Source organism: Paraburkholderia caledonica NBRC 102488, from assembly GCF_000685095.1.
GTDB lineage: Bacteria > Pseudomonadota > Gammaproteobacteria > Burkholderiales > Burkholderiaceae > Paraburkholderia > Paraburkholderia caledonica.
Genome location: NZ_BAYE01000005.1, coordinates 230687 through 288357, shown reverse-complemented (window position 1 = coordinate 288357; position 57671 = coordinate 230687). Strand labels below are relative to the sequence as shown.

Genomic DNA, 57671 nt, shown 5'->3' with positions numbered 1-57671 from the left:
TGCTTGAGCTGCACTTCCTTGAAGTTGGCGTCGACCCAGACGGCGCCGAGCGGCACGATGGCCATGAGCGGCGTGCCCGGCGAGACGCGCTGTCCGACCTGCACCGAGCGTTTCGCGACATAGCCGGTGACCGGTGCCGGCAGCGTATTGCGCGCATTGTTCAGATACGCGTCGCGGACCTTCGCGGCGGAGGCCTGCACGTTCGGGTGATTCGCGATCGTGGTGTTGGCGGTCAGCGCGCGGTTCGATGCCAGTTGCTGCTGAGCGGCTTCGACGGCGGCTTGCGCGCTCTTGACGGCGTCACGTGCGTGCGAAATTTCTTCCTGCGACACGGCGCCGGTTTGCGCAACCGTCAGACGGCGCTTCAAGTCGTCCTGAGCGCGCGAGAGGTCGGACTGGCGCTGCGCAACTTGAGCCTGGTACTGGTTGTCGTCGGCGAAGAGACCGCGCACCTGGCGCACCGTCTGCGCAAGATTGGCTTCTGCCTGATCGAGCGCGACGCGGGCGTCGGCCGGATCCAGCACGACGACCGGGTCGCCGGCCTTCACGGTTTGCGTATCGTCGGCATTCACCGCGACCACGGTGCCCGTGACTTGCGGCGTGATCTGCACGACATTGCCGTTCACATATGCGTCGTCGGTGTCTTCGTGAAAGCGCGCCACGAGGAAATAGTACAGACCATAGGCGATCGCGGCGATCAGGATCACGATGACGAGCAGCGTCATCATGCGCTTGCGTTTGCCGCTGTTCGCCGGTTGTGCCGGTTTGTTCGGCTGTGCCGGTTGGTTGTTAGCCGCGGGCTGTTGGGGGGTGCTCATTGATGTGCTCCGGGTTCTCTCAAACGTCGTCGTTTATTCGGATGTTCGTGTGTGGTCTGTTGCGGTCGATACGGTTGCGTGACGGCGCGATCAGTTCGCGTCAATTCGCAGCGGCGGTGGCGGCCGGGGCGGATGACACGCTCGCCGCCGACGTAGAGACCGGTGCCGCTGAAGCCGATGCGGCGGCCGGTGCTGCTGCGGCTGATGCCGGCGCGTCAGTCGGCACAACCAGGCCAGTCTGCGTCGCGTCGAAACCGCCGCCCAGCGCCTTGACGAGCCCGATCTGCATGTCGCGGCGACGCATCTTGAGCGTGGTAACCGTCTGTTCGGCGGAAAGGCGGTTCTGGTCGGCGGTCAACACCTGCAGTTGTGGAGACAGGCCGGCCTTGTAGCGGATCACGGCCAGTTCGTATGCCTTCGTCGACGCGTCGAGTGCGCGTTGAGCGTCGCCCGCTTGCTGGTCGATCGAGCGGATCGACGATACCTGCGTCGCGACATCCGACAGCGCATTGATCAGCGTCTGGTTGTAGTTCGCCACGTTCAGCTCGAAATCCGCATAACGGCCCTTCAATTGCGAGCGCAGCGCGCCTGCGTCGAAGATCGGCAGGTGAATCGCCGGACCGAACTGGATCTGGCGGCTGCCGGCTGTGAGGAATCGGCCCCAGCCGAACGCGTCGAAGCCGAATCCGGCTGCGAGGTTCACGTCCGGAAAGAATTCCGCCTTCGCTTCCTTGACGTCATGCATCGCGGCTTCGACTTGCCAGCGCGCGGCAACAATATCGGCGCGGCGCGCGACCAGATCGGCCGGCAGATTGTCCGGCAGCGCGACTGTATTGCCGACGCCGAGCGCAGGCTGCGCAATTTGCAGGCCACGATCCGGACCCTTGCCGAGCAGCGCGCCCAATTGATAACGCACCACGGTGATCTGGCCGTCCAGATCGCTCAGGCTCGCCTGGCTCGACGCGATATTGCCCGTCGCGGTCTGACGCTCGACGTTCGTATCGAGACCGGCCGCAACGCGACCGTTCGTAATGCGGCCAATATCCTGGCGGTTGGCGATCTCCCGTGCGGCGATGTCGCGCAGCGCGTAAAGCTGCGCAAGCTGGTTATAGGTGCTCGCCACGGACGCCGCGAGCGTCACGCGCGCCTGCTGCATGTCGGCTTCGGCCGCCTTTTCCTGCGACACAGCCTGGCCGAGGCGCTGACGGTTCTTGCCCCACAGGTCGAGATCCCACGAAGCGCTCGCGAGCACGTTGTTCTCGCTATACCAGGTGCCGCCGTACGGAGGCGGATAGAGCGCGTTGCTCGAGAACAGTTCGCGTGTCCACGAATAGCTGCCGTTGACTTTCGGGTAAAGCGCCGAGCGCGAGGTTTCGATGTACGACGACGCCTTTGCAAGACGCGCCTGCGCCTGCGCGATAGACGGGTTGCCTTCCAGCGCTTCGGAAATCAGCTTGGGCAACTGCGGGTCGCCGAACTGGTTGGCCCAGTCGAGCGACGGCCACTGGCCGCTCTGGCCCGCGAGACTCTGGGTGGACTCATACTGCGCCGGCGACGAAATCTGCTTATCGCTTTTGACACCGAAGTAGTTCGCGCACCCAGTGAGGGCGAGCGCTGCCACCGCGGCGGCGACAGCGGCCCGGCTCGAAAACGCGGGCGCGGACAGGGAAAGGGATTTCATCGCTCGACTCTTTGAGTGGAATGTAATGATGGACGCTGCAAGCAATTTCTTACGATTTGCTGTCGTAATTGCTTGCCGCATCACGGGTCAGTCCCGTTTGTTCGCCAGAATTGAGCAGCACGCGACGCAGCATGCTCTTCAGAAAGCCCACTTCTTCCGGGGTGAAGCCGGAGAGCAGGTCATCCAGTACACCGTTGAAGATCTTCGGCATTTTTGCCGCGATCGCATGCCCTTCCGGCGTGAGTGCAAGACGCACGACGCGCCGGTCTTCGTTGCTGCGCACCCGCGTGAGCAGGCCGCGCTTTTCGAGACGGTCGATCAGGCGCGTGACGGCGCTTGCGTCAATGCCGTATTCGCGCGCGAGTTCGGCCGCCAGCAGACATTTTCCGCTCGCCACCATGAACAGGATGCTGCCTTGCTGACTCGTGATACCAAGCTCCGCCATGCTGCGCTGGGTAACCAGGTTCGACATGGTCGATTTCACGCGCGACAGCAGATAGCCGACACTTTCGCCTAGCTGGTATTCGCTGATCTCAGGCGCTGGGGTTGAGGACGGCTCCGTCATGATTCTCGTGCGAATGCAATGGTTGACTAGGCACTATTATAAGAGTTGGATGATTGACGCGGCAAGCGTTATTACAGCTTAGGCAAGGAAATGTCCGCGCTCAAGCAAGAATCGGCGCGTCTTTACGTATGGGTAAGGACGATTGGACGTCAGATTTACTCATGGAGGAGACGCCGCCGCAGCGCTCCCTATCAGGGAATACCAGAAAGCGTCATTGGTGCGTGTTATAATGTTGGGTTCCCAAAAGTGCGCATTGGGCTTGTCGTGGTTTTTATCCTCACATTGCTCTTATACAAAGAGCGAAGCGGCATGAGCAAGCGGCGCACTCAACTGTCTCCAGGTTTCCTATGACCCGCGCCCTACGCAACATCGCCATCATTGCCCACGTCGACCACGGCAAGACTACGCTCGTCGACCAGCTCCTCCGCCAGACCGCCACGTTCCGTGACAACCAGCAGGTTGCCGAGCGTGTGATGGACTCGAACGACATCGAAAAAGAACGTGGCATCACGATTCTTTCGAAGAACTGCGCGGTCGAATATGAGGGCACGCACATCAACATCGTCGACACCCCGGGCCACGCGGACTTCGGCGGCGAAGTGGAGCGCGTGCTGTCCATGGTCGATTCGGTGCTGCTGCTGGTGGACGCCGTCGAAGGCCCGATGCCGCAAACGCGCTTCGTGACCAAGAAGGCACTGGCGCTCGGCCTGAAGCCGATCGTGGTGATCAACAAGGTGGACCGTCCGGGCGCGCGCATCGACTGGGTGATCAACCAGACGTTCGACCTGTTCGACAAGCTGGGCGCGACCGACGAACAGCTCGACTTCCCGATCGTCTATGCGTCGGGCCTGAACGGCTATGCAGGTCTGACGCCGGACGTGCGTGAAGGCGATATGCGCCCGCTGTTCGAGGCCGTGCTCGAGCACGTGCCGGTTCGCGCGGCCGACCCGGAAGGCCCGCTGCAACTGCAGATCACCTCGCTCGACTACTCGTCGTATGTCGGCCGCATCGGCGTGGGCCGTATCACGCGTGGTCGCATCAAGCCGGGCATGGCAGTCGCCGTGCGTTCGGGTCCTGATGGCGCGATTCTGAACCGCAAGATCAACCAGGTGCTGTCGTTCAAGGGTCTCGAGCGCGTGCAGGTCGAGTCGGCTGAAGCGGGCGACATCGTGCTGATCAACGGTATCGAGGAAATCGGCATTGGCGTGACCATCTGCTCGCCGGAACAGCCGGAAGCGCTGCCCATGATCACCGTCGACGAACCGACGCTGACCATGAACTTCCTCGTCAACTCGTCGCCGCTCGCGGGCCGCGAAGGCAAGTTCGTCACGAGCCGTCAGATCCGTGACCGCCTGATGAAGGAACTGAATCACAACGTCGCGCTGCGCGTCAAAGAAACAGGCGACGAAACCACGTTCGAAGTGGCGGGCCGCGGCGAACTGCACCTGACCATTCTCGTGGAAAACATGCGCCGTGAAGGTTACGAGCTGGCCGTGTCGCGTCCGCGCGTGGTGATGCAGGAAATCGACGGTGTGAAGCACGAGCCGTACGAGAACCTGACCGTCGACATGGAAGACGCGCATCAGGGCGGCGTAATGGAAGAACTGGGCCGCCGCAAGGGCGAAATGCTCGACATGGCGTCGGACGGCCGTGGTCGCACGCGTCTCGAGTATCGTATTTCGGCGCGCGGCCTGATCGGCTTCCAGTCGGAATTCCTCACGCTCACGCGCGGTACGGGCCTGATGAGCCACACGTTCGACTCGTATCAGCCGGTCAAGGAAGGCTCGGTCGGCGAGCGCCGCAACGGCGTGCTGATTTCGCAGGACGACGGCGCGGCAGTCGCTTACGCGCTGTGGAAGCTGCAGGACCGCGGCCGTATGTTCGTGTCGCCGGGCGAGCCGCTGTACGAAGGCATGATCATCGGCATTCATAGCCGTGACAACGACCTGGTCGTGAACCCGATCAAGGGCAAGCAACTCACCAACGTCCGTTCATCGGGTACCGACGAAGCAGTGCGCCTCGTGCCGCCGATCCAGATGTCGCTGGAATACGCGGTCGAATTCATCGACGACGACGAACTGGTTGAAGTCACGCCGCAATCCATCCGTCTGCGTAAGCGCTACCTGAAAGAGCACGAGCGTCGCAGCGCGAGCCGCAAGGGCGCGGTAGATTAAGCAGCGCGCAACGGCCTCTGGCCTTCGGCTGAGTCGTTAGTAAAAAGCCACCTTCGGGTGGCTTTTTACATTTCCGGAGCGCATTCGCGTTATTTGAAATTGCCGCTGAAGCCCGTCGCTGAAGGCCCGAGCGGCAATCCGTCTGCTATCTGCGATATCCGTTATGTGATATGCTCACCGGGTGCCAGTTTTAGGTCCTTCCAAGCAAGACTTGATTCGCGCAATCCGCTAAACGGTCAGGCCGTGTCGCGGAAGGTTCTGTAACCCGCTATTTCTCGAGAAACTCGAAGAAAGGTGAGCGTAAAAATGATGAAGCAATTCCAGTCGAACTCTTATCTGTTCGGCGGCAATGCTCCGTACGTAGAAGAAATGTACGAAGCATATCTCGACAACCCGGCGTCAGTGCCCGAGAACTGGCGCAGCTATTTCGACGCGTTGCAGAACGTTCCTGCATCGGATGGCACCAATGCCAACGACGTGGCCCATGGCCCGATCGTCGAATCGTTTGCGCAACGGGCCAAGGCCAACGCCTTCATCCCGCGCACGGCAACCGGCGGCGAAGACCTCGCTACCGCGCGAAAGCAAGTCTATGTGCAGTCCCTCATCGGCGCATATCGCTTCCTCGGCTCGCAATGGGCCAATCTCGATCCCCTGAAGCGCCGCGAACGTCCCGCAATCCCCGAACTCGAACCCGCGTTCTACGACTTCACCGAAGCCGACATGGACGAGGAATTCAGCGCCACGAATCTGTATTTCGGATTCGAGCGTGCTTCGCTGCGTGAGATCGTCAAGGCATTGCGCGACACATACTGCGGCACGATCGGCGCCGAGTACATGTACATCAGCGATCCGGAACAGAAGCGCTGGTGGAAGGAAAAGCTGGAGTCGATCCGCTCCACGCCGAATTTCTCGAACGAGAAGAAAAAGCACATCCTGAATCGCCTGACGGCTGCTGAAGGCCTCGAGCGCTTCCTGCATACCAAGTACGTCGGCCAGAAACGCTTCTCGCTGGAAGGCGGCGAAAGCTTCATCGCGTCGATGGACGAAGTCGTGCGTCACGGCGGCGCACGCGGCGTGCAGGAAATCGTCATCGGCATGGCTCACCGTGGCCGTCTGAACGTGCTGGTCAATACGCTCGGCAAGATGCCGGCTGACCTGTTCGCCGAATTCGAAGGCAAGCACGTCGACGACCTGCCGGCCGGCGACGTGAAGTACCACAAGGGTTTCTCGTCGGACGTCTCGACCGAAGGCGGCCCGGTTCACCTGTCGCTCGCGTTCAATCCGTCGCACCTCGAAATCGTCAACCCGGTGGTAGAAGGTTCGGCGAAGGCGCGTATGGACCGTCGCGGCGACGACAGCGGCCTGCAAGTGCTGCCGGTGCAGATCCACGGCGACGCGGCTTTTGCCGGTCAGGGCGTCGTGATGGAAACGCTGAACCTCGCGCAAACGCGCGGTTACGGCACGCACGGCACGTTGCACATCGTCATCAACAACCAGATCGGTTTCACGACGTCGGACCCGCGCGACTCGCGCTCCACGTTGTACTGCTCGGACGTCGTCAAGATGATCGAGGCGCCGGTGCTGCACGTGAACGGCGACGATCCTGAAGCAGTCGTTCTCGCCACGCAACTGGCTATCGACTTCCGGATGCAGTTCCACAAGGACGTCGTGGTCGACATCGTCTGCTTCCGTAAGCTGGGTCACAACGAGCAGGACACGCCGGCTGTCACGCAGCCGCTGATGTACAAGACCATCGCGAAGCATCCGGGCACGCGCGCGCTGTACGCGGAAAAGCTGGTGCAACAAGGCGTGATCACGGCCGAAGAAGGCGAGGAATTCGTCAAGGCCTACCGCAAGGCGATGGACGAAGGTCATCACACGGTCGACCCGGTGCTCTCGAACTACAAGAGCAAGTACGCGGTGGACTGGGTGCCGTTCCTGAACCGCAAATGGACCGACGCGGCCGACACGGCTGTGCCGCTCGCGGAACTGAAGCGCCTCGCTGAGCGCATCACCACCGTCCCGGAAAACTTCAAGGTTCACCCGCTCGTCGAGCGCGTTCTGAACGACCGTCGCGCAATGGGCCGTGGCGAAGCGAAGCTCGACTGGGGCATGGGCGAGCACCTCGCGTTCGCGTCGCTGGTCGCGTCCGGCTATGCCGTGCGCCTGACCGGCCAGGACTCGGGCCGCGGCACGTTCACGCACCGTCACGCGGTGCTGCACGATCAGAACCGCGAGCGCTGGAACGACGGCACTTACGTGCCGCTGCAGAACATCGCCGAAGGTCAGGCGAAGTTCACGGTGATCGACTCGGTACTGTCGGAAGAAGCGGTGCTCGGCTTCGAATACGGTTACTCCACGGCTGAGCCGAATACGTTCGTCGCATGGGAAGCGCAGTTCGGCGACTTCGTGAACGGCGCACAAGTCGTGATCGACCAGTTCATTTCGTCGGGCGAAGTAAAGTGGGGCCGCGTCTCGGGCCTGACCATGCTGCTGCCGCACGGCTATGAAGGACAGGGTCCGGAGCACTCGTCGGCGCGTATCGAACGTTTCCTGCAACTGTGCGCAGACCACAACATGCAAGTGGTCCAGCCGACCACGCCGGCGCAGATTTTCCACCTGTTGCGCCGTCAGATGATCCGGCTGTTCCGCAAGCCGCTGATCGTCGCTACGCCGAAGTCGCTGCTGCGTCATAAGGAGGCCGTCTCCGATCTGTCGGAACTGGCGAAGGGTTCGTTCCAGCCGGTGATCGGCGAAGTCGAGGAAACCATCGACGCGAAGAAGGTCAAGCGCGTGCTGGTGTGTTCGGGCCGCGTGTACTACGACCTCGTCGCGCATCGCCGTGAAGCAAAGGCGAACGACGTTGCAATCGTGCGTATCGAACAGCTCTATCCGTTCGCCCACAAGCAGTTCGAAGCAGAGATCAAGAAGTACGACAACGCGACGGAAGTGGTCTGGGTGCAGGACGAGCCGCAGAATCAGGGACCGTGGTTCTACATCGAGCACCATCTGAAGGAAGGCATGAAGGAAGGACAGAAGCTGGCATACAGCGGCCGTCCGGCTTCGGCTTCGCCGGCAGTCGGTTACTACGCGAAGCACTACGAGCAGCAGAAAGCGCTGGTCGAAGGCGCTTTCGGCCGCCTCAAGAGCGCGTCGATCGCTAAATAAAGAGAACAGACGAACCGGGAAAGCGCAGTGCGCTTTCCCGTGCCGCGTTCGGAGACCAACAAAGGTCCAGGCGCGGCAGACATGGTTCGCAGGCGGTCGTCGTTCACCGCGCCGTCACCCGATACGTATTCAGGATATTCATAATGGCTATTGTTGAAGTCAAGGTTCCCCAGCTGTCCGAGTCGGTCTCGGAAGCCACGATGCTGCAGTGGAAGAAGAAGCCCGGCGAGGCTGTTGCCCAGGACGAAATTCTCATCGAAATCGAGACCGACAAGGTCGTGCTCGAAGTGCCGGCACCGTCGGCCGGCGTGCTCGCGCAAGTCATCGCGAACGACGGCGACACCGTCACGGCCGATCAGGTCATCGCCAAGATCGACACGGAAGGCAAGGCAGGCGCCGCCGCTGTCGAAGCCGAAGTGAAACCGGCTCCGGCCGCCACGCCCGCCCCGGCCGCTGCACCGGCGCCGGCTGCTCAAGCCGCATCCGCAACGGGTGCGAACACCGCTGCTTCGCCGGCTGCCGGCAAGCTGATGGCGGAGAAGGGCTTGTCGTCGGGCGACGTCGCCGGCACGGGCCGCGACGGCCGCATCACCAAGGGCGACGTGCTGACGGCAGGCCAGGCCGCTCCGGCTGCGAAGCCCGCCGCGCCTGCACCGGCTGCCGCACCGAAGGCCGCCAGGCCGTCGCTGCCGGACGTCAAGGGCCCGGCATCGGCCGACCAGTGGCTGAAGGACCGCCCGGAGCAACGCGTGCCTATGTCGCGTCTGCGCGCGCGTATCGCCGAGCGTCTGCTCGAGTCGCAGCAAACCAACGCCATTCTGACCACGTTCAACGAAGTGAACATGGCGCCGGTGATGGACTTGCGCAACAAGTACAAGGACAAGTTCGAAAAGGAACATGGCGTGAAGCTCGGCTTCATGTCGTTCTTCGTGAAGGCGGCTGTTCACGCGCTGAAGAAGTTCCCGCTGGTGAACGCGTCGATCGACGGTAACGACATCGTTTATCACGGCTATTTCGACATCGGTATCGCTGTCGGTTCGCCGCGCGGTCTGGTGGTGCCGATCCTGCGCAATGCAGATCAGCTGAGCCTCGCCGAAATCGAGAAGAAGATCGCCGAATTCGGCCAGAAGGCGAAAGACGGCAAGCTGTCGATCGAGGAAATGACGGGCGGTACATTCTCGATCTCGAACGGCGGTGTGTTCGGTTCGATGCTATCGACGCCGATCATCAACCCGCCGCAGTCCGCGATTCTCGGCGTGCACGCAACGAAGGAACGCGCCGTGGTCGAGAACGGCCAGATCGTGATCCGCCCGATGAACTACCTGGCGCTCTCCTACGACCACCGGATCATCGACGGCCGTGAAGCCGTACTGTCGCTCGTCGCCATGAAGGATGCGCTGGAAGACCCGGCGCGCCTGCTGCTCGATCTGTAAGCGCCGCTTCTACCGGTGCCGGCTTGCGATCGCGCGAGCCGGCGCCATATAAAGCATCAGGCAAGCACCACGTCTTTCGCATTCCGCAGTACAGGAACGACCCGCGCCACAAAGTGTGGCCGCGCGCCGTTCCGCCATCAAAAGGATTGTCATGTCCAAAGAATTTGACGTCGTCGTGATCGGCGCAGGCCCTGGCGGTTACATCGCCGCCATCCGCGCAGCGCAGCTCGGCAAGACCGTCGCATGTATCGAAAAATGGAAGAACCCGGCCGGCACGCTGAAGCTCGGCGGCACGTGCCTGAACGTGGGTTGCATTCCGTCGAAGGCGCTGCTCGCGTCGTCGGAAGAATTTGAAAACGCATCGCATCACCTCGCTGACCACGGCATCTCGGTGGAAAACGTGAAGGTCGACATCTCGAAGATGATGGCCCGCAAAGACGGCATCGTCGAAAAGATGACGAAGGGCATCGAATTCCTGTTCCGCAAGAACAAGATCACGTGGCTCAAGGGTCACGGCAAGTTCACCGGCAAGACGGACGCCGGCGTGCAGATCGAGGTGAGCGGGGAAGGCGAAACGGAAGTAGTCACGGCGAAAAACGTGATTATCGCCACGGGTTCCAAGGCACGCCATCTGCCGAACATTCCGGTCGACAACAAGATTGTCGCCGACAACGAAGGCGCTCTCGCTTTCGACACGGCACCGAAGAAGCTCGCCGTGATCGGCGCAGGCGTGATCGGCCTCGAACTGGGCTCGGTGTGGCGCCGTCTGGGCGCGGAAGTGACCGTGCTCGAAGCGCTGCCGGAATTCCTCGGCGCGGCTGACCAGGCGCTCTCAAAAGAAGCGGCCAAGCAGTTCAAGAAGCAGGGTCTCGACATTCACGTCGGCGTGAAGGTCGGCGAAGTGTCGACCACGGAGAACAGCGTCACGATCAATTACACGGACAAGGACGGCAACGCGCAGAAGCTCGAAGCCGACCGCCTGATCGTGTCGATCGGTCGCGTGCCGAACACCGACAACCTCGGTCTCGAAGCGATTGGCCTGAAGGCCAACGAACGCGGCTTTATCGACGTCGACGATCATTGCGCGACGGCCGTGCCGAACGTCTATGCGATCGGCGACGTGGTCCGTGGACCGATGCTCGCGCACAAGGCCGAAGACGAAGGCGTGCTGGTCGCTGAGATCATCGACGGTCAGAAGCCGCATATCGACTACAACTGCATTCCGTGGGTGATCTATACGGAGCCGGAAATTGCGTGGGTCGGCAAGACGGAACAGCAACTGAAGGCGGAAGGCCGCGAAGTCAAGACGGGCCAGTTCCCGTTCATGGCGAACGGCCGCGCGCTGGGCATCAACAAGGCGGACGGTTTCGTCAAGATGATCGCCGACGCGAAGACCGACGAACTGCTCGGCGTGCATATCATCTCGGCGAACGCATCGGACCTGATCGCGGAAGCCGTGGTGGCGATGGAATTCAAGGCGGCGTCGGAAGATATCGGCCGCATTTGCCATCCGCACCCGTCGCTGTCGGAAGTCATGCGCGAAGCGGCACTCGCCGTGGACAAGCGCGCACTGAACATGTAATCGCGCGCACGCCTGACTGAACGTACTCTGGCATCACCACAAAGGCGGGCGGGTTCACTCCCTCCCGCCTTTCTTTTCGCAGCAACACGATGAACGTCACCGAATACTACGAAAAAGAACTGCAGACGCGGGGCTACCAATCCGACCCGGCGCAACGCGCGGCGGTCGACCGTCTGCAGCGGTGCTACGAAGAGTGGGTCGAGTACAAGTCGCGCCGCTCGAATGCGTTGAAGAAGCTCATCAACCGCCCGGACCCGCCGCGTGGCGTGTACATGTGGGGCGGCGTAGGGCGCGGCAAAAGCTTCCTGATGGACAGCTTCTACATGATCGTGCCGGTGCAGCGCAAAACACGGCTGCATTTCCACGAATTCATGCGCGAAGTGCATCGCGAACTGGAAGAACTGAAAGGCCAGGCCGATCCGCTTGACGAACTCGCACGACGCGTTGCGAAGCGCTATCGGCTGATCTGTTTCGATGAATTCCACGTGTCGGACATTGCCGATGCGATGATCCTGTACCGCCTGCTCGACAAGCTGTTCGAAAACGGCGTGCAGTTCGTGATGACGTCCAACTACGATCCCGACACGTTGTACCCTGACGGCCTGCACCGCGACCGCATGCTGCCGGCCATCGAGCTTATCAAGGAGAAGCTGGACGTGGTCAATGTCGATGCGGGCATCGACTACCGGCAACGCACTCTTGCTCAGGTGGAGGTGTATCACACGCCGCTCGGCGCGGCCGCCGACAAGGCGCTGCGCGACGCGTTCGCGCGCCTCGCCGCGGTTCCAGACGAAAGCCCGATCCTGCATATCGAAAAGCGCGAGTTGAAGGCGCTGCGCAAGGCAGACGGCGTTGTCTGGTTCGATTTTGCGACGTTGTGCGGCGGTCCCCGTTCGCAGAACGACTACCTTGAACTGGCGAGCCGTTTCCACGCGGTGATCTTGTCAGCGGTGCCGCAGATGTCGGCGCGCATGGCCTCGGAGGCGCGCCGCTTCACGTGGCTGATCGACGTGTTCTACGACCACAAGGTGAAGCTGCTGATGTCGGCTGCGGTGCCGCCCGAGGAACTTTACGTCGATGGCCCCATGGCTAACGAATTCACCCGCACGGTGTCCCGGATCGTCGAAATGCAGAGCAAAGAGTATCTCGATGCGCCGCGCCGGATCGTCGATACGTCGCTGACCTGAGCGGTGCCCGGGCTGTTTCTGGAAGCCAGCGGACGCTCCTTTTGCGATAGCTCACACCGCCTCAGCCTAGCGGGCTAGGTCGAAAGGCGTATTTTCAGGATTCGGATTGCTCTGATGTTCCGTGTTTGGGCGACTGGCTATCTTTGTCGAGTATCTGACAAAGGAGAAACCATGAACCCCTACCGCGACATGAACGACGAAGAGTGGCAACGCATTGCGCCGTTGCTGCCTGAACTGCGCCCGCGCTCGGAACTACGCGGACGCCCGCTTGCCAATACGCGGTCTGTTCTGAACGGCGTGTTGTGGGTAATGTATAGCGGCGCTACCTGGTCTGCCATGCCGCGCAAATACCCGTCTTATCAAACCTGTCATCGCCGCTTCAAGGCCTGGTACGAATCAGGCGTATTAAAGCGCGTCATGGAGCAGTTGTTCGGCACAGCGAGTGAAGAACTTTGCGCAATGATGGAGGCGCGCATGCGCACGCACCTGAGCGCGGAACAGAAAAGCGTCGCAGTAGAAAAGGCGCCGGTGCCGGCAGCGCCCACGGTGCCCGCGTCGCACACGTCGCACAAACCGGCACCAGCCAAGCCCTTACCGTCTTCTCCGTTTGCTTTCGCGTCGCCCTTCAAACACGCTGCATGACGAGTTCAATCACGCGACATCATCAAGACAAACGGCCGCACGATAATATCGTCGGCCGCTTGTCTTTGTCTTTTGGATTGATCAGCGTGGCCCCCGCGAATTCACTATTGCTGACGAACCCACGTTTGCGATCGGCCAAGTAACGACATGCCGATGTATCCGCGCACTACGAGCTTGTTGCCGCCTTCCTCCAGATGCATTTTGCACTTGTATAGCTTGCCGTTTTCGGGGTCGAGAATCTGCCCGTGATCCCAGGCTTCACCGTCCTTTTTCATGTCGCTAATGATGGTCATGCCGAGAATAGGCTGGTCTTTGCGCGCGTCGGTGCATGCGGTGCAGCGGCGATCTGGCTGGTCGTTCGGACCGAGACCCTTGACTACCTTGCCGCTCAGCGTGCCATTGCCGTCCTGGGAGATCTGCACGAGTGCCTTCGGCTGGCCGGTGTGATCGTCGATGGTCTGCCAGGTGCCTACCGGAGTGTCCGTTTGCGCCATCGCCGTGACGGCGCTGGCGAGAAGCACACCGGCAAACGCTGCATGTTTCGCTGTGCGAAGCGCGACCGCGTGAGCGCGTTGAGTGAACTGCATCATTGTCTTCCTCCTTGTTAAAAGACGGCGCGATCGTGGTCGCGCAGCGTTTTTGGAATCGCGTGAAGCCGTATCACGAGACGTTAGACTCGTGATCTCGCGTGATGCTTCCGGGTTCTGCTGACGCCTGCGGCGCGAGCGGGGGCCGCGGTTTTCGTTCGGCCGCTTCATGTCGTCAGCGCAGAATACGTTAAGTGTGCGGCAAAGTGCGGGTACCGTTTGATAGTGGAACCTCTAATCAGACTGCGGCACGTTGCGGCTGCTTTGAACTGATACCAGAGCATGGCTTTGATACGCGGCCTGAGCGTCGTGCTTTCGGCGGGTGTTTCGCCGGACGCTTGTAGCACCTACAGGTCCCAGGCTGTAGTGCTTCGTGTCGTCGGTCGGAGGGCTAAGGTGATCGACGAGCCCTCAACGGCGGGTGAGAGCCCGCATGCAGATAAACGTGCGTCATATCGAACGAAACAGACGGCGTGACACTGTGCGCAGGCACGTGAAGCCTGTGTGAACGCAGTGTTGATCTGCAACATCGGCTCGGGCCCGAATGGTCCGATGCTCCCTGTTGATGGCGTTAATGCGGGCTCCTTATGAATTACGAGTTCCAAAGCTGCATGGCGATGTCGTGAACCGGCTCGTCAACGTGTTCACGAGCTCTAGAACCGCTGGAACTGACCAAGTCGCCCACCACCAAAAGCGGGACGGCCGTCAGTTCCAGGAGCAGGGCGCTTACTGGACCAAACGCTCGACTGGATCGGCGCCGAACTGCGCGACATGATGAGGAAGTCCACGTTGAGCGCGCGCATGCACCGCGCGCGACCTCCGCTCCTGACGCAGCGATCGCAACCTCCGATCGGTTGCAGCGGCTGGGACCGCGCAAGCCCGCATCTGCGCCAACTTACAAGACAGCCTCCGCCGGAATGCCAACTCAGGAACTCCGTCGGTACAAATTTTTGACGAAAAGCCCGAAGTTCGCGAAAGTGAGTAATAATGAGATGATGAGGATCTAAAACAAAAACTATCGAAGCAGGAATTACATGGACCAAAAGTTGACACTACGACAGATCGCCGTCGCCGCGATCATGGCGTTGGGGGTAGCACAAGGCGCGTACGCACAGGCTCAGCCGGAGGCCGATAACAACGCAACGCCCGGGTTGGTTGCCGAACCGGGCGCCGCCACCGCACCGGCGTCCGCTGTTCTGCCGGCACAGCCGCAAGTGCAGACATCCGCGCTCACGCCGGACGAGGCCAAGCAATCCGCCGCGGGGAACGTCGCGGAAGTGCAGCAGTTGATCAAGGGCTCGGAGCTCAGCGAGTTGCGCACCACGTACAACGCCAGCTATGGAACGAGCTTGCTATTCCACGGCAAGGAGATGACCTATTACGTGGCGCTTTTCCAGCAGAAGAACTTTTGGCGTGTGATCAAGACGCAAGACGCGGCGCGCGCCGAAATGATCTATCGCGATTTTGTGCGCCAGACTGTGCAATTGTCGAACGTAGAGATTCGCCGCACGCAACTCGAAGCGCAGAAGGCGTTCACCGAACGCATGATCGCGTTGTCACAGGGCCGCGCCAACCGTCTGCAAGCGGACCTCGACGTTGCCCGCCAGCAGCAGATGATCGTTACGAACGAGCAGCAGCAAACGCGCGCGGAAGCGGCGGCACTTGCCCAGCAAAAGACGGCCGCGCAAGAGCAACTGCGCGTCGCCCAGCGCCAGGTGCGCGACTTGCAGCGCCAGCTCGAAAGCGGCTTGCCCGCGCACTAACCGGGACTGGGTCGAACGGCTCATCCCAAGGCCGGGCGCAGCGGTGCTTTACCGCAGCCCGGCCCGCTCAAACGACGTACTGCGACGCGCCGGCAATCCCATTCGCACGGACTGCGCTGGTCTTCGTAGCATGCGCTTTTCCTTCTTGCCGCGCGCGCTAGCGCCGCTTCTTTTCTGTCACCGGCTGCTCGTTTTCCGATGCGCGACGCGGCTCGTGCTCGTGGACGGCGATCGGGTCGCTCGCGGGAAAGCTCTCTTCCAACGCCTCGTCGAGGCGACTATCCGTCGAGTCTATCGCCGGTTCCGCCTGCTTTCCGGCGGCGGGCAACGCAGTGTGCTTCTTGCTCGTCATGACAGGCTCCCCTATGAACGAAGTGGAAGGTTGAGCATAACGCAAAGGGAGCATCGGCGACATCGGCCGAACGGCATAGGACGTGCTTGCGCACTCGTCGAAGCACGCGAGGATCGACATGCGGCGGGTGCGCGCCAATCTGAATAAATAAAAACTTCAAACGTGAGCCTGTCCGCTCGTTTTCCGAGTGTCGCAGGGATGCAGTGCGGAAAAATAGAACAATGACCGGTCGCGTGGACCGGCCCATCAGACCGCCTGCGCCAAACCTGCAATGCGCAGCTCGGGAGGAGCGCAAACACGATCGGCGAACGACAAGGCAGCAAACACCATGGACAAGAAACCCGTGCGCGCCAAGCGTTTCAACGCTTCACACGTGGTGGAGGCAGAGCTGGAACATCTGGATTGGGCAACGAAGCAGCCGGCGCAACGAATGTTGGACGCCGGCTACTGGCGGCGTCGCGTGTTGGCGGTCAAATGCAAGTTCGAACTCACGGACCAGCAGGTGGCGAAGGTGGAGAAAATTCTGCAGCGAATCGGTCCTCTCGCGAAGTGACCGTCGCCGCACCGAGGGCCGCTCGACGCTTACGCGTGACCGCCGCCGCCATGATTGCCGTGGTTGCCGCCGTCGCCGCCCGTGCCGAACAGGCGCCGGCGGCGCGTTACCACTACGGGCGCGTCTGACGCGCTGCCGCGCTCTGGCGCAGGGCGGTCGGATGACGGCGCGCCGTACGAGTCGCGCGGTTCACGCGGTTCCCGATGCTCGCGCGGCTCCCGCGAGCCGTGCGGGCCGCGCGTAGTGTGCTCGCCATGCGACGGACGGCCCGCGCGCGGAGCCGGACGGGTTCCGGTATCGAGCTGGATCGTCGAGATGGCGCGCTTGTAGATGCCTTGCAAGCCGACGGGCGTGCGCAGCATCACCAGATACTGATCGAACGACTCGATGCACCCTGTCAGGCGGATGCCATTGACAAGGTAAATCTCAACGCGCTTTCGTTCTTTGCGCGCAGCGTTCATGAAGTCGTTTTGCGGATGCGATTCTGCGGAAGCCATGGACAATTCAGGTTAGAAATACGGTTGTTCGCCGCGATTCTACCCTGTGTGGGGGCAGAACGCGTCGACGGGCGAACTGGGTCCACTATAACGGCTTGCGCTGACATAAGCACCTGATAACTATTGGCTGTAACGTTGAGTTACGAAATCCGCCGACCATTGGCCGGCTTCTTCGGCCACGGCCCGCGTTTGCTCCCATCGATGGCGGAAAATGCCGGCACTGTGAGCGCGTCGGTGGAATAAATTCCGGGTCCAACGCGTTTAGTCAAGGACAGGGTTAAGCACTGAGGAGCAGGAACCGAAGCGCTAACGCTGGTCGAGACAGCCTCAAATGGGACCGAAGTAAACGCTGAAGCGCTAACTCCGGTCGACCGCTTCACATGGGAAACCGAAGTAAGCGCTAAAGCACTAAAGCGCTAACTCCGGTCGACCGCTTTGCATGGGACCGGACTAGGCGCTAAAGCGCCAAGTCCGGTCGACAAAGGAGACTCGTATGAAAGCAACTCTCAGCATCGTCGCGATGATATTTACACTCGCAGTGGCGTCGCTCGCGACCAGCGCCTGCACCTCTACCGCCGACAACAGCGCGTCAAGCTCCAGCGGCGGCAATAGTAGCGGCGGCGGCTACTGAGAGCCACACGTCGCGTGAGCTTTGAAGCAGAAGTGATCTCGTGGCTCCCGCAGTTGCGCCGCTATGCGCGCGCGCTGACGGGGGACCGCGCATGGGCCGACGACCTGGTTCAGGACACGGCGGAGCGCGCGCTTGCGCGCTGGGCGGCGTTCCGGCCAAACAGTAATCTGCGTGCGTGGCTGCTCACCATTCTGCGACATCTTTATATCGATCAGTTGCGCGGCCGCCGCGAGATTGCCGTCGATGAAGAAAGCGCGCCCTGGCGCAACCTCGAAGCGCCGCAGCGCGAGGTCGACGGTCTCGTGCTGCGCGATCTGCAGCGCGCGCTGTATTGTCTGCCGATCGAGCAGCGCGAGGTGCTGTTGCTCGTCTGCGTCGAAGAGCTCAGTTATCAGGAGACGTCGAAGGCGCTCGGCGTGCCGGTCGGCACGGTGATGTCGCGACTGTCGCGCGCACGCGAACATCTGCGCGGGTTGCTGGAAGGACCCGCTCAGGGGCCGGCGCGTAAGCCGCCGCCGCTGAAAGTAGTGAGAAACCCGCGATGAATGACGACCACGATTCCAGCTTGCCCGACGGGGTAGACCTGCAAGCGCTATCGGCGTTTGTCGACGGTGAAATGTCGGATGCGGAACGCGAACGCATCGCAACGCTGCTCACCGGGCATCCGCAAGCCGCTGCGCGCGTCGCCGCATGGCGGGCGCAAAAAGCAGCGCTGCAGGCATTGTGCGGCGCGCCGCAGGACGACGCGCGTCGCGTGCCGGGTAGCCAGGCTGCAGAGACCGCGCGCAGAGCCGACGATGCCGACGAGCCCACCGTCATCGTCCTGCGTCCGCGCACGCCCTGGTGGCGGCGTGCGGGGATCGCCGCGTGCTGGCTCGCGGCGGGCGCCGGCCTCACGCTGGCGTTGGGGCCGCTCGCGCCGCGTCTGACTGGCGGCGCATGGAACGGTCTCGGTGCGCAGGCGCCGAGCTTCGCCGAACGCGCCGACGTTGCGTATGCGGTTTATACGCCTGAGCGGCGTCATCCGGTGGAAGTCGCGGCGAGCGAAGAAGAGCATCTGATCAGCTGGCTTTCCAAGCGTCTGAACCGGTCGCTTTCTGTGCCGTCGCTGCAGGAATACGGCTATTCGCTCGTAGGCGGCCGTCTGTTGCCCGGCGAAGCAGGGCCGGCCGCGCAATTCATGTACGAGAACCGCGCCGGCGCGCGACTCACGCTGTATGTGACCGGCACTGCGCGCGACGAGACCGCGTTCCGCCTGCTACGCGACGGCAACCGGCGCACCTTCTATTGGATCAGCGACGGCATGGGTTATGCGTTGTCAGGGCCGATCGCGGAAGGCAAGTTACGCTCGATTGCCGTCGACGTCTGTAGTGCGCTCGGTGGCAAGCCAGAAGCGTGGCAGTAGCGTGACAATAGAGCGGCTGTTGCTGTGCGCGTCGCGTCCGGCATCCCGATTGGGAACTATCGCGCCGCGCGCCCCGAGGGTACATGTGAGGCGCGCCACGCTAACGCATCGGGCGCGACGGCGCGACTGAGCGCATGCCCCGAGCGCCACAAATGCCCCGGCTGCCGAAAACGCCCCAGGCGCCCCAGGCGCCCCAGGTACGCGGATACTGAAATACCCGACCACACCACGCAAGCCTTCCCCCGCTGAAGGAGAACCCTTGATCCGCCACTTCCCGCCGGGAGTTTCCGCCGCGCAGTTCGACCGGGCGCTCGCCGCCTGGCGCTCGATTGTCGGCGAGCCGCATGTCGTCGATTCGGCGGCCGGACTCTCCGCCTATCTCGATCCCTTCGCGCCGGGCGAGCGCGAAGCGTTCGCGGCGAGCGCTGCGCTCTTGCCCGCATCTGTCGATGAAATTCGCGCGGTGCTGCGCGTGGCGAATCAATATCGCATTCCGTTGTGGACCGTCTCTACCGGGCGCAATTTTGCATACGGCGGCGCGGCGCCGCGTCTTACCGGTTCGGTCGTGCTCGATCTGCAGCGGATGAACCGCATCGTCGAAGTGAACGAGACACTCGCCTATGCGCTCGTCGAGCCGGGCGTGAGCTACTTCGATCTTCATGCGCACCTGCGCGATAAGGGCTACAGGCTGTGGGTCGATCCGCCGGCTGCCGGCTGGGGCAGCGTGGTCGGCAACACGCTCGAACGAGGCTTCGGCTACACGCCGTACGGCGATCATGCAGCGACGCAATGCGGAATGGAGGTGGTGCTGGCAAACGGCGACGTGTTGCGAACCGGCATGGGCGCAATCGATACCAGCACCGCATGGCAGCTTTACCAGCCCGGTTACGGACCTTCGTTCGACGCTATGTTCATGCAGTCGAATTACGGCATCGTGACCAAGCTCGGCGTCTGGCTGATGCCCGCGCCGCCCGCGTATCTGCTCGGCGAAATCCAGTTCCGCGAAGAGGCGGATGTGGAGACCATCGTCGACATATTGCGGCCGTTGCGGCTCGATGAAACCATTCGCAATCACGCGGTGATCGAGGGCGGCTTGCGGCGCGCAGCAGGATTGTCGGCGCGCGCGCAATGGTACGACGGGCCTGGCGCAATGCCCGAAAGCGCGGTCGCCGCGATGCTCGACAAACTTGATGTCGGCCGCTGGAATCTGCATTTTGCGCTGTATGGCACGCCCGAGGTCGTCGACGCACACTACGCAATCGTGCAGCGCGCGTTCGCGCGTGTGCCTCACGCGCGGTTCCTGGCGAAGCGTTATGCGGGCGATGCGCAGCCCACTGCCGGCGGTGACCGTAATCTCGCCGGCATTCCCGCAATGAGCGCGTTTCGCATGCTCGACTGGCGCGGCGGCGCGGGCGCGCACGTGGACTTTGCGCCGGTGTGTCCCGCGACCGGACGCGACGCGCTGCGCCAATACTCGATGGTGAAGGCCCGCGCGGCCGAGTATGGTTTCGACTACTACGGCGGCTTTACAGCGGGCGTGCGTCATCTGCATCACATCTTCGCGGCGATTTTCGATCGCGACGATAAGAACCAGGTCGAGCAGGCGGGCGCCTTACTACGCTCGTTGATGAGCGATGCGCGTGCGGCCGGTTATGGCCAATATCGCACGCACCTCGCGTATATGGATTTCGCGGCCGCTCAGTACAACTTCAACGACGGCGCATTGCTGCGGCTGTCGGAAACGATCAAGGACGCGCTCGACCCGAACGGCGTTCTCGCGCCGGGCAAGCAGGGCATATGGCCTGCGGCGTGGCGCGATCGGCGCGGCTATACATGAGCGTCAGCCGACGTCTGGCGGGCACGGCGCAACTGTCCGGCGAGCATTGCGCTCGCTGAGCAAACCAGGAGGCGGACCAGCACATGGACCGGCGCACCTTCATGATGACGAGCGCATGGCTTTCCAGCACGGCAGCTTCTGCGTGGCCATGGCTCACGCATGCCGCCGCGCGTCGCGACACGTTGGCGATCGCCGATTCCACGCTCACGTTCAGCGCTGCGTTTGCCCGCTACGCGGCGGCGATGAAGTTGCCGGTATTCGAAACCGGCGACGACATCGGCTTGTTATGGCACACGGCGCTTGCACCGATGCTTCGGGCGTCGACTAACGAGCAGCCGACGCCGTGGCTAATCGGCGTGACGCGAGCATCGGACTATTTCGTGCTCAAAGAACTCGCCACGAGTGCAACGCATCGCATCGAGCACGGCCACGAACGCAGCGACGGGCAAGGCACGCACTCCGCCCACGTCAGCTTTGTCTTTGCGCCGCGCTAGAACTTATATGCCTTGTTCTTGGGATCGAAAGTGGAATCGTCGAAAGTTTTTGGCGTGATCGTTTCGAACACGATCTTTTCGAAGATGCGGCCGTCGTTGTCGTAAGACTCGACAGTGCGGAAATACGGATGCCGCAAATCGAGCCCAAGTGTTTCCCTCTTTGCGTAGAACTGCGGCTGGCCGGTCGGTGTCTCGAACGTGAACGCGACGACGCGCACACCGTCGATCGTCTTCACTTCGATCTGCGTCGAGCGGGGCAAGCCGGCTTCGGTAAATTTTTTGCCCTCGGCGAGGTATTGCTCTGCAATGTATTCGGTCCCGAGATCGCGCACGTCGTGATTCGATTGCGAGCGGGCGAGGGCGCCGTTTAGCGACGTCCATAACGGCATCACGTTCATGATGCCGCCCAGATGTCCGTACATTTCGTCCGCGCGTTTCGACTCGTCGTAGAGGATTTCCTGGCCGGCGTGCGAACCGTCGGGCAGCCACTTCGCGTAGATGCGAAGCGGGTCGTGCGCGACCCGCACGAGCATATGGTCGGGCTTGTCGGGCCACTGGCCGCGAATGCGTTCCGAACGCGACATCGTCATTTCATACGACGCGTAGCCGTTCGGCCCTTCCTTGATATAGCGCGGCAGCGCGAGCGGATCGAGCGACTTGAAGAGCGCGACAAGTTGCGCGTCGCCGAGCGCTTGGAGCGCGCCGCTTTGTTGCGCGGCGCGCAGCCATTTGACCTGCTGATCCAGCGTCAGCCTGCCGACCTGCGACGCGGGCGTGGAAGGCGCCTTGACAGCGCTCGCGGCTTCGAGGGGCGGCGGTTTGTCGTCGTTTTGCGCGAACGCGGGCACTGTCGCGGTGCTCGCTGCGCCGGTCATCAACGCGCCCAGCAGCAGCCAGCGGAAACCGGACCGGTGCGATGCACTGTGAGACGCCGCGAGCGCCGGCGCGGTGCCGCCGGCGATAACGTGAGCGTCGGGCCGCACGAAACGGGCAATGCGCAGACGTGCGAACAGGCGGTGCGTCATCGAACTCTCCGAAAGGGTGGCGCAAGACATCATGCAAGAGCCTTGCCTCTCAGGCAGTCTTTTGCTTCGCGAGTTCCTCGTCGCGTAGCGCACGGCGCAGAATCTTGCCGACGTTGGTTTGCGGCAGATCATCGCGAAACTCGACCACCTTCGGCACCTTGTAGCCCGTCAGATTCTTGCGGCAATGTGCGATCACCTGCTCGGCGGTCAGCGACGGATTGCGCTTCACGATGAACACCTTCACGCGTTCGCCCTGGGCGTCGTCGGGCACACCGATTGCAGCCACCTCGCGCACGTCCGGGTGCGCCGCGATGACATCTTCGATCTCGTTCGGATAGACGTTAAAGCCCGAGACCAGAATCATGTCTTTCTTCCGGTCGATCAGGCGGATGAAGCCGCGCGAATCCATCACGCCGATGTCGCCGGTCGCAAGCCAACCTTCGTCGTCGATCACCTTCGCCGTTTCTTCCGGCCGGTTCCAGTAGCCTTTCATGACCTGCGGCCCCTTCACGCACAATTCGCCCGCTTCGCCGATGTTGGCCCAACTGCCGTCGTCTTTCCTGAAGCGGACTTGCGTAGAGGGCGCGGGCAGACCGATCGAGCCTTCGAAGTCGCGCAGGTTCGAGATGTCGACGGGATTCATCGACACGATGGGCGAGCATTCGGTCAAGCCGTAGCCTTCGATAATCGGCTTGCCCGTGACTGCCTTGAAGCGCTCGGCTACTGAGCGCTGCGTTGCCATGCCGCCCGCCATTGCCAGTTTCAGGTCGGAGAAATCGCGCTTGCAGAATTCCTCGTTCTCGAGAAACGCGTTATAGAGCGTGTTGACCGCCGTCATGCCGGTGAATTTCTCGTGACGGATGATCATCATTACGCGCTTCATGTCGCGCGGATTCGCGATCAGAATGTTGCGTCCGCCGAGACCCATGAAAATCAGCGCGTTCACCGTCAGCGAATAGATGTGATAGAGCGGCAGCGGCGTGAGTACCGTTTCCACTTCTCCGCTCAATTGACCTTCGGCCCACGCCTTTGCCTGCAGCAGATTGGCGAGGATATTCCGGTGCGTGAGCATCGCGCCCTTCGCGACGCCGGTCGTTCCGCCGGTGTACTGAAGAAACGCGATGTCGTGATGCATCGGCCGAACAGGCGTGAGCGGCCGCGTATAACCAATCGCAAGCGCCTTCAGCAACGGAACGGCGTTCGGCAGACTGTACGCGGGCACCATCTTCTTCACGTGCCGCAGCATGAAATTGAGCACTCGTCCCTTCAGATTCAGGCCGTCGGCGAGCAGGTCGCCGAGTCCTGTCACGATCACGTTCTGCACCTTGGTGCCCGGCAGCGCGTCTTGCACCGTCTTCGCAAAGTTCTCGAAAACGATGATGGTCTGCGCGCCGCTGTCCTTCAACTGATGCGCGAGTTCGCGCACGGTGTAGAGCGGATTGACGTTGACCACCACCGCGCCGGCTTTCAGTACACCGAACAGCGACACCGGGTATTGAAACGTATTGGGCAGCATGATCGCGACGCGCTCGCCCGGCTTCACGCCGATGCTTTGCAGATACGCGGCGAAGGCCGTCGCCTTGCGGCCGAGTACGCCATAGGTCATGCTCGCGCCGACGCTGACGTACGCAACGCGCTCACGGAATTGCGCAATGCATTCGTCGAAGAAGTGCACGACAGACTCGTATTTGCCGACGTCGATCTCATGCGGCACGTCGGCGGGATACGACGCGTACCAGATGCCGTCCGTGTTGGGGGCCTGGCTAGGCCGCCCCGTTGCGTCTTGCGTTGCCGCCGCGTCTGCATGAGCGGCCCCGGTTGCCTGATTCGCAGCGGCGGGCGAGAGCGAGGCTTGAGTGGGCTGGGTCATCGGTCGTCTCCTGAAGCCTTGGCTTCAATGGTTTGTGTGCTGGTTGAAGCGGTCCAGCATGTTGCTGCATTTGCTACGGCCACTGCGAATCTCAGCGCTCGATTATCGCCACCACGCCCTGGCCGCCCGCCGCGCAGATCGAAATCAGTCCGCGCGCCGTGTCCGCCGGCTTGTCGAGTTGAGCGAGCATTTTCGCCAGACCCGCAACGATGCGCCCGCCCGTCGCCGCGAACGGATGCCCGGTTGCGAGCGAGCCGCCGTTCACGTTGAGCTTCGCGCTGTCGATCGAACCGAGCGGCGCGTCGAGGCCGAGCTGCGTGCGGCAGTATTCGTCATCCTGCCACGCCGCGAGCGTGCACAGCACCTGCGCCGCGAACGCTTCGTGGATCTCGTAGAAATCGAAGTCCTGCAACGTCAGTCCGGCTCGCGCGAGCATGCGCGGCACCGCGTAGGCGGGCGCCATCAAAAGGCCTTCTTTCTTGTCGAAGAAGTCGACTGCCGCGGTTTCCGACCACCTCAGATAGGCGAGCACCGGCAACCCGTGGCGAGCGGCCCATTCCTCGCTTGCAAGCAGTACCGCGGAGGCGCCGTCGGTGAGCGGCGTCGAATTGCCCGCGGTCAGCGTGCCCGCGTCGCGATCGAAGGCGGGCGAAAGCGCGGCGAGCTTGTCGAGCGTGAGGTCCGAGCGCAGATTGTTGTCGCGCGCGAGGCCGCGATACGGCGTCATCAGATCGTTGACGAAACCGCGCGCGTAAGCTTCGGCCAGCTTGCGGTGACTCTCGTAAGCCAGCACGTCCTGCGCTTCGCGCGAGATGTTCCAGCGCTTGGCCATCAGTTCGCAGTGCTCGCCCATCGAAAGGCCGGTGCGCGGCTCGCCGTTGCGCGGCAGGAGCGGCTTGAAAAACATGGCTGGCCGCAGTTTCGCGAGCGCGCCCACTCGCTCGCCCGTACTCCTGCCGCGATTCGCTTCGAGCAGAATCTTGCGCATCTTTTCGTTGACGCCGATGGGAGCATCCGATGTCGTATCGACACCGCCCGCGATACCCACTTCGATCTGTCCCAACGCGATCTTGTTGGCGACGAGTATGGCGGCTTCGAGCCCAGTACCGCAGGCCTGTTGAACATCGTACGCGGGCGTTTCCTTCGAGAGTGTGGTGGACAGCACGGATTCGCGCGTCAGATTGAAGTCGCGCGAATGCTTGATGACGGCGCCAGCCGCAACTTCGCCGAGACGTTCGCCGTGCAAGCCAAAGCGGTCGATCAGTCCTTGCAGCGTGAAGGTCAGCATGTCCTGATTCGACGCGCTCGCATACGCGGTGTTCGAGCGTGCGAACGGAATCCGGTTACCGCCGATTATCGCGACGCGGCGCACGGGTGGCAGCGGGTGGGACATGCCTGGCTCCTTCTGGTTGCGTATGTTTTATGGTCGGGGGACGAGTGCGGGCGCCGCTATCGGGCAAACGGCGCGCGCCTCATTGCAATCTCCATTGCATGCGGCCGCGCAAATGCGGCTTTTCTCCGGCGATGTCGCGCACCTCGATATCGCGTTCGATCAGCGAAGACGACGCGCTCCACAACGACGCTTCGCCGGGCAGCAGCATCGGCAGCTTGAATTCGGCACTGAGCGTCGCTTCGGCCAGCGGCTTGGGCGGCTGCAAGGACGATGCCGCGCGCGCGAGCGTCCACATGCCGTGTGCAATCGCGCGTGGAAAACCGAATGCTTTTGCAGAGAGCGCGCTCAGATGGATCGGGTTGTAGTCGCCCGACACGCTCGCGTAATCGCGGCCGAGTTGCGAGGCAAGCTGCCAGCGCGCGATGCGCTGCAGCGCTGCCGTATCGACCTGAAGCGGATCGAGTTGCACGCCGCTCGCCGGCACGCCGCGCTTCAGATAAACGCTGTCGCCATCCCACACCGCTTCGCCGCGCCGGTAAATGCGGGTATGCAGCAAAAACGCCTGGCCCTTGTCGTGGCGCAGCAGCGCGCCGAATTCGACCTCCACGCGCAGGAGGTCCTTGTACGCGAGCGGCCGGCGCAGACGCACATGATTGGCCAGATGCAGCAGGCCGACCGCGGGCCACGGGAACGCCGGGTCGGTCAGCATCAGCAGATGCAAGGGGAACGCGAGCAGATGCGGATACGTGAGAGGCACGCCATGCTCCGGGATGAAGCCGCACACGCGTGCGTAACGCCACGCGGGCCCCGGATCGAGCGCGACAGTGGGGCGCACGAGGCGCAATGCGGGCAACTGCGTGGGGCGTGCGCGTTTGACGATGCCCGACAAAGCGCGCGCATAGAGCTTCGCCGGCGTCGGCAAGGTTTCGACGACGACAGTTCTCGGCCGCACCGCGCTGTGCGGCGCGAGTTGCGATGCATGATTCCCGCCAAACGGATCCCCGGGTTCATCCATGCTTATGCTCCGATCAGGCTTTGTCCGCACACGCGCACGACCTGGCCGCTGATGCCGGCCGATCCTGGATGCGCGAGCCACGCGATGGTCTGGGCGACGTCGACCGGCAGGCCGCCCTGGCCGAGCGAATTCATCCGGCGGCCCGCCTCGCGAAGGGTCAGCGGCATCTTCGCGGTCATCTGCGTTTCGATGAAACCCGGCGCGACTGCGTTGATCGTGATGCCGCGCGGGCGCAACAGCGGCGCCATGCTTTGCACGCGGCCAATCACGCCGGCTTTCGACGTCGCGTAATTGGTCTGGCCGGGATTGCCCGCGATCCCGCTGATCGACGACACGCCGACGATCCGCCCGCCGTCGCGCAAAATGCCCGCCGCGAGCAGCGCGTCGTCGATGCGCTCCTGCGCGCACAGGTTGATGTCGATCACGCTTTGCCACGCGCCGCCTGTCATCTTCGCGATGGTTTTGTCTTTCGTGATGCCGGCGTTGTGCACGACGATATCCACGCCGTGATCGTCGAGCGCGGCGGCGATCTGCGCCGGCGCTTCGGGCGCGGCAATGTCGAAGGCGAGGGCGGTGCCGTTCGACTGGCGCATGGTGGCTTCGAGCGCGTCGCGTGCGGACGGAATGTCGATGCCGATCACATGCGCGCCTTGCGCCGCGAGCACGCTTGCAATTGCCGCGCCAATGCCGCGTGCGGCGCCTGTCACAACCGCGCGCCGGTTCGCGAGCGGCTGGTTCCAGTCGAACGGCGATGCGGCGTCCTTACCGCCGGCATCGGTTACGGCAATGCGATTCACAACGCCATGCAGACCATTTGCGGCGATTCGCACCACTTGGCCCGACACATATGCCGAACGCGGTGACAGAAAGAAGCGCAACGTGGCTTCCATTCCATGCTCGGCGCCTTCGCCGACATAGACCAGATTCGCCGTGATGCCGCGCCGCGCTTCCTTGCCAAGCGAACGCGTGAGTCCTTCCAGCGCGCGTTGCGCAGTCCATTGACGCGGACTCGCGCATGCTTCGGGCGGCCTTCCCAATACGACGATACGCCCGCATTTCCCAAGCGAGCGCAGCGTGTCGTGAAAGAACGCGTGCAGCGGTTCCATCTGGCTGCTGTCGTCGATACCGCTCGCGTCGAAGATCAATGCGCCCACGCGCGCGGCCGAGCCCGACTCCGCAGGTTCGAAGCGCCCCGTCAGCAGACCGTGACGATGTGCGAGGGGCATCCACAATCCGGCGCTTTCATGGGCGACGCTCGTCACGCCGATGCTCGCCACCAGGTCCGCCAGCGAATCGAGCAGATGCGGCTCGCGCCCGGCGCCGATCGCGACCATGCCGCCGAACTCGGGCTCGTCGGCGCGATAGCGGCGCAGCACCTCGGGCTTCGGAAGGCCCAGAGAACGCGCAACGCGCGCACCGAACGGTGAATTGACGAAGTTCAGGTAAGAGTCGTTCATATTGTTCGTTGCTCCGCTGGACACGGCCGCACCTCTGTCAGTGTGCACTGAGTTTGGCGCATCGGCGTGTCGCGCAGCGAGGTTTTTTCATGCGTTTGCACAAGCATCCATCAGGATCACAGCGCCGCTTCCATGACCTTTTCGAGCGTCTCCTTGCGTTGTTGCAGATTGGCGAGAATGTCGAAATCGGCGGGGAAATCGTCCACTTTCACGACTTGTGCGGCATAGCGCGCGTAGTCGCCGAGCACACGCCGCTCGTCGGCGTCGATCAGGCCTTGTTGCAGCGCGGCGTCGGCCCACGCGGCGAGTTGCACGACGCTCTGCGGCATTGGCTCGAGGCGCCGCTCCTTCACCGCTTCGCGCAGCTTCTGCTCGATTTGCGTAAAGCGCGGGTTCAGTTCGAACACGAGTTCGCCATAGCCGAGCGCGTCGACATCCGGGTGCGGCACGTAGGAGTCCGACACCAGCCGGTTGCGCGCGGCGCCCGGCGTCTGCATCAACTCGGCGATCTCGCTGCCCAGGCGGTCGGATGGTTCGCGATGCGGCAGCCCCAACGGGAACGCCAGCGTACGCACGAGGCCGGCGGCGAAGCGGTTCGGATAGTTCGCGAGCACGCCGTCGAGCGCCTGTTGCGCGCGATAGAGCGAATCTTCGACGCCCCAGCGCACGAGCGGCAGATCGTCTTCCTGACGGCCTTCGTCCTCGAAACGCTTGAGCGTTGCGGAGATCAGATAGAGCTGCGAGAGCACGTCGCCAAGGCGCGCCGAAATGCGTTCGCGGCGCTTCAGGTCGCCGCCGAGCACGAACATGGAGACATCGGCAAGCAGCGCGAAAACGGTGGCAAGCCGCGTGGCCGCGCGGTAATACGCATGAAGCGGCGCATGCGCGGCGCGCGGCTTCACAATGAATGCGCCGCCCGTGATGCCGTAGACGAAGCTGCGTACCACGTTCGACAGCGTGAAAGCAACGTGGCCGAAGAAGGCGTCGTCGAAATCGCGCAGCGCTGTGGCGGGGTCCGCCTCGCGCGTCGCGCTCATCTCCTTCAGCACATACGGATGGCAGCGAATCGCGCCCTGGCCGAAGATGATCAGGCAGCGCGTGAGAATGTTCGCGCCTTCCACGGTGATCGCAATGGGCACCTGCTGATACGCGCGCGCCAGAAAGTTAGACGGCCCCATGCAGATTCCCTTGCCGGCGGCGACGTCCATCGCGTCGTTGATCACCATGCGGGCACGTTCGGTGATGTGATACTTGGCGATTGCCGAAATCACCGAAGGCTTTTCGCCCAGATCGACCGCATGTGCGGACAGGCGGCGCGCGGCATCCATCACATAGAGATTGCCGCCCATGCGTCCGAGCGCTTCCTGCACGCCCTCGAATTTGCCCACAGCCGTGCGGAACTGGCGACGAACCGCAGCGTACGCGCCCGTGCCGCGCACCGCGAGCTTCGCCATGCCGACATTCGACGACGGCAGCGAGATCGCGCGGCCCGCCGCGAGGCATTCCATCAGCATCCGCCATCCGTTGCCGACCTGAGCGCGTCCGCCGATCACCCAGTCGAGCGGAATGAAGACGTCCTTGCCGGAGTTCGGACCGTTCTGAAACACGGCGTTCAGCGGCCAATGACGACGACCGATGTTCACGCCCGGATGGTCGGTCGGAATCAATGCGCAGGTAATGCCGGGTTCGTCGGTCGCGCCGAGAAGATGCTCGGGATCGAGCGCCCGGAACGCAAGGCCGAGCACGGTCGCGATCGGCCCGAGCGTGATATAACGCTTATCCCATGTGACGCGAAAGCCGAGCGTCTCGCGTCCGTCGAACATGCCCTTGCAAACAATGCCGACATCGGGAATGGCGGCGGCGTCCGAACCGGCGTAAGGGCTCGTCAACGCAAAGCATGGGATTTCCTCGCCGCGCGCGAGACGCGGCAGATAGTGGTTTTTCTGCTCTTCGGTGCCGTAGTGCATCAACAGTTCGGCGGGGCCGAGCGAGTTCGGCACCATCACCGAAACGGCCGCGGCCGAGCAGCGCGTGGCCAGCTTCATGATGACCTGCGAATGCGCGTATGCGGAAAACTGTTTTCCGCCGTACCGCTTCGGAATGATCATGCCGAGAAAGCCACGCTCCTTGACGAACTGCCATGCTTGCGGCGACAGGTCCTGCCATACCATGGTGGTTTCCCAGTCGTTCGCGAGATCGCACAACTGCTCGCATTCGTTATCGAGGAACGCCTGTTCTTCGACTGTCAATGTCGCGGGGCCGTAGCCGAGCAGCTTGTCCCAATGAGGCCGTCCGGAGAAGAGTTCGGCGTCCCACCAGACCGTGCCGGCCTCGATCGCGTCGCGCTCGGTCGGCGACATCTCCGGCAGGATCTTGCGAAACACGTCAAGCACCGGCTTCGTGAGCCATGCGCGGCGCAGCGGCTTGACGGCGAACACGAGGGCAGGGAGGACCAGCACGATGGCCCAAAGCGTGGTTGCAGCAACGCCCGCCGCTCCGCTCACTCGTACCGCCGCAACCCAGACGATCATAAAGGCGAGCCACGATAATGCGCGCGCCTCTACGTAGACAAGCGCAAGAGCGCCGGCAACCAGCAGCAGGATGAACCACAGCATGACGTTTCCTCCCTGTTTTCATGATGCGTGCAAACGCATCCACGTTGCGTGGACGGTTCACGTTGTTGTCGATGTTGTGCGAGCGGCCCGGCGTCTTTGCGCTACGTTTGCGACGCGCCGTGCAACGCCTGCTGGAACGAGCAGGCTTCGATCGTGCCGCCGCTGTGTGCTTCACTCGGCGCATCGCCTGCGCTATGCGTGCTGCCGTCGAGAGCGCTGTCCGCGCCTGTATCGTCGGCATCGCCCAGCACGGCGGCGAACATCGCCAGTTGCGATGCGTCGGGCAGCGGCGCTTTCAGCGCGGCGACCATTAGCGAGGCAAGCCGTGCGATCAGTTGCAGATCGTTCATCGACTTGCCTTGCGAGAACTCGGCAATGAGGCTGTCCGTGTCGGCGCCCGCGAGCACGCCAGACAGCGCGCCGATGGCGAAGTGCAGCCGCCAGCCCAGTTCCTCGCGCGGCAGATGCGGCAGCGCGCGTTGGAACGCGTCGAAAAAGCGCACGGCCACCGACGCATAGTGGGCGCTCAGAAAGTCGCGAATGAAAGCAGAGGGGTCCGTATATGCGCGGCCGAGCAAACGCAGAAAAGCTTTGCCGCCGACGCGCGGATCGCGCGAGAGCCGCAGCGCTGGAATGAACATCGCGCCGAGCACATGCTCACAGGTCAGACGTTCGCCGAGCATCCGGTCGAAGCGTTCGAGCAGCTTCACACGCTCCTGGTTGAGACGGTCGAGACGGCGCGACAGCATCGCGTGAATCAACGACTCCTTGCTGCCGAAGTGATAGTTGACCGCTGCAAGATTGACCTCGGCGCGCGAAGTGATCTGGCGCAGCGACATGGCCTCGTAACCACAATCGATGAAGAGCGCCTCAGCCGCATCCAGGATGCGTGACTTCGTATCGCCGGCGTGCCGGCCCGTTGTGCGACCTGCCATTTGCGTCTCCCAGTTCTCGGCGCCCGCTCTACGAACAGGCGATTCAAATAGGCATTTGAAACAGCCGTTTTTTTCAGGATAAGAAGGAAGGGCGAGTTGGGCAAGGGTCGGATGTCGATTAACTCCTCTAGAAGACCTCGCGCGTGGTGCCTGTCATGCGTTCGCTATATGCGTTTGCATCACGGGAATAAAAAAGCCGTTCCGAAGAATCGGAACGACTTCGCGTGAAAGAGGAACTGTGGTCGTCTTCTAATGCTTAAACCTCTCCTCCAACCGCACTTCCTTGCGGAGGATGGGCGCCGACATGTCTCGCCGACTGGGTCATGTCGATGCCGCGGCGCTCCCGGCTAAACGGAATCAGCGCGCAAATAACGGCGGCGACAATGCCGATCACGACCGCCATGACGAGCGCATAGTTGTTGCCGTGCGCTTCGGCGGCGCTCGCCTGTAGCGGACCGTTGACCGAAGCGATCAGATTGCCCAGCTGATACACGAGACCGGGGAAGGTCGCGCGGATTTCATCGGGCGAGATCTCGTTCAGATGAACCGGAATGACGCCCCATGCGCCTTGCACAGAGATTTGCATCAGGAACGCGCCGAGCGCAAGCAGCACCGGCGTGCTCGAAAAAGCCCACAGCGGCAGCACCGGAAATGCGATCAGCGCGGCGATGAAGATCGCGCGCTTGCGCCCGATCTTCTCCGACAACATGCCGAAAAAGAGCCCGCCGCAGATCGCGCCGACATTCAGCGTGATCGTGATCCACGACACCGTATGTGCGTCGAACTGATGCTGGACGCGCAGGAACGTCGGATACAAATCCTGTGATCCGTGCGAGAAGAAGTTGAACGCGGTCATCAGGACGATTGCGTATAGCGACAGCTTCACGTTCTGCTTCAGCGTTGCGACAAGGCCTGGACGCGCCTGCTTCTCGAGCGTCTTGAAGGCCGGCGATTCCGGTACGTGCGCGCGGATGTACAGCACGAGCAGCGCGGGCAGCACGCCGACAAAGAACATACCGCGCCAGCCGATGTACTGATAGAACACGCCGAACACGACCGAGGCGAGCAGATAGCCGCTCGGATAGCCGGCTTGCAGCAGGCCGGAGACGATGCCGCGCGATTTCGGCGGCACGGTTTCCATGGTCAATGCGCCGCCCACGCCCCATTCGCCGCCCATCGCGATGCCGAATAGCGCGCGCAAGACAAGCAGGGTGGCCAGGTTCGGTGAAAAGCCCGACAGCAGTTCGAGCAGAGAGAAGCACGCGATGTTGACCATCAACGTGGGCCGGCGGCCGTAGCGGTCCGCGAGCCAGCCGAAAATCAGCGCGCCGACCGGGCGCATCATCAGCGTCAGCATTATGCCGAATGCGACTTCGGGGATTTTCGTATTGAATTCCGCCGCGATATCTTTCAATACAAACACCATTAGAAAGAAATCGAATGCGTCGAGTGTCCAGCCGAGATAGGCGGCAATCGTGACGTTTCTCTGTTCCCGTGTCCAGTTCATTGATGTTCTCCTGGTCTCCAATAACCCGCGGTCGATGTAGAGGGGCCCGGTGCGCCCTATGGCATGGGCTTCGAGCGCGAGTGTACGCTCACCGTTAAGCGGCTGCAGGAAAGAGCGCAGCCTTGTCGGTGTTAATCCTGGGAGCAATTATCGTGCTGAATGCAGGGTCGAAGCTGATCGTCGGTCGAGTGTAATTATTGTATTGTGAATGTTTGCGGAGGCGTCGGTAATCTGTAATGGGATTTATTGCCGACCGCCTTAGATCCGGTCGAATTGACTTAGTCGTTTTACGCCGGCCGACGGCTTTCGGGTTTCGGTCCGGCCTTGTGCGACGGTAGAATGCGAGCGAACCCCGACTGTCGACGTCCGCCAATGGAACCGCCCGAAACACGATGAGTGACACGATACAAGCGCCGTTTTCCATCCTGTTCGTCGACGACGACGAGATGTCGCGCACCCACTTTGCGCGCGCCGTGCGTGACGATTACCGCGTGCACCTCGCTCAGGGCGCTGACGCAGCCATGGCGCTGTTGCAGGAATTCGGTTCAGAAGTCGCCGTGCTCGTCACCGACTTTCGCATGCCGGGGCGCGATGGCGGCCATCTGCTGCGCGAGGTTGCACAGGCGTATCCGCAGACCGTGCGCATCCTCGTCACCGCCTACGCCGACAAGGACATGCTGCTGCAAACGTTCAATACCGGCGACCTGTTTCGCATCATCGAAAAACCGCTTCGCATGGAGTCGGTGCGCGAGGTGCTGAAGCAGGCGGTGGCGCGCTACGTCGAGCGCGAAACGCGCCAGCAAAGGCTGCTTGCAATGGACGAGACGCTTGCGTTCCTCGCTCACGAACTCAACACGCCGCTTGCCGCGATATCGCTTTTTGCGCGCTCGGTCGAAAACGATGTTGCTCAGGAATACGACCCGCAGCGTCAACAGGAAATCGGCACTGCGGCTACCTCGATGCTGAATAACGCGCAGTATTGCCTGACGCTGATCTCGTCGTTCTGGGCGACGGTGCACAAAAGCGGCGGTCCGCAACCGGCGACGGGCAGCGCCGCGCGCGAGGTCAGGGCGACGCGCCTCGTCGCCACGCTACTCGACTCCTATCCGTTCGCCGGTTCGCAGCGCGAATGGATAGGCCTGGAAATGCGAGGCGATTTCGTTGTTCACGCTATGCCGAATTGCGTGGCGCTCGTACTCTCTTCACTGCTGTCGAATGCGTTGCGCGCGCTCGACGGTTGCCCGGCGCCTTCGTTGCGGATCGAAGTGATGAACGGGCCCGAGCCGGAAATCCGCCTGCACGACAATGGCCCGGGTATCGCACCGGAGATCAAGGCGCGCTTGCTGCTCGATCCTGTCACGACGCACGCGGGGCGTGGCGGCCACGGTATGGGCATGATCTTTTGCAAACGCATCATGCAGTCGTTCGGCGGCGGGCTGCGAATCGAATCCACCGTCGGTGAGGGCACTACTGTGACCATGCGTTTTCCCGGCATCAGAGGCCGGGTGCATGACGGCGTGAGCGAAGCGGCGTCGGACAGTCACGCCGCCTGAGCAGGAAGCGCTAGTTCTCGCGCACTGCGAGTCCGTTCGTGGTCGCGGTCGTGCTCGTGCTCGTGCGTGCGGCGTCCCCCGGTCCTTCAGGCTGGTCTCGCGTGGCGTTTGCAGACGCCAGATAGCGATACAGCGCGTCGGCCGAACGCTCGCTCAACGCTTCGATCCGCTCCAGCCAGTCCGATTCCGCGGGCCATTCGCCTTCCAGCATGCGTGGATAGACGTGCCGCGTGAACTGGTGCAACGCCTTTGCTCCGACGTTGCCGCTCGCGCCGAGCAGCACGTGCAACGCGCCATGCGCGGCGTCGAGGTCGCGGTCCGCGGCGTTCGCGCGAAGCTGCAAAGTCAGCGCGCGGATCTGCTCAATCCCATTCGCAAACGATTCGTCGATCAGGCCGAGTGCCGCCAATTCTTCAAGATGAGTGGCGTCGAGCAGATCGTTCTCGCGCACCATGGCGAGACCGCCCGAGCCTGCCGACGCGGCTTGCGCAGGCAATGCCGCCGGGCCAGATGAGCTGGACGGCGGTGGCACCTTGGCCGACACAGGCGAGCGCCGCGCCTCGGCCGGCGCACTGCCGCCGCTGCCGGTGCCACTACCGCTGCGCTGCTGCGCGAACTGTCTCGTCAGGCACGCATAGAGTGCACCGACCTGCACGGGCTTGGTCATGACTTCGTTCATGCCCACGCTGATGCACGCCTGTACCGAGCCGATATCCGACTGGCTGGTCAACGCGATGATCGGCACGCTCGCGTAGCCGTCGGTGCGGGCGCGAATCGCCGCAGCCGTTTCGAGGCCGCCCATTCCCGGCATGTTCATGTCCACCACGATTGCGTCGATGACGATGTCTTCGTCCAGCCGGTCCAGCACGGCCTGACCATGTTCGGCTTCCACGACGCTCGCGCCGAAGCGCTCCAGATAGGCTTTGGCAACGAGCCGGCTGTAGTTGTCGTCGTCGGCAACGAGAATCGACTTGCCGGAAAAGTCGTCGAACCGATGGTTGAGATGGCGCCGGTTGCCGTTCTCGAAAAGCGCCTGCAGCGACGTGAACAGGTCCATCGCGCTGCAGGACTTGCTGATCATGTCGTCCATGCCGGCCCGGCGTGCCAGCACGCGCGCGATGTTGCCGGGCTCGGACGTGTAGGCGGCGACGAGCACATTCCAGTTCGGCTGATCGCGGTCGGCGCGCAGCTGCTCGGTGGCCGAATAGCCGTCGAGCACCGGCATGTTGACGTCCATCAGCACAAGGTCGTATGCCGATGCTTGGCGCAGCATCGCCAAAGCGGCCGCGCCGTTTTCGGCTTCGCTCACCTCGGCGCCCACTTTCGCCAACGTGCGCCGTGTGCGGGCGCGCAGAGCGGCGTCGTCGTCGGCGAGAAGGATGCGTTTGCCGTTCAGCACGCCCGTGGCGCGCTCGACGATTGCACGCTCGTGTGCCGCTACTTCGCTCTCGGTGACGGGCGGAAATTGCAGCGTGAACTGGGTGAACTTGCCGAGCTCCGACTTGCACGCGATGCTGCCGCCGAACGCGCGCATGGCGCGCTGACAGTAAGCGAGCCCGAGGCCCGTACCCGCCGAGTTGCCGGCGGTACGAAACGGCTCGAACAGATGCGGCAGGATCTCAGGGGCGATGCCGCTGCCGGTATCGCGAACGCTGACGCAATGCCGGTCCACCGTCAGCGTAAGCGTGGCAGATGGAAGCAGTGCGATGTGATGCAGCGCGTTCTTGATCAGATTGAAAAGGGTGAACAGGTAGACGGTTTCATCGACCTTGAAGGTGAAATCTTCGAGCACCGCAAGGCGGACCTTGCCGCGTTCTTTCCTGTCGGCGAAGCCGTATTCGTCGAGCGCCTTGCGCGTGGTCGCGCCCGCGCTCAGGTAAGTCAGCGAGTCGGAGCGGATCTGTTTGGCACTGACTTCGTCCAGCGTCATTGCGATCACGCGCAAGCCGCGCTCGATCGACAACTGTCCGTGCGCGAGATGCCGGTAAAGCAGTGCTGCGCCCGCACCCGACGGCACGGGCGCGCGGCCATGTTCGGTGAGGGCGGGCAGCGTCTCTTCTACGCGATCCAGAACGTGTTTCAACTGGCTGAGCGGGTTGCGCATTTCATGCGCAATGGACCCGGCCAGTGCCTGCAATGCCCGGTTCTTCTCGACGAAGATGCGCCCTTTGCTGATCGCATGACTGAAAGCCATGCTGCACAGGACGACCACCGGAAGCACCGCGAGGTCCGACTGATTCGCCGTGCTCAGCACGATTGGAGCGGGCGAACTGGCGACCGCGGCCAGACCGCCGGACAGCATGCCGATGCCGATACAGCCCATGAGCAGAAATGGATTGTCGATGCACAGCGCCATGATGAAGATCATCATGACCTCGGTCATCATCCACATGGTTGAGAATGAATTCCTGATCGCGAGGAACGTGCAGACGAACGGCAGCACGTAGATCAGACACAGGTGCCAGTAGATCAGCAGGTACTGATTGAACCGCTTCGGCCAGTGCGCCTGAAAGATCAATGGCACACAGATGAGCGCCGCGCTCAGACGCAGTGGCAGATTGTCGTACGGCTGCGGCAGGATGTAAGTCCAGACCAGGTAATAGACGGGGTGGCACACGAGGCCGAGTGCGCCTCCCCATCGAATTGCAAACCGGCTTCTTTCCAGCACGTCCTGCATGCTTTCGCGCGGTATTAGCATCTGGCCTCCAGTGACATTTACGAGCCCGTCAATTCATAGTTGCTGTCACACCGAGATCGAGGTTGATCGCCGAGCCGTCCTTTCCGTGAAAAGGTCCGACCGTAAATCCGTACTTTTTCAACAGGCCGTGAGTGTAGGAGACCGACCACACGGGCGGGCTGCCGATGATGAAGTCGGAAGCGATGCCTTCCTGCCAGGCGGCATAGCCCTCGGCGAAACAGGTATAGCAGTCGCGCGTGCTCGGCAGCCTGAACGGGAATCTGGAATCGAGGCCTGCCGGCCCGCGCGCGAAACATTCAATATATAGCGTATGTCCACGAGACGCGAGTTCCGCTTCCACGCTCGCCGCGCGTGGGTGCGAGTCGTCGATCCAGAAGCGGGCCCGCTTGAGGTCCGATGCAGTGAGATACGGCACGCTGGTGCTGCTTGCGAGGATGGCGCCGTCGAACTGCGGTAAGGCGGTGTCGGGACTGAAGGTGTGGACCGACACCTTGGTGCGTCCGAGCAGGTCCGCCGCCATCAGCTCGCGTGCCTGGTCCGCGAGCAGGTTGACCTTGTCCGGCAAGTCGATCAGCACGAGCTCCTTCGGCGCTTCCTTGTACAACAGGTACTTGGCGACCGTCGTGCCGAGCCGTCCGGCCGCGCCGAAGAGCGCGAGCTTCGTGTTGCCGAATTCGAGATCGAGCTCGTTGCAGCAGTGCATTGCCCAGTCTTTGAGCATTGCCGCGGTGGCCGCGTGGCCGGTCGTGATATGCGGCGGCTTTGTTTGCCTTGGCAGCGCGCCATAGTTGCACGCGTAAGGTGTCGAGGCGCCCATCGCGACCATGTTCAAACCGGCTTGCCGCGCCAGTTCGAGCGCCGGGAAAAACTGTGTCTCGCGAAACCGCTTGATGCCGCGAGGGCTGCCGAGCCAGAGTTCGAGCGGCACCGGACACGCGATGTTCGCGCCGATCATCTGCGAGCCCGAATAGATTGGCGATGCAATGAACGGCTTGGTGCGCCAAAGCTCTTCTTCGAACGACTCGTTTCTTGTTTTTACGTTGTGAAAGGAGAAGGAAAGCGTATCCCAGTCTGTAGCGTGAAAGAGAAACCCGACACCGCCCTGGCCCGTGGGCAGATTGTCGCGAATCTGCTCCGGGTGGATCGTGTGTTTGAGCGCCAATGGCGCACCGGACGAGGGCAGGCTGGTGATGCTGCGCCGGTCGTCAATGGTCGATATTTCGTTGTAAAGAGACGTTCCCATTTGGTTTTCCTTTGATTTTCCTTTGGTTGACCCGCGCTGCGAGTCAGCGCGGCTTCGTCAGCCCGCATTGGCCGGCGATCCATCAACTCTAGAGAAAACCAATAGTTTTTGTCCGTGTGTTCGTGCGCATCGTCGGTCGGGAAGGGGGTTGAGTGGCGCCGGCCGTGCCGCACCGGTCGCGCCGGGCTGGCTGGAGCGCACCCTGCCGGGCATAGGCGATGCTTGGTTTGATGTATCGACTGCCGGACAGCGGCGCAAGCGTGCGGACATTCCAGAGCGGCCGCTGGTGCATGGTGGGAATGCGTGGCGAAGCGCGACGTCCGTGCAATTGACGCTGGCCGAAGTGCCGGTTAAAAACCTGCGACGCTGAACAAGCAGTAGTTGGCGTGCGACCCAACTGCGCTGCTGCACGGGCTTACAGGCATGACACAGCATGCTAGACTTCGCGCCTATGTCCTACTGGCGCAAACTCTTCATTGTCGTTCTGCTGGCAGTGAGCCTTCCGATTCAGTCGTTCGCGGCCGTCGCAATGAAATGCGCGGCGGCTGAGGCTCGCGAAAGTACGCCGGTGCACCATCATGCGATGCACGCCGCATTGAATGTCGATCAGCAGCATGATCCGCAGCGCCATCAACAACAGCATCATGACGGGCACGCCATGCCGGTCGCCGATCAGTCGTATGCGGACGGTCATCAGCCAGGCGATCATCATCTGGTCGGTCAGCACGCGCATTCGTGTTCGACATGCGCGTCATGCTGCTTCGGTGCCGCGATGCTTTCCGTTCCCGCGTTACCGGCTTCTTCGCAAGTCGTCGATTCGTTCCAACCCGCGCCTCATCCCACCCCCGCCGCGTCGTTCCTGACCGGCGGTATCGAACGACCGCCCCGGTCCATTCTCGTCTAGATCCCGCGCACTCGCAGCGATTCGCTGCGGCAGGACAACTTATCCAGAGACCGTCACACGGCCTCCTGGATGATTCACGACGAGAACATTCATGCGAACCATTTGTGCGGCGCTTATCGGCGCGAGCGCGGCATTGCCGTTGCTCGCGCATGCGGTATGGCCCGATCCGGCCGATGCCAGCGCATCTATCCCGGCAGTCGGCGCGTCTTCCGCGTTTGACGACTACAAACCGTATCGGGACAGTGAAGGCCCGAGCTGGCAACAGCTGAACCGCGCAGTTGCACCGGCTCAACCGGCGAACGGCGCGAACAGCGCGAACCGCAGTCAGCGAGCCGGCGCGGCGTCTGCCGCGGCAGGCGGACACCGGCATGGGGGCGAACCGGAATGACGCGACACCTCATGCTCCCGCGCGCAATCTGCGTCGCGATCGAGATCACGATAGCGACCGTGCTCGTGGGCGGCTGCAGCACTTTTTCGAAGGACGGCGGTTTTGACGGCGTGTCGTCGGTCGCGTCGGAGCGTCTTGGCAAGGACGCCGTCTATGTAAAGACCGACGCGCAACGCGACGCTGTAAACAAGCGCACGCAGGAACTGCTGTCGAACCCGCTGTCCATGGACGACGCCGTTCAGATCGCATTGCTGAACAACCGTGGACTGCAGGCTTCATACGGTGAACTGGGGATATCCGAAGCCGATCTGGTGCAGGCCGGGCGCCTTCCAAATCCGGGTTTCACATTCAGCCGTACGCACTGGAGCGACGGCTTCGGCATCGGTCGAACTTTTTCGATGGGCATACTGGGCATTCTCACGCTGCCGGCGGCGACGCACATCGAAAGCCGGCGGTTCGAGCAGACAAAGCTCGAGACGGCGAACGCAATGCTCGCGATCGCCGCCGACGCACGAAAGGCCTACGTGAACGCGGTGGCCGCGCAACAGGCTGCCGAATATGCCGCTCAGGTCAGTGAGTCGGCGCAAGCGGGCGCGGAGCTCGCGCTGCGTATGCGCGAGGCGGGCAACTTCAGCAAGCTCGATTACGCACGCGAGCAGGCCTTTTACGCGGAGTCGGTCGCACAGCTGGCGAAGACCCGGCAGCAATCCGTCGCGGTCCGCGAGAAGCTCACGCGAACGATGGGCTTATGGGGGCAGGCCACGCAATACAAGCTCCCGGAGCGTTTGCCGGATCTGCCGAAAGACAGGCCGCAGCTGAGCGACCTGGAAAGCTTCGCCATGCAGAACCGCCTCGATATTCAGGCGGCCAGATGGCGAACGCAGAGCGTTGCCGCGTCGCTGGGTCTTAGTAAGGCGACGCGCTTCATCAATGCGCTGGAGCTCGCCTATGTCGACAACTTCGAAAGCGACAAGGGTCATGAGCGCGGGTACGAGATCAGCGTCGAGATTCCGCTTTTCGACTGGGGCGGTGCAAAGCTCGCGCGCGCCGAAGCGATCTACATGCAGTCGGCCAACCGGCTTGCGCAGACGGCGATCGACGCGCGCTCGGAAGTGCGCGAATCGTACTCCGCATACATCACCAGCTACGACGTGGCGAAGCACTACCGTGACGAAGTCGTGCCGTTGCGCAAGACCATCTCCGACGAAATGCTGCTGCGCTACAACGGCATGCTTGTGAGCGTGTTCGAACTGCTCGCCGATTCGCGCGAGCAGGCGGCTGCCGTCAACGGTTATATCGACGCGCTGAAAGACTACTGGCTCGCGGCAACAGACCTGGAGCAGTCGCTCGGCGGACGCCTTGCGCCGCTTGCCGTGTCGCAAGTTCCAATCGTGCCCGACGCGCACGCTTCTCCGTCTCACGCGACGCAATCGCCAATGGCTTCCGCACACGGCGCGTCCACAAATTCAGAAGGTAAATGAACATGCTCTCACGTCGAACATTTCTCGGCGGTTCGGGAGCCGCGCTGGTCGGCGCGGCACTCGTCAGCAAAGCCGGCGCGGCGTCGCTGCCCGAAGCGCCTACGATGCAGAAAACCGCCACGCAGCCGCCGCTCGTGCCGCCCAACGGGCGCCCCTATACACCCGTTGTCACGCTGAACGGCTGGACGCTGCCTTGGCGCATGAGGAACGGCTGGAAGGAGTTCCACCTGATCGCCGAGCCGGTGGTGCGCGAAATGGCGCCCGGCATGAAGGCGAACCTGTGGGGCTACAACGGCCAGGCGCCGGGCCCGACCATCGAGGCGGTCGAAGGCGACAAGGTTCGCATCTTCGTGACCAACAGGCTGCCTGAACATACGACCGTGCATTGGCACGGCATGCTGGTGCCGTGCGGAATGGACGGCGTGGGCGGTCTAACGCAGCCGCACATTCCGCCCGGCAAGACCTTCGTCTATGAGTTTCAGCTCGAAAAGCACGGCACGTTCATGTATCACCCGCACGCCGACGAGATGGTGCAGATGGCAATGGGCATGATGGGCGCCTTCATCGTGCATCCGAAAGACCGCTCTGCAATGCCGGTGGACCGCGATTTCGTGTTCCTGATGTCCGCCTACGACATCGACCCGGGAAGCTTCACGCCGCGCGTCAACGAGATGACCGACTTCAATATGTGGACGTGGAATGCGCGCGTCTTTCCGGGCATCGACCCGTTGCCCGTGCGCGTCGGCGACCGGGTGCGCATTCGCTTTGGCAATCTGACCATGACCAATCATCCGATTCATCTGCATGGCTATAGCTTCGAGGTGGCGGGCACCGACGGCGGATGGATCGCGCCTTCTGCGCGCTGGCCGGAGGTGACCGTCGACGTCGCCGTCGGCCAGATGCGGGCGATCGAGTTTACGGCGGACCGTCCCGGCGACTGGGCCTTTCATTGCCACAAGTCGCATCACACGATGAACGCCATGGGGCATCAGGTTCCGAACCTGATCGGCGTGGCGCAAAAAGACTTGGCGAAGCGCATCAACAAACTCGTGCCGGACTACATGGCCATGGGCAGCGCGGGCGGCTCGATGGGCGCGATGGAAATGCCGCTGCCCGACAACACCCTGCCGATGATGACCGGAACGGGGCCGTTCGGCGCACTCGAAATGGGCGGCATGTTCAGCGTCGTCAAGGTGCGCGAGGGGCTCGGCCGCAACGACTACCGCGACCCCGGCTGGTTCAGGCACCCGAAAGGAGCAGTGGCTTTCGAATACACCGGCGAACTGCCGTAGAAGTACTGCCGCGTGCAGAGCACGGCGTCAGCCGGCGCCATTCCAATCACCTCGACTATGGAGAAAACCTGATGAAACACGTTATTGGTTCGCTTGCGATGGGCTGTGCGCTGGCCGCTTCGGCAAGCGCCTGTGCCGCAGCGGATATGAGCGATATGAACGACATGAGCACGACGGGCGGCGCGCACGAGCACAGCGGCGCGAAGAACAGCATGTCGCATGGCGAAGTTCGGAAAGTGGATGCGGCAGCCGGCAAGCTGACCATCCGGCATGGGCCGCTCGAGAATCTCGGCATGGGACCGATGACCATGGTGTTCAAGGTCAAAGACCCGGCGATGCTGTCGCAGGTGAAGGCGGGCGACAGCATCGACTTCGTGGCGGAGGAACTCGACGGCGCGCTCACCGTGACGGAACTGCACAAGCAATGAGCTTGCCTTGGGCGGGCGGGGCAGCCATTCGCCGCGAAAATAAATTTCCCGTGCGATGGAATACCTGCCCGCCGGCGATGTTTACGTCGGTAACCCCGCTCGTTTCTTCCAGCTAACAACCACGAGGCCGCTTTGAGTTACACCACGATTCAACCCGCCTGGGTCCGCATCGCACACTGGGTCAACGCGTTAGCCGTCGTGCTGATGGTGATGAGCGGCTGGCAGATCTACGACGCATCGCCCATCTTTGCGGGCTTACAGTTTCCTTCCACTATCACCTTGGGCGGCTGGCTCGGCGGCGCCTTGCAATGGCATTTCGCGGTCATGTGGCTGCTGGTCGTCAATTTTCTCGTCTATGTCGGGCTCAACATCGTATCCGGGCGCCTGCGTCGCAAACTGCTGCCGGTGAGCATCGGGTCAATCGCAAAAGATCTCACGGCGGCGCTGCGCGGCAAGCTGGAGCATGAAGACCTTTCACGCTACAACGCGGTGCAGAAGTTCGCCTACCTCGTGGTGATCGTCGATATTGCGCTCGTCATTCTGTCGGGGCTCGCGATCTGGAAGTCCGTGCAGTTTCCGCTGCTGCGCACGCTGATGGGCGGATACGACAACGCACGAGTCGTGCATTTCGTCGCGATGAGTGTGCTGGTCGCATTCTTCGTCGTGCACATTGCGATGGTCGCGCTGGTGCCGCGCTCGCTGCTCGTGATGATTCGGGGACGCTAACCATGACCCTTCGCAACAAGTCCACAAAACTCAGCGCGTTTGCGCAGTCTCATGCAGAGACCATCATCAAGGATGCACGCGGCGAACTCAAGAATCCGGCGCGCCGCCTGCTCGGTCAGCGCATTCTCACGCTCGGCGGCATTGCGCTGCTGTCGGGCTGCGATCTGTCCAACGACAAATCCGTGAATACGATGCTGCGCAAGATGTCGTCCTTCAACGACGACGTGCAGGCATTGCTCTTCAGCCCGAACACGCTCGCGCCGACGTATCCCGAGTCGATGATCACGCGGCCGTTTCCGTTCAACGCGTTCTACGATATCGACGACGTGCCGGAGGTCGATGCCGCCAGCTACCGGTTGGAGGTGAGCGGCCTCGCGAACGGCAAGCGCGTGTGGACGCTCGACGAGCTGCACGCGTTGCCGCAGGAAAGCCAGATTACGCGCCATATCTGCATCGAAGGGTGGAGTGCGATCGGCCGTTGGGACGGCGTGCGCTTTGCCTCGTTCCTGAAGCGCGCGGGTGCCGACATCACGGCAAAGTATGTGTCGCTGCATTGCGCGGACAACTACTGGACGAGCATCGACATGCCGACGGCGCTTCATCCGCAAACGCAACTCACGCTTGGCTACGACGGCGGCCCGCTGCCGCCGAAATACGGCTTTCCCATGAAGCTGCGCATGCCGACCAAGCTGGGCTACAAGAATCCGAAGCATATCGTCGCGATCAGCGTGACGAACGATTATCCCGGTGGTTACTGGGAGAACCAGGGCTACAACTGGTTTGGCGGTTCCTGATGTTCATTGGCCCGTTCAGGGCTTTGCAGTTTTCTCAACCGTTTCTCATGGAGTGTTCATGTCTATTCGCCTGAAACTCGGCGTCACGCTTGCGGCGCTGTCTTTTGCCGGTGCCGCGCTTGCGCAGACGCCCGCCGCCAAACCGTCGCGCATCCGTGGCGATATCGTCGCGCTGAACGGCGACGTCCTCACGGTGCATCGCCGCAGCGGCGACACGGTGTCGATCGAACTGAAGCCCGCCGTCACCGTGTCGGCAGTCAAGGCGATGCAGCTTTCCGACATCAAGCCGGGCTCGTTCGTCGGCACGGCGGCTACGACCGGCACCGACGGCAAGCTGACGGCAACCGAGGTGGTGGTGTTCCCGGAAGCCGCGCGCGGCACGGGCGAAGGCCACTATGACTGGGACCTCGGCCCGAACAGCACGATGACCAATGCGAACGTCGACACGGTCGTTCAGGGCACGAGCGGCCGGAACCTGAAGCTGTCGTACAAGGGCGGCAATAACGAGGTGACGGTGCCGCCGAATGTACCTATCGTGACCTTTACGACGGCCGCGCGCACCGACCTGACGCCGGGCAAGAAGGTGTTCATCGTGGCAACGGCGGCGTCGCAGGGTACGTATGTCGCTCAGCGTGTGGTTGTTGAAAAGGATGGCGTTGCGCCGCCGATGTAAAGCGCATTCAGGTATGGAAGGCCGACCGCATTGGGTGTCTCACCAACGGGTACGGCCTTCCAGCAAGCAGCACAGGTAACTTCCGGGCAACAACCCGACGAATCACCCAGGCAAGCGCATTGCCACTCGCCGGATCAGCGAAGGCCCGCTCACAGTCCGAGGCAAATTGCGCCGGCCGCGACGACCACGCAGGCGAGCCAGCGCTTGCCGCTCACCGCTTCGCCGAGAAACATCCGCCCGATCAGCACCGCGAACACCACGCTGGTCTCGCGCAACGCCGACACCGTTCCCATCGCGCCCGACTTCATCGCCCATATGACGATGCCGTATGCTGCGACCGATACAACGCCGCCCATTAGCGAGGAGCCGATCGCCATTGGCGTCGAGCGTATCGGCGTCCATAGGGCGGGCACGCCGCGCATCGCGACGAACAGCACGGGCATCAGCCAGTAGAACAGGAACATCCATGCGGTGTAGGCAAGCGCTTCGCCGCCCGACAGGCGCACGCCGATGCCGTCGATCACGGTGTAAAGCGCGATCGTCGCGCCGGTGGTCAGTGCGGCTAGCACGCCGGCGCGCGACACGCTTCCCGCTTCGAGCGCGATTCCAATGATGCCGCCGGATATCATCACGATCCCGAAAGCACGCAACGGGCCGATCGCTTCGTGCGCGAAGAGCGCCGCGCCGAGCGTGACTAGAAGCGGTGACGAGCCGCGGGCGATCGGATACGCTTGCGCCAGATCGCCACGGCGGTAGGCCCGCACAAGGCTTGCGTTATAGCCGATATGCACGAGCCCCGACGCGACGATATACGGCCATGCCGCGGCGGCCGGCAACGGCGTGAATGGAATGATGAGCGTGGCGATCGTCGCGATGGCGATGCTCATCCACGTCATGGAGAGGAAGCGGTCGCGATTGCCGTGCAGCAACGCGTTCCAGCTTGCGTGAAGCAACGCCGCGACAAGGACCAGGCCGCCCGTATAGCTGAGCATGCGCGATCAGGCCGCGGGCGCGACCGATGCACCGGCAATCCGATGGCGCGCGAGCGATTCGGCCACGAACCCCGACGCCTTCATTTCCTCGACGAAGCTGCGTAGCGCGGAAGCCGCCGCTTCACCGCGGCTTTTCGGCGTGCCCATTGCCTGTTGAATGACCATGAAGCGCTCATCGAGAAGCCGCAGTCCGGATGTATTGCGCGCATCGGCTTCGAGTTGCTGCTTCACGCCGGCCGCGACTTCGAGACCCTGTTCGAGGAACGTCTGCACGACCGTCGGCGAGGTAGGCGCACGAACGATCTGCGCGGCCTTCAGTTCGCGTGTGAGGAAGAGGTCATAGGCGCTGCCTTTGCCGACCGCGACGCGGTTATGCGGCTGATCGATGTCCTCGTTCGTTCGGACGGGCGAGTCGTCGCGCACCAGATAAAAGCCCTCGATCAGCACGTACGGCGCGGTAAATGCAATCGTCTCGCCACGCAACGGATCGACGGCAAAGAAGCCGAAGTCGGCACGCTCCTCGCTCACGGCCTGCACCGATTTGCCCGCTGCGTCGAACACCACCAGTTCCAGTTCGACGCCGAGCTTTTGTGCAAACGCCCGCGCCAGGTCGACCGATACGCCGAACGGTTCGCCGGTATGCGGGTCCTTGTTAGCGAGAATCGGGTTGCCCAGATTGATCGACGCCCGCACTTTGCCGGCAGGCGTGAACGACGAGACAACGGCTTGATCGATGGTCATGGTGTTCCCGTATGGTGTTCCCGCACGGTGTTCCGGGTATGCGCGGGCCGTATGAGTTGAGGAAACGGCTCGAGGTTCGAGGATCGTGCTGATGCGAGGACAGTGCGTCGAGCGTTCCGTCCCGTTCCATCTTAAAGAAAATCGGCGGACTTGCCCAGGCGGCCGGCAACGTGGCATGGCACCTTCGATTGCCGGCTGGCTCGAGCGTCCAATCATTGCAAACTCCGTAAGCGATCATCGACCTGAGCTAGTCTTGCGCTCACGTTTTGCTGGCTTGTTGTGGACGCCACCGTCGCTGTCTGCATCACGCCGTTTTTCGTCGCCCAATTCGCGATGGGCGACGAACGGTGAATCGGTATCGCTGCCGCCTTCGCGCAGCGCGGTTCGCGCTTCGTTAGCGAGGTTTTCATACTGCTTGCGAAAGCGCGTCAGGTCTTTCTCCTCCAGTTCTTCCAGATCGAGCGGTGCGTTATGGGCGCCTTCGACTGCGATGATCGCATAGGAGAGGTGGTCGGGCTCGGTCTGATCCGGGTGTGTTCCGCGTGCATGATGTTGACGATGCCTGTCTGCGCGGTGATATTCTTTTCGTTGCCTGGTTTGCGTTTGCTCTGCGCTTGCCCGTGCTTGCTCCATGCTTGCGAAGGCGGCGACGGCAGGGCGCTTTCCCTCATTGCTTGAAGACTGCACGAACGGCAAGGACCGGCGATCATGAACGATCAGCGAGATCTGGCACCCGACAGCACCGCGGCCCGCGTTGCGCTGTGGCGAGCGCTGCACAAGGAAGTCGACGACGCGCCGCATGTTTTCGACGACTCAGTCGGCCTCGAACTGCTGTCTCCCGGCGACGACTGGCGCCAGCGCGGCGACATGGATCCGCAGTTCACGCGTCCGTTTCGTGCGTCGATCGTGGCGCGCGCACGTTTCATCGAAGACCTGGTGGTCGAACAGACGGCGCGCGGGATCGGCCAGTATGTGATTCTTGGTGCGGGGCTCGACAGTTTCGCGCAGCGCAGGCCGGAGATTGCTTCGCGCCTCACAGTGTTCGAGGTCGATCAGCCGGGGCCGCAGAAGTGGAAGCGTCAGCGGCTCGGCGAGCTTGGTTTCCGCATCCCGCCATGGCTGCGCTTTGTGCCGGTCGATTTCGAGGCTGGCGAAGCATGGCAGGACCGGCTTATGGCGCACGGATTCGACGACAGTAAGCCGGCAATCGTGGTCTCGACGGGCGTGAGCATGTATCTCACGCGCGATGCAAATGCGGCGACGCTCCGCCAGATCGCGGCTTTCGCCCGCGGATCGACGCTCGCCACAACGTTTCTGCTGCCGCTAGACATGGCGGATCCAGAAGTGCGCCCTGGACTGCAAATGGCGGAGAAGGGCGCGCGCGAAAGCGGCACGCCCTTTCTCAGTTTCTTCACGCCGGCCGAGATGCTGGCCCTTGCCCACGAAGCCGGCTTCGCGCAGGCGCAGCACGTCTCTGCGGCCGACCTTACGCAACGCTACTTCGCCAACAGAAGCGATGGCTTGCGTCCGCCGAACAATACCGAGGAATTGGTAGTAGCGAATACCTGACCACGTTCCCTCACAGGCGTCGCGATAAGGCCGACGACTTGCGCGTCACACCAGCAACCGGATCGCGAGCCCTGCCGCGCCGCACACCAGCACCACTGGTATCACGCCGACCTTGAAGCGGAAGAGGGCGATCGCAGCCGCCAGCCCGATGACGAGCGACAACCAGTCGAAGCTCCCATGCAGACCATGCGGCCATAAAACGTGCAGCGCAAAGAAGACGGCAAGATTCACGATCACGCCGACGACCGCGGCCGTGATCGCAGTGAGCGGCGCGGTGAATTTCAGATTGCCGTGCGTGGTCTCGATGAACGGGCCGCCCAGCAGGATGAACATGAACGAAGGCAGAAAAGTGAAGAACGTCACGATCGTTGACGCGACGACAGCGGACAGAAGCAACGCGTCCGGACCGAATATCGCTCGCGTCCATCCACCGACAAAGCCGACGAAAGCGACGACCATGATCAGCGGGCCGGGCGTCGTCTCGCCGAGCGCAAGACCGTCGATCATTTGAAGCCCCGTGAGCCAATGCTGATGCTCGACCGCGCCCTGGTAGACGTAAGGCAAAACCGCGTACGCGCCGCCGAATGTAAGCAGCGCTGCCTTCGTGAAAAACCAGGCCATTTGCGTGAACGCGCCGTTCCATCCGAAAAGGGCGGTTAGCGTGCCGATCGTCACCAGCCATATGAGGACAAAGCTTGCCAGGACGATGATAAAACGCTTCCAGGTAAAGAGCGCGTGGCGAGGCGTCGGCGTGTCGTCGTCAATCAGCGCCGGGCCGTGAAGCTGGGCGGCGGCGCCGTGCTTGCCGCCAATCACAAAAGTGCCGGGCGCATATTTTCCGCCGACGTAACCGATGACTCCCGCCACGAGAACAATCAACGGGAACGGCACCTTCACGGCGAAGATGGCAATAAACGCCGCAGCGGCGATCGACCACAGCCAGGCGTTCTTAAGCGCGCGCGAGCCGATGCGATACGCGGCGAACACGACGATCGCAGTCACCGCCGGCTTGATCCCGTACAGCACGCCGGCCACAGCCGGGACGCTGCCGAACACCAGATAGACCCACGACAGGCCCATCAGAATAAATAGCGACGGCAGCACGAAAAGCCCGCCCGCGATCACGCCGCCCCACGTGCGATGCATGAGCCAGCCGATGTAGGTCGCCAGTTGCTGCGCCTCGGGCCCGGGAAGCACCATGCAGTAGTTCAACGCATGCAGAAAGCGCTTTTCCGAAATCCAGCGCTTTCTCTCGACCAGTTCCTGGTGCATCAGCGCAATCTGCCCGGCCGGACCGCCAAAGCTCATGAAGCCGAGTCGCAGCCAATACCAGAATGCAGTGGAGAGCGGAACGCGGGCGACGTCGTCTTTCATCAAATGGTCCTGTTCGTTTTGCCTGGTGCTGGAGCGCGGGCTTCGAGCGGTCGCAAGTATTTTTTCGCCAGCGAGGGTCGCTCGGATGTTTGGGCGATGACGATTCGCCACTCAGGACCGGCTTTCTGACTTTAAGCTTTCCGGTCACTGACGTTCCGGTCATTGACGTTCCGGTCATTGACTCCCCCGGTCATTGATTCCCCCAAAACCGCATGACGGAACGTGCGGCGCAGTCTAGCAGTTAAGGCACGCTTCGCGGTTTGGCTTGTACCGATGCCGCCAGTTTCCGAGCTTCGACGAGTGCTTCGCTGATGGCGCTCAGCACTTTGTCGCGCGCGACGTCGTCCTGCTGACGCAACGCGAACGAAGGATGATACGTTGCAATACCCCAACCGCCTTCGAGCTCGAACGGCTTGCCAATATAGTCGCGCAAGCTTGCTTTTTCGCGCAGCAACGCATTGAGCGCTGTTGCGCCCAGCGCGACGACGACCGATGGCCGAACCGTTTGCAACTCCTGCTCCAGCCAATACGAGCATGCTTCGACCTCGCGCTGCGCGGCGGTTTTGTGCAGCCTGCGCTTGCCGCGAGGTTCCCATTTAAAGTGCTTGACCGCGTTCGTCAAATAAAGCTGCTCACGCGACAGGTCGGCGCGGACGATCGCGAGGTCTAGCAACTGTCCCGCCGGCCCGATGAAAGGCTCGCCGCTCAGATCCTCCTGATCGCCGGGCTGCTCACCGATCAGCATGATGCGCGCGTCACGAGGCCCCGAACTGCCCACGGCTTGCGTCGCATTGCGCCACAGGTCGCAGCGCCGGCAGGCGTCCAGCGACGATGGCTGATCGCGGGCGGGCTGAGCGAATTCGGCTTCGACAGGAATGGACTTGCCGCCTAGCGCCGCGACCCCGCTCGCTTGCGCAACGCGCCGCGCGCCGCTCTTTGCTTCGCTGATCATGGCGGGAATCAGATTGCCTTCCGGCAGCCCTTTCCAGAACCGCACCGGCATGTGCTGTTCGAGCGCAGCTTCGTTCAGACGCGCAGGATTGAATGTGCTGCGGTAGTACGCGAGCCACAACGCCTCGGCCTCGTCTTCGGTGTCGCAGCGATGCTCGTGGCGCAGAGCAGGGCGCGCCTCGATATGTAGTTGTTCGCCGTTCCAGAACGCGGCGCCGTGAGGCGTCGCGATAATCCACGACGAGCGCCCCATGCGTTGCGCGAAATGTTCCGCGGCCCACGCGAGAACGTCGTGTTCCGGTTCGTACCAGGCTATGTACTCCGGTGTTTGAGCGTCCGCTTTCTGCTTGCGAAAGCGCACGTACGCGATCATGTCGTGCTTCGCACGACGCACCGCTTTAGCCATCCGGTAGAGCCGGGCGCCGTCGACGTCGGCTGGCGACGCCACCGCGCGATCGCCGCATTGCCAGCGCCAAAGCACCTTGTAGAGGAATGCCCACCGGTCAGGCTCCCGATACAGCGCCGCATCATGCAGCAGCGCCGACAGTTCTTTCGAGACGTGGACTGCCGGGGCGTCCGACCCGAGCGCCACCTTGCCGGACGTGTCGCCGTAATCGAGTGCCGTTTGACCAGGCAGCGAACCGTGGCCACCGGCGCCTTCTTTAACGCGCCACTCGATCGACTCCGGCGCAAGGCCTTGAGCCAGCGCAACGAGAGTGGCTGTACGCCACGCGGCAAAATGGTTTTCGATCTCGATGCAATGAAGCACGACACGTCACCACAACTGCATTTGCGTTTGCATTGGCGGAGTCAGGATTCGCCGAAGATGAGCCGACGACGCGTCGTGCATGGCCGCCTGATAGTCTTGTGTGACGACGAACGGCTTGATCTTTTCCAGCGGACACCGCAGGCGCACCAGGTCTTCATAACGCACCCGCCGAGAGCGCCGCAATTCGACCAGCCGCTTGGCATTGCGCATGCCGATGCCCGGCACCCGCGCGATCATGCGAAGCGGCGCGCGGTTCAGGTCGACCGGGAACTGGTCGCGATGCCCGAGCGCCCATGCAAGTTTCGGATCCATGTCGAGCGGCAGATTGCCTGGCTGTTCGAACAGTTCCGCGACGTTGAACCCGTAGCCGCGCAACAGAAAATCTGCCTGGTACAGCCGATGTTCGCGCAGCAGCGGCGGCGCCTCGCCGGGGACCGCCGAAGGACTGTCAGGGATCGGGCTGAATGCCGAGTAATACACGCGCTTCAGCTTGTACGACCCGTACAGCGTTTCCGCGGTCTGCAGGATCGTGCTGTCGTTCGTCTGATCTGCGCCGACGATCATTTGGGTGCTTTGGCCGGCAGGCGTGAACCGTGGTGCTTTTGCGTCGCCCAGCGCCTCTTCCTGCGCAAGCCGGATCGACCCCATGGCGAGCTTGATCGTGCGAACGTCTTTCTCCGGTGCAAGACGTGCGAGACTGCCTTCGGTCGGCAGTTCGATGTTCACGCTCAGACGGTCGGCATAGCGGCCGGCTTTGGCGATGAGTTCAGGGTCGGCGTCGGGGATGGTTTTCAGATGAAGGTAGCCACGGAACTGGTGATCTTCGCGCAGCGACTGCGCTACGCGCACCAGTTGCTCCATGGTGTAATTCGACGACCGGATGATGCCTGAACTTAGAAACAGCCCGTCAATGTAGTTGCGCCGATAAAAGTCGAGCGTGAGGTCCACGACCTCCTCAGGCGTGAAGCGTGCCCGAGGCACATTGCTCGAGCGCCGATTGACGCAGTACTGACAGTCATACAGACAGAAATTGGTGAGCAGGATTTTCAGCAGCGACACGCAGCGCCCGTCTGGCGTGAAGCTATGGCAGATACCGGCGCCGGTGCTGGCACCCAAACCTTCCGTGCCGCGCGACGCGCGCTTCGGCGCGCCGCTACTGGCGCACGATGCGTCGTATTTGGCCGCGTCGGCCAATACTTCGAGCTTTTTCTGCAATTCCACGTTGCCGCCGATACTGTATGGATGTACAGTATTGTACGTGGGCAGTTCGTAAGCGCAAGCGTTTTTTGCCAGGTTCGGCGGCGGGGTCCGGGGGGTTGCTGGCGTGCTGTCGGTCTGTGCTGGTTACTGCTCAGTTGCTTGTTCGTTGCTGGTTTTCCGCTGGCGTTCGCCAGCGCGGTTCATGTGAAGGGGGATTCGTGTAGATGCCGGATTTCAGCACGCAGGAGCAAGATGCCTGAACAACTGTGGTTGCCCGGGCTCGAGGCGCCACCAACGCCAACAGACGGCCTGTTTTTCGCTGTATTCCCGGATGCGAATACCGCGGCCAGTATTTCAAAGCTAGCGCAAGAGCTTTGCAGGGAGGCGCGCGCCCGCAGTAAACCGCTTGCCGCCGGTCGTTTGCACGTCACGCTGCGTCATCTCGGCAATTTCGCGGGCGGTCTGCCGCAGGCACACGTGGAGGCCGCAATGCAAGCGGCTGCCGCGGTTCGCATGGCGCCCTTTAGCGTCGAATTCAATACGGCGGAGAGTTTCGCGTCGAAACCGCGGCCAGGCCCGTTAGTGTTGACGGGGAGTGAGGGAGTGGTGGGTCTGCATCGGCTTCATGATGCATTGGCGGAAGCGCTGCACGCCAATGGCATCGAAAGCTGCGCCGGTTCCGCGGCAGTGACTTATACGCCGCATGTCACGTTGGCTTACGGCTTGCCTTGGGCCGCCGCGCGTCCGGTTGAGCCGGTTTGCTGGAATGTGCGTGGTTTCGCGTTGATACACAGCTTATTGGGGCGCACCCGGCATATTGTGCTCGCGCGCTGGCCGCTTGAAGGGGCCGCGCCCTAGTGGCGTCGGCGCGACGATTAGTTGGTCGTGAAGAGGAACATGAAAGGAGGATGCGCAGCGAGGCGCGAATTGGGGTTTCGATTTTTTGGGGGGACTCGGCGTGCGTCTAGAAGCGCATACCAGTAGCGCAAACGCCGCCGAAACCACCGCCGCTTCCGCCGGCTCCGCCGCAGAATACTGCGCAGCCGGAAAGCAAGGCGGACATCGCGGCGGCTAGGCATGCAGCGCGTAGGGCCGTAGTGAATGAGCGCCTGTCAGCCGGGGTGCGGCGCGCGAGCGCTGGGGCGCGCCGTTCGCGCGCCCGGATTGCGGGCGACGGTGCAGTGTTTATAGCGGTGAAATGCGCTGCGTGGGTAGGGCGTGAGTGTGTCATTTGCAATTGCATGATCGGTGGCAAAAAAAGCAGGAAATAGAGAAGCGAGGTAGGCGAACGAGGGGAGCGAAGCAGGCGGCCAAAGCACGCCGCGAGCGTGACTCGCAAAAAGTCTCGAAGCCTAGCTTGCATCCATCCAAGACTCCAATACGCAAAATCCGAAAAGCCGGCGGGTCAGGTGAATCCGGCGGAAGGAACCCTCGTGCGCTCCCTGATAGAATGCTTGGGCCGCAACGTAGTGGATTGCAGATGAGATTGCTTGATGCGTTAGTCGAACAGCGTATTGCCGCCGCCGCCGCACGTGGCGAATTCGACGATTTGCCGGGCGCAGGCGCGCCGCTCAGCCTGGACGACGATGCTCTGGTCCCGGAAGAAGTGCGCGTCGCCAACCGGATTTTGAAAAACGCGGGGTTTATGCCCCCCGCAATGGAGCAGTTGCGCGCGTTGCGTGACTTGCAGGCCGAACTGAATGCCGTGAGCGATCAGGCCACGCGGTGCCGTCTTCAGGCTCGCATGCTGGCACTCCATATGGCGCTAGAATCGTTACGTGGAGGCCCGTTGGTGCTGCCGCGCGAATATTGCCGCCGGATTGCAGAGCGATTGTCCGAGCGGGCCTCCAACAGCGATATGTCCGCGGTAGAAGGCTCTGCCGCGAAGGTCGCCGGCTCGGGGACACAGTGAGCGAGCCGGTCGCTGGTCGCGGGGCCTTGGGCTCGAACCTGGACTGGATCGAGGCAGGAAAGGAGCCGGATATGCCGCCTGTTACTGCCGGTGGTGTTGTCACCATCGTCGGTGACTTCGCAAATAGCGAGCCGGGTGTCGCTGCCGCGGCGCCCATCGCCTCGTCCAATCCCCCCGAGCCGCTCGCAACCGCTGCCAACCCCACCGTCTCTGACCGCGACCGCCGGTTCATGGCCCTGGCGCAAGCTGCCGCCGAAGAAGCGCGGGCGGCTGGTGAAGTACCCGTCGGCGCAGTGCTCGTGCGTGGCGACGAAGTGATCGCGAAAGGTTTCAACCATCCGATTGGCGCGCACGATCCTTCGGCACACGCGGAAATGGTCGCGTTGCGTGCCGCGGCACAGATCGCGCAGAACTATCGCTTGCCGGGCTGCGAACTGTATGTGACCCTCGAACCTTGCCTGATGTGCGCGGGTGCCATCATGCACGCCCGCATTGCGCGTGTGGTGTTCGGCGCTCGCGATCCGAAAACGGGTGCGTGCGGCAGCGTCGTCGATGCATTTGCAAACCCACAGTTGAATCATCACACCGCGGTAATCGGCGGCGTGCTCGAAAGCGAATGCGGCGCTGCGCTGAAGTCGTTCTTTGCCGAGCGGCGGCGCGCGAGCCGCGAAGCGCGCGCGGCGGCACGTGCGGCCGTCGTCGCGCAGAAAGACCCGTCCGACGCACCCTGAATCGCAACGCTCTCCAAACCGCGCGGAACACTTAGACCGGAGCCTATTGATGAGCGTCCACCGTACCTTCAACCTGATTGCGCCTTCCGGCTATCCGCAAGAGGCGGACGTGCTCAACCGCGCGTTGCAGCGCCTGCGCGCACAAGGGCATCGCGTGGAAGGAGTAGACGCGACGCGGCGTCGTTATCAGCGCTTTGGCGGCACCGACGGCGAGCGCGCGGCGGATTTGAATCGGCTCGCGGATGCTTCCCGCGCGCTGCCGGACATCGTCCTCGCCGTGCGCGGCGGGTACGGCGCGGCGCGCATTCTGCATGGCCTCGATTACGATGGGTTGCAACGTCGTCTGAGCGGCGAGCCGGTTGCGCTGGTGGGCCACAGCGACTTCACGGCGATTCAGCTTGCTCTGCTCGCGCGCGCCGGCTTGAAAACGTTCAGCGGCCCAATGCTCATGAGCGACTTCGGCGCGGAACATGTCAGCGACTTCACCATGCAGCACTTCTGGTCCGCGCTGACAAAGCCGACGCTAACCATTGCGAGAAACGTGCCGCAAGCGCACTCGGTGGATGTCTCGGGCACCTTCTGGGGCGGCAATCTGGCGGTGCTCACGTCGCTCGTCGGCACGCCTTATATTCCGTCGGTGCAGGGCGGGGTGCTGTTTGTCGAGGACGTCAACGAGCAACCGTTTCGCATTGAGCGGATGCTTTATCAACTGCACCTGTCGGGCATTCTCGGCGAGCAGCAGGCGCTCGTGCTCGGCGATTTCTCAGGCGGCAAGTCGTACGACTACGACAACGGCTATGACCTGCAAGCCATGATCGATCAGATGAGGTCGGTGATCGGCATTCCAATCGTCACCGGCTTGCAGTTCGGCCACGTGCCGGACATGCTTACGCTGCCCGTCGGCGCCGACGCGCACCTGGTTGCAGATGCGAACGGCTTCAAGCTGACCTTGTCGAATTATCCCAGTCTGCGTTGAACGACCGCTAACAAAGCGGCGCAGGCCAGGCCGCCTTTTCGCTGGCCCTCTGGGTAGCCCAGGTCAGCAACTGCGGCTTTTCAGTGAAGCCCGAAAACCGCCGCGCTCGACAATTTTGTCGACAAAATGCGCCGCGCCAGCGACGTCAATCGTCATATCGAATCGAACTCCCCCAGTCGCTGAAGGGCTTCCAGCCACGCAGTCTGTCGTCGCCGCACACGGCGCCGCAAAGATTGTCGATGATGCCAACAAAAATTGTTGACAATCTTTATGTCCATCCTATTATGGCCTTCATACCGAGACACATATCATGTCCGACACCGAATCAGTCAACGCAAATAGTTCGAGGCCCGAAGCAATTGCCGAGCGCATTCGCGCCGCGATTCTCGAGCATCGGCTGGCGCCGGGCGCGAAGCTGACCGAAGCGCAGTTGTGCGAAGTGTTCGGTGTGAAACGTGGTCCGATCCGGCAAGCGCTAGCGCAACTCGCGACCGATCATCTGGTGGATCTCGAACCGAACCGCGGCGCGTTTGTGGCAAGCCCGTCGCTCCAGGAGGTGCATGAGGTGTTCGAGATGCGCCGCATCATCGAGCTGGCAGTCGTCGAAAAGATCTGCGGCGGGCATGGCATGCGGCGGTTGAAGAGCATCGGCAGCATGATCGGCCGCGAACGCAAGGCGTTCGAGACACGCGACTTTTCGTCGTGGATTCGTCTGTCCGGCGAGTTTCACACGGAACTCGCTCAGCTGACCGGCAACACGGTGCTGTGCGACTGCCTGACTGGACTTGTGGCGCGCTCCACGCTGATTTCGGCGTTGTACGAGTCATTGGGGCGAAGCCCGTGTTCGTTCGAAGACCACGAAGCGATTCTCGCCGCGCTCGACGCCGGCGATGCAAAAGAGGCGGCGGCGCTCATGTCGCGCCATTTGCAAAGCGTCGAGTTGAAAATGCTGGAACGGCCCGCGCGTGGCGCAGCCGATCTGCACGAGGTATTCGGCGCGCTTAACGGCGCCGGCAAGGTGTCATCTAAAGACTCGCCTAAAGAGTCATCTAAAGAATCATCGAAAGCATCATCAAAAGCATCACTCAAA

General features: G+C 62.4%; 50 protein-coding genes (2 of these 50 running past the window's edge). 28 read left to right on the top strand and 22 right to left on the bottom strand.

Annotated elements, in window-relative coordinates; translation table 11 throughout:
- The 3 genes from BCA01S_RS13080 to BCA01S_RS13070 all read right to left on the bottom strand — a co-directional run.
- Positions 1–818, bottom strand: the 5' portion of a protein-coding gene (locus tag BCA01S_RS13080; RefSeq protein ID WP_027777273.1) for an EmrA/EmrK family multidrug efflux transporter periplasmic adaptor subunit. The gene continues 439 nt to the left of window position 1, outside the view; 818 of the gene's 1257 nt are visible here — the first part of the coding sequence; the start codon lies at positions 816–818; its stop codon lies beyond the left edge, outside the window.
- Positions 819–918: 100 nt separating this feature from the next.
- A complete protein-coding gene (locus tag BCA01S_RS34835) occupies positions 919–2499 on the bottom strand; it encodes an efflux transporter outer membrane subunit (RefSeq protein ID WP_042318539.1) in 1581 nt (526 codons plus the stop codon).
- 49 nt (positions 2500–2548) lie between these two features.
- Complete coding sequence (locus BCA01S_RS13070; protein WP_027777272.1) at positions 2549–3064, bottom strand: MarR family winged helix-turn-helix transcriptional regulator; 516 nt, start codon at positions 3062–3064, stop codon at positions 2549–2551.
- 347 nt (positions 3065–3411) lie between these two features.
- On the opposite strand from BCA01S_RS13070, the gene typA reads away from it, so the two are divergent.
- The 6 genes from typA to BCA01S_RS13040 all read left to right on the top strand — a co-directional run bounded on the left by typA (position 3412) and on the right by BCA01S_RS13040 (position 13250).
- Entirely contained in the window at positions 3412–5238 is a 1827-nt protein-coding gene (typA, locus tag BCA01S_RS13065; protein ID WP_020070123.1) for a translational GTPase TypA, read from the top strand.
- 306 nt (positions 5239–5544) lie between these two features.
- Positions 5545–8406: a 2-oxoglutarate dehydrogenase E1 component gene (locus BCA01S_RS13060; RefSeq protein WP_020070124.1), complete on the top strand. Its 2862-nt coding sequence runs from the start codon at positions 5545–5547 to the stop codon at positions 8404–8406.
- A 143-nt stretch (positions 8407–8549) separates the two neighbouring features.
- Complete coding sequence (odhB, locus tag BCA01S_RS13055; protein ID WP_020070125.1) at positions 8550–9839, top strand: 2-oxoglutarate dehydrogenase complex dihydrolipoyllysine-residue succinyltransferase; 1290 nt, start codon at positions 8550–8552, stop codon at positions 9837–9839.
- 151 nt (positions 9840–9990) lie between these two features.
- Positions 9991–11421 (top strand): dihydrolipoyl dehydrogenase, encoded by a 1431-nt coding sequence (lpdA, locus tag BCA01S_RS13050; protein ID WP_027777271.1) that lies wholly within the window; start codon positions 9991–9993, stop codon positions 11419–11421.
- Between the two features lie 89 nt (positions 11422–11510).
- Positions 11511–12608, top strand: a complete 1098-nt coding sequence (zapE, locus tag BCA01S_RS13045; protein WP_027777270.1) for a cell division protein ZapE — start codon at positions 11511–11513, stop codon at positions 12606–12608.
- A gap of 171 nt (positions 12609–12779) precedes the next feature.
- The gene (locus BCA01S_RS13040; RefSeq protein WP_027777269.1) at positions 12780–13250 is read left to right on the top strand and encodes a transposase; all 471 of its coding nucleotides are present in this window, start codon (positions 12780–12782) and stop codon (positions 13248–13250) included.
- Positions 13251–13354: 104 nt separating this feature from the next.
- Here the strand turns inward: BCA01S_RS13040 and BCA01S_RS13035 are convergent, their stop codons facing one another.
- Positions 13355–13840, bottom strand: a complete 486-nt coding sequence (locus BCA01S_RS13035; protein ID WP_027777268.1) for a DUF2147 domain-containing protein — start codon at positions 13838–13840, stop codon at positions 13355–13357.
- A 1031-nt stretch (positions 13841–14871) separates the two neighbouring features.
- Between BCA01S_RS13035 and BCA01S_RS13030 the strand changes: the two genes are divergently transcribed.
- A complete protein-coding gene (locus BCA01S_RS13030; protein ID WP_027777267.1) occupies positions 14872–15600 on the top strand; it encodes a DUF2968 domain-containing protein in 729 nt (242 codons plus the stop codon).
- 157 nt (positions 15601–15757) lie between these two features.
- Here BCA01S_RS13030 and BCA01S_RS13025 read toward each other — a convergent pair whose 3' ends face one another.
- Complete coding sequence (locus BCA01S_RS13025; protein ID WP_027777266.1) at positions 15758–15952, bottom strand: hypothetical protein; 195 nt, start codon at positions 15950–15952, stop codon at positions 15758–15760.
- A 328-nt stretch (positions 15953–16280) separates the two neighbouring features.
- On the opposite strand from BCA01S_RS13025, the gene BCA01S_RS13020 reads away from it, so the two are divergent.
- Entirely contained in the window at positions 16281–16505 is a 225-nt protein-coding gene (locus BCA01S_RS13020) for a hypothetical protein (protein WP_027777265.1), read from the top strand.
- A 29-nt stretch (positions 16506–16534) separates the two neighbouring features.
- Here BCA01S_RS13020 and hfq read toward each other — a convergent pair whose 3' ends face one another.
- The gene (hfq, locus tag BCA01S_RS13015) at positions 16535–17002 is read right to left on the bottom strand and encodes an RNA chaperone Hfq (RefSeq protein WP_027777264.1); all 468 of its coding nucleotides are present in this window, start codon (positions 17000–17002) and stop codon (positions 16535–16537) included.
- A 493-nt stretch (positions 17003–17495) separates the two neighbouring features.
- Here hfq and BCA01S_RS38490 point away from each other — a divergent pair, with 493 nt between their 5' ends.
- The 5 genes from BCA01S_RS38490 (at position 17496) to BCA01S_RS12990 (ending at position 21369) form a co-directional block, all read left to right on the top strand.
- Entirely contained in the window at positions 17496–17633 is a 138-nt protein-coding gene (locus tag BCA01S_RS38490; protein WP_169740526.1) for a hypothetical protein, read from the top strand.
- A gap of 14 nt (positions 17634–17647) precedes the next feature.
- Positions 17648–18178, top strand: a complete 531-nt coding sequence (locus tag BCA01S_RS13005) for a sigma-70 family RNA polymerase sigma factor (RefSeq protein WP_027777263.1) — start codon at positions 17648–17650, stop codon at positions 18176–18178.
- Positions 18175–19038: an anti-sigma factor gene (locus BCA01S_RS13000; RefSeq protein WP_027777262.1), complete on the top strand. Its 864-nt coding sequence runs from the start codon at positions 18175–18177 to the stop codon at positions 19036–19038. Before BCA01S_RS13005 ends, BCA01S_RS13000 begins: the two co-directional genes overlap by 4 nt.
- Positions 19039–19297: 259 nt before the next feature.
- Complete coding sequence (locus tag BCA01S_RS12995; RefSeq protein WP_027777261.1) at positions 19298–20875, top strand: FAD-binding oxidoreductase; 1578 nt, start codon at positions 19298–19300, stop codon at positions 20873–20875.
- A gap of 83 nt (positions 20876–20958) precedes the next feature.
- Positions 20959–21369 carry a hypothetical protein gene (locus BCA01S_RS12990; protein WP_027777260.1) on the top strand — a complete coding sequence of 137 codons (411 nt, stop codon included), beginning with the start codon at positions 20959–20961 and terminating at the stop codon, positions 21367–21369.
- On the opposite strand, the gene BCA01S_RS12985 is transcribed toward BCA01S_RS12990, so the two are convergent.
- The 8 genes from BCA01S_RS12985 to BCA01S_RS12950 all read right to left on the bottom strand — a co-directional run bounded on the left by BCA01S_RS12985 (position 21366) and on the right by BCA01S_RS12950 (position 33186).
- Positions 21366–22394: a DUF1571 domain-containing protein gene (locus tag BCA01S_RS12985; protein WP_027777259.1), complete on the bottom strand. Its 1029-nt coding sequence runs from the start codon at positions 22392–22394 to the stop codon at positions 21366–21368. The genes BCA01S_RS12990 and BCA01S_RS12985 overlap by 4 nt on opposite strands.
- A gap of 49 nt (positions 22395–22443) precedes the next feature.
- On the bottom strand, positions 22444–24264 hold the full coding sequence (locus BCA01S_RS12980) for an AMP-binding protein (protein WP_027777258.1): 1821 nt from the start codon (positions 24262–24264) through the stop codon (positions 22444–22446).
- Between the two features lie 91 nt (positions 24265–24355).
- Entirely contained in the window at positions 24356–25657 is a 1302-nt protein-coding gene (locus BCA01S_RS12975; protein ID WP_027777257.1) for an acetyl-CoA C-acetyltransferase, read from the bottom strand.
- 79 nt (positions 25658–25736) lie between these two features.
- A complete protein-coding gene (locus tag BCA01S_RS12970; protein ID WP_027777256.1) occupies positions 25737–26672 on the bottom strand; it encodes a MaoC/PaaZ C-terminal domain-containing protein in 936 nt (311 codons plus the stop codon).
- A 2-nt stretch (positions 26673–26674) separates the two neighbouring features.
- The gene (locus tag BCA01S_RS12965; RefSeq protein ID WP_027777255.1) at positions 26675–28129 is read right to left on the bottom strand and encodes a 3-oxoacyl-ACP reductase; all 1455 of its coding nucleotides are present in this window, start codon (positions 28127–28129) and stop codon (positions 26675–26677) included.
- Between the two features lie 116 nt (positions 28130–28245).
- Positions 28246–30744, bottom strand: coding sequence for an acyl-CoA dehydrogenase (locus BCA01S_RS12960; protein ID WP_027777254.1), 2499 nt, complete (start codon positions 30742–30744; stop codon positions 28246–28248).
- 101 nt (positions 30745–30845) lie between these two features.
- The gene (locus BCA01S_RS12955; RefSeq protein WP_020070145.1) at positions 30846–31679 is read right to left on the bottom strand and encodes a TetR/AcrR family transcriptional regulator; all 834 of its coding nucleotides are present in this window, start codon (positions 31677–31679) and stop codon (positions 30846–30848) included.
- A 256-nt stretch (positions 31680–31935) separates the two neighbouring features.
- Positions 31936–33186 carry an MFS transporter gene (locus BCA01S_RS12950; RefSeq protein ID WP_027777253.1) on the bottom strand — a complete coding sequence of 417 codons (1251 nt, stop codon included), beginning with the start codon at positions 33184–33186 and terminating at the stop codon, positions 31936–31938.
- A 392-nt stretch (positions 33187–33578) separates the two neighbouring features.
- Here BCA01S_RS12950 and BCA01S_RS12945 point away from each other — a divergent pair, with 392 nt between their 5' ends.
- The gene (locus tag BCA01S_RS12945; protein ID WP_027777252.1) at positions 33579–34739 is read left to right on the top strand and encodes a hybrid sensor histidine kinase/response regulator; all 1161 of its coding nucleotides are present in this window, start codon (positions 33579–33581) and stop codon (positions 34737–34739) included.
- A gap of 10 nt (positions 34740–34749) precedes the next feature.
- Here the strand turns inward: BCA01S_RS12945 and BCA01S_RS12940 are convergent, their stop codons facing one another.
- Positions 34750–37437 carry an ATP-binding response regulator gene (locus BCA01S_RS12940; protein WP_027777251.1) on the bottom strand — a complete coding sequence of 896 codons (2688 nt, stop codon included), beginning with the start codon at positions 37435–37437 and terminating at the stop codon, positions 34750–34752.
- A gap of 28 nt (positions 37438–37465) precedes the next feature.
- Complete coding sequence (locus BCA01S_RS12935) at positions 37466–38680, bottom strand: hypothetical protein (RefSeq protein WP_027777250.1); 1215 nt, start codon at positions 38678–38680, stop codon at positions 37466–37468.
- 433 nt (positions 38681–39113) lie between these two features.
- On the opposite strand from BCA01S_RS12935, the gene BCA01S_RS39635 reads away from it, so the two are divergent.
- The 8 genes from BCA01S_RS39635 (at position 39114) to BCA01S_RS12890 (ending at position 45366) form a co-directional block, all read left to right on the top strand.
- Positions 39114–39584 carry a hypothetical protein gene (locus BCA01S_RS39635; protein WP_084166859.1) on the top strand — a complete coding sequence of 157 codons (471 nt, stop codon included), beginning with the start codon at positions 39114–39116 and terminating at the stop codon, positions 39582–39584.
- Between the two features lie 91 nt (positions 39585–39675).
- A complete protein-coding gene (locus BCA01S_RS12920) occupies positions 39676–39972 on the top strand; it encodes a hypothetical protein (protein ID WP_027777247.1) in 297 nt (98 codons plus the stop codon).
- Positions 39969–41453, top strand: a complete 1485-nt coding sequence (locus BCA01S_RS12915) for a TolC family protein (protein WP_027777246.1) — start codon at positions 39969–39971, stop codon at positions 41451–41453. Before BCA01S_RS12920 ends, BCA01S_RS12915 begins: the two co-directional genes overlap by 4 nt.
- Positions 41450–42745 (top strand): copper oxidase, encoded by a 1296-nt coding sequence (locus BCA01S_RS12910; RefSeq protein ID WP_027777245.1) that lies wholly within the window; start codon positions 41450–41452, stop codon positions 42743–42745. Before BCA01S_RS12915 ends, BCA01S_RS12910 begins: the two co-directional genes overlap by 4 nt.
- A 71-nt stretch (positions 42746–42816) precedes the next feature.
- The gene (locus BCA01S_RS12905) at positions 42817–43173 is read left to right on the top strand and encodes a copper-binding protein (protein WP_027777244.1); all 357 of its coding nucleotides are present in this window, start codon (positions 42817–42819) and stop codon (positions 43171–43173) included.
- 132 nt (positions 43174–43305) lie between these two features.
- The gene (locus BCA01S_RS12900; protein ID WP_027777243.1) at positions 43306–43899 is read left to right on the top strand and encodes a cytochrome b/b6 domain-containing protein; all 594 of its coding nucleotides are present in this window, start codon (positions 43306–43308) and stop codon (positions 43897–43899) included.
- Positions 43900–43901: 2 nt separating this feature from the next.
- Positions 43902–44693 (top strand): molybdopterin-dependent oxidoreductase, encoded by a 792-nt coding sequence (locus tag BCA01S_RS12895; RefSeq protein ID WP_027777242.1) that lies wholly within the window; start codon positions 43902–43904, stop codon positions 44691–44693.
- A 58-nt stretch (positions 44694–44751) separates the two neighbouring features.
- Positions 44752–45366 (top strand): hypothetical protein, encoded by a 615-nt coding sequence (locus BCA01S_RS12890; protein ID WP_027777241.1) that lies wholly within the window; start codon positions 44752–44754, stop codon positions 45364–45366.
- 149 nt (positions 45367–45515) lie between these two features.
- Here the strand turns inward: BCA01S_RS12890 and BCA01S_RS12885 are convergent, their stop codons facing one another.
- The 3 genes from BCA01S_RS12885 to BCA01S_RS39050 form a co-directional block, all read right to left on the bottom strand.
- Positions 45516–46358, bottom strand: a complete 843-nt coding sequence (locus BCA01S_RS12885) for an EamA family transporter (RefSeq protein WP_027777240.1) — start codon at positions 46356–46358, stop codon at positions 45516–45518.
- 6 nt (positions 46359–46364) lie between these two features.
- On the bottom strand, positions 46365–47099 hold the full coding sequence (locus BCA01S_RS12880) for an ABC transporter substrate-binding protein (protein ID WP_027777239.1): 735 nt from the start codon (positions 47097–47099) through the stop codon (positions 46365–46367).
- A gap of 234 nt (positions 47100–47333) precedes the next feature.
- The gene (locus BCA01S_RS39050; protein ID WP_244145936.1) at positions 47334–47795 is read right to left on the bottom strand and encodes a hypothetical protein; all 462 of its coding nucleotides are present in this window, start codon (positions 47793–47795) and stop codon (positions 47334–47336) included.
- Between the two features lie 12 nt (positions 47796–47807).
- Between BCA01S_RS39050 and BCA01S_RS12870 the strand changes: the two genes are divergently transcribed.
- A complete protein-coding gene (locus tag BCA01S_RS12870) occupies positions 47808–48668 on the top strand; it encodes a class I SAM-dependent methyltransferase (protein WP_027777238.1) in 861 nt (286 codons plus the stop codon).
- A 45-nt stretch (positions 48669–48713) separates the two neighbouring features.
- Here BCA01S_RS12870 and chrA read toward each other — a convergent pair whose 3' ends face one another.
- From chrA to BCA01S_RS12855, 3 genes are all read right to left on the bottom strand, one after another.
- Positions 48714–50042, bottom strand: coding sequence for a chromate efflux transporter (gene chrA, locus BCA01S_RS12865; protein ID WP_027777237.1), 1329 nt, complete (start codon positions 50040–50042; stop codon positions 48714–48716).
- A gap of 241 nt (positions 50043–50283) precedes the next feature.
- Entirely contained in the window at positions 50284–51762 is a 1479-nt protein-coding gene (locus BCA01S_RS12860; RefSeq protein WP_027777236.1) for a UdgX family uracil-DNA binding protein, read from the bottom strand.
- A 6-nt stretch (positions 51763–51768) separates the two neighbouring features.
- Complete coding sequence (locus BCA01S_RS12855) at positions 51769–52983, bottom strand: putative DNA modification/repair radical SAM protein (protein WP_027777235.1); 1215 nt, start codon at positions 52981–52983, stop codon at positions 51769–51771.
- 231 nt (positions 52984–53214) lie between these two features.
- Here BCA01S_RS12855 and BCA01S_RS12850 point away from each other — a divergent pair, with 231 nt between their 5' ends.
- The 5 genes from BCA01S_RS12850 to BCA01S_RS12825 all read left to right on the top strand — a co-directional run.
- Positions 53215–53820 (top strand): 2'-5' RNA ligase family protein, encoded by a 606-nt coding sequence (locus tag BCA01S_RS12850; RefSeq protein ID WP_027777234.1) that lies wholly within the window; start codon positions 53215–53217, stop codon positions 53818–53820.
- A gap of 622 nt (positions 53821–54442) precedes the next feature.
- Positions 54443–54874 (top strand): DnaJ family domain-containing protein, encoded by a 432-nt coding sequence (locus BCA01S_RS12845; protein ID WP_027777233.1) that lies wholly within the window; start codon positions 54443–54445, stop codon positions 54872–54874.
- A 71-nt stretch (positions 54875–54945) separates the two neighbouring features.
- Complete coding sequence (tadA, locus tag BCA01S_RS34825; RefSeq protein WP_084166858.1) at positions 54946–55605, top strand: tRNA adenosine(34) deaminase TadA; 660 nt, start codon at positions 54946–54948, stop codon at positions 55603–55605.
- Between the two features lie 49 nt (positions 55606–55654).
- A complete protein-coding gene (ldcA, locus tag BCA01S_RS12835) occupies positions 55655–56581 on the top strand; it encodes a muramoyltetrapeptide carboxypeptidase (RefSeq protein ID WP_027777231.1) in 927 nt (308 codons plus the stop codon).
- Between the two features lie 310 nt (positions 56582–56891).
- Positions 56892–57671, top strand: partial view of a GntR family transcriptional regulator gene (locus tag BCA01S_RS12825; RefSeq protein WP_027777230.1) — the 5' portion only. The gene runs 24 nt beyond the window's last position; 780 of the gene's 804 nt are visible here — the first part of the coding sequence; the start codon lies at positions 56892–56894; its stop codon lies beyond the right edge, outside the window.

Bases quoted from the DNA above. Each gene is read 5' to 3' on its own strand.
- BCA01S_RS12895 (WP_027777242.1), top strand. From the start codon at position 43,902: ATGACCCTTCGCAACAAGTCCACAAAACTCAGCGCGTTTGCGCAGTCT.
- BCA01S_RS12990 (WP_027777260.1), top strand. From the start codon at position 20,959: ATGGACCGGCGCACCTTCATGATGACGAGCGCATGGCTTTCCAGCACG.
- BCA01S_RS12970 (WP_027777256.1), bottom strand. From the start codon at position 26,672: ATGGATGAACCCGGGGATCCGTTTGGCGGGAATCATGCATCGCAACTC.
- BCA01S_RS12885 (WP_027777240.1), bottom strand. From the start codon at position 46,358: ATGCTCAGCTATACGGGCGGCCTGGTCCTTGTCGCGGCGTTGCTTCAC.
- BCA01S_RS12975 (WP_027777257.1), bottom strand. From the start codon at position 25,657: ATGTCCCACCCGCTGCCACCCGTGCGCCGCGTCGCGATAATCGGCGGT.
- BCA01S_RS12980 (WP_027777258.1), bottom strand. From the start codon at position 24,264: ATGACCCAGCCCACTCAAGCCTCGCTCTCGCCCGCCGCTGCGAATCAG.
- BCA01S_RS12965 (WP_027777255.1), bottom strand. From the start codon at position 28,129: ATGAACGACTCTTACCTGAACTTCGTCAATTCACCGTTCGGTGCGCGC.
- BCA01S_RS13070 (WP_027777272.1), bottom strand. From the start codon at position 3,064: ATGACGGAGCCGTCCTCAACCCCAGCGCCTGAGATCAGCGAATACCAG.
- odhB (WP_020070125.1), top strand. From the start codon at position 8,550: ATGGCTATTGTTGAAGTCAAGGTTCCCCAGCTGTCCGAGTCGGTCTCG.
- BCA01S_RS39635 (WP_084166859.1), top strand. From the start codon at position 39,114: ATGCTAGACTTCGCGCCTATGTCCTACTGGCGCAAACTCTTCATTGTC.
- lpdA (WP_027777271.1), top strand. From the start codon at position 9,991: ATGTCCAAAGAATTTGACGTCGTCGTGATCGGCGCAGGCCCTGGCGGT.
- zapE (WP_027777270.1), top strand. From the start codon at position 11,511: ATGAACGTCACCGAATACTACGAAAAAGAACTGCAGACGCGGGGCTAC.
- BCA01S_RS12950 (WP_027777253.1), bottom strand. From the start codon at position 33,186: ATGAACTGGACACGGGAACAGAGAAACGTCACGATTGCCGCCTATCTC.
- typA (WP_020070123.1), top strand. From the start codon at position 3,412: ATGACCCGCGCCCTACGCAACATCGCCATCATTGCCCACGTCGACCAC.
- BCA01S_RS12910 (WP_027777245.1), top strand. From the start codon at position 41,450: ATGAACATGCTCTCACGTCGAACATTTCTCGGCGGTTCGGGAGCCGCG.
- BCA01S_RS12940 (WP_027777251.1), bottom strand. From the start codon at position 37,437: ATGCTAATACCGCGCGAAAGCATGCAGGACGTGCTGGAAAGAAGCCGG.
- chrA (WP_027777237.1), bottom strand. From the start codon at position 50,042: ATGAAAGACGACGTCGCCCGCGTTCCGCTCTCCACTGCATTCTGGTAT.
- hfq (WP_027777264.1), bottom strand. From the start codon at position 17,002: ATGGCTTCCGCAGAATCGCATCCGCAAAACGACTTCATGAACGCTGCG.
- BCA01S_RS12920 (WP_027777247.1), top strand. From the start codon at position 39,676: ATGCGAACCATTTGTGCGGCGCTTATCGGCGCGAGCGCGGCATTGCCG.
- BCA01S_RS13060 (WP_020070124.1), top strand. From the start codon at position 5,545: ATGATGAAGCAATTCCAGTCGAACTCTTATCTGTTCGGCGGCAATGCT.
- BCA01S_RS13030 (WP_027777267.1), top strand. From the start codon at position 14,872: ATGGACCAAAAGTTGACACTACGACAGATCGCCGTCGCCGCGATCATG.
- ldcA (WP_027777231.1), top strand. From the start codon at position 55,655: ATGAGCGTCCACCGTACCTTCAACCTGATTGCGCCTTCCGGCTATCCG.
- BCA01S_RS12955 (WP_020070145.1), bottom strand. From the start codon at position 31,679: ATGGCAGGTCGCACAACGGGCCGGCACGCCGGCGATACGAAGTCACGC.
- BCA01S_RS13020 (WP_027777265.1), top strand. From the start codon at position 16,281: ATGGACAAGAAACCCGTGCGCGCCAAGCGTTTCAACGCTTCACACGTG.
- BCA01S_RS12890 (WP_027777241.1), top strand. From the start codon at position 44,752: ATGTCTATTCGCCTGAAACTCGGCGTCACGCTTGCGGCGCTGTCTTTT.
- BCA01S_RS12850 (WP_027777234.1), top strand. From the start codon at position 53,215: ATGCCTGAACAACTGTGGTTGCCCGGGCTCGAGGCGCCACCAACGCCA.
- BCA01S_RS13040 (WP_027777269.1), top strand. From the start codon at position 12,780: ATGAACCCCTACCGCGACATGAACGACGAAGAGTGGCAACGCATTGCG.
- BCA01S_RS13000 (WP_027777262.1), top strand. From the start codon at position 18,175: ATGAATGACGACCACGATTCCAGCTTGCCCGACGGGGTAGACCTGCAA.
- BCA01S_RS34835 (WP_042318539.1), bottom strand. From the start codon at position 2,499: ATGAAATCCCTTTCCCTGTCCGCGCCCGCGTTTTCGAGCCGGGCCGCT.
- BCA01S_RS12960 (WP_027777254.1), bottom strand. From the start codon at position 30,744: ATGCTGTGGTTCATCCTGCTGCTGGTTGCCGGCGCTCTTGCGCTTGTC.
- BCA01S_RS13025 (WP_027777266.1), bottom strand. From the start codon at position 15,952: ATGACGAGCAAGAAGCACACTGCGTTGCCCGCCGCCGGAAAGCAGGCG.
- BCA01S_RS12935 (WP_027777250.1), bottom strand. From the start codon at position 38,680: ATGGGAACGTCTCTTTACAACGAAATATCGACCATTGACGACCGGCGC.
- BCA01S_RS38490 (WP_169740526.1), top strand. From the start codon at position 17,496: ATGAAAGCAACTCTCAGCATCGTCGCGATGATATTTACACTCGCAGTG.
- BCA01S_RS12870 (WP_027777238.1), top strand. From the start codon at position 47,808: ATGAACGATCAGCGAGATCTGGCACCCGACAGCACCGCGGCCCGCGTT.
- BCA01S_RS12905 (WP_027777244.1), top strand. From the start codon at position 42,817: ATGAAACACGTTATTGGTTCGCTTGCGATGGGCTGTGCGCTGGCCGCT.
- BCA01S_RS12845 (WP_027777233.1), top strand. From the start codon at position 54,443: ATGAGATTGCTTGATGCGTTAGTCGAACAGCGTATTGCCGCCGCCGCC.
- BCA01S_RS12945 (WP_027777252.1), top strand. From the start codon at position 33,579: ATGAGTGACACGATACAAGCGCCGTTTTCCATCCTGTTCGTCGACGAC.
- BCA01S_RS12880 (WP_027777239.1), bottom strand. From the start codon at position 47,099: ATGACCATCGATCAAGCCGTTGTCTCGTCGTTCACGCCTGCCGGCAAA.
- tadA (WP_084166858.1), top strand. From the start codon at position 54,946: ATGCCGCCTGTTACTGCCGGTGGTGTTGTCACCATCGTCGGTGACTTC.
- BCA01S_RS13035 (WP_027777268.1), bottom strand. From the start codon at position 13,840: ATGATGCAGTTCACTCAACGCGCTCACGCGGTCGCGCTTCGCACAGCG.
- BCA01S_RS12915 (WP_027777246.1), top strand. From the start codon at position 39,969: ATGACGCGACACCTCATGCTCCCGCGCGCAATCTGCGTCGCGATCGAG.
- BCA01S_RS12985 (WP_027777259.1), bottom strand. From the start codon at position 22,394: ATGACGCACCGCCTGTTCGCACGTCTGCGCATTGCCCGTTTCGTGCGG.